This is a genomic window from Moryella indoligenes (assembly GCF_030812885.1).
Classification (GTDB): Bacteria; Bacillota; Clostridia; order Lachnospirales; family Lachnospiraceae; genus Moryella; species Moryella indoligenes.
Genome location: NZ_JAUSTO010000009.1, coordinates 1 through 57,671 on the forward strand (window position 1 = coordinate 1; position 57,671 = coordinate 57,671).

Genomic DNA, 57,671 nt, shown 5'->3' on the forward strand with positions numbered 1-57,671 from the left:
CCTTCGGCAGCACCGATGATCTCCCGGTAGCCGTCTTCAGTGACACCGATAGCGATAAGGACAGATACGTTCTGGATCTCGCCTCCCCAGCAACGCTTCAGATAGATGCCATCCACATAAACGTAGGGATATTCTCCTGAAAGGGGACGCATGCGCCATTCTTCAATGTGCTCATAAGCCTTCTTGTTGAGGTTGCTGATGGTCCCCGGAGATACCTTTGAACCCCAGAGAGCCTCCGTGACATCTTCGATACGGCGGACCGAGACGCCGGCCAGATACATTTCGATAAGAGCTTCCTCAACGGATGATTCTCTCCGACGGTATCTTTCGATGATGGCGGTCTCGAACTGAACACCTTTGAGCTTTGGGACGTGAAGGGTGACGTCGCCCGAAGAAGTCGTAAAGTTTCGATCATAATGGCCGGAACGGTATCCCTGGCGCTCAGCAGAGCGCTGGTACTTATCAGCCCTGACCAGTTCATCAGCCTCATGATCCAGCAGAGCGCGATGTCGGCATGAGTTCCCCATGAAGCGTTTTGTCAAGTACCTTTTCTTATTTATTGACGCCTTATTTTGAACAATAAAAAACAGCAAACCTGTTTGATTTGCTGTTAATTAAACCGATACATAATATTAAATGATAACTATCTTTAATACAAAATTTTTGGACGATAGCTATTCCTTCAACTCAAGTCAATCAAATAATTATTTACTAGATAACTTAAATTGCTCTTCTTTCTTATCAAAACTTAGTAAATAGTCTTTTCCTCTTTCAACATTAAGCTCCACTTTTGCAGGTCCCCATGTTGTAGTAACGTTTTTATGTAACACTCCAGGTCTAGTATATGTGTAAGTTACTTCTAAAACAATATCTCCTGGATCTGCACAAACTATATATTTTGCTTTTTCATTAAAAATAGCAGCTTCACCACTGATTACTCTAGCATATAATTGTTTTTGAGTGATTACATTATTTCCGGAAGAAAGCTCAATTTTCACCGCATTAGGATGTACAGCTAACCATTTAGTTAAGGCATTTTTGTTCATTTTAATTGACACAAACGAAAAAACAGCCGCTAATATAAAAATTGCAATCACAACATAGGCATATACTCCCATTGAAAAAAATGCTTCTAAATATTTCTCCATTTTCATTCTCCCTTTTAATTATTTTTATTAACATCATTTAATTTAATTGTTTTGCTTTTTACTCCAACCACTCCTAAATCTTCAATAAGTTCATTATATTTTCTTTTTCCTAGCGAAGATAAATCAAACATTTCCTTATTACCATCTTCTGTATAAAGATATAAGAAAAACGAGTCATTGTTTCTTTGTTCTGAAGAAATATGAACTTCATTTAGATTATAGTTAAATTCCTTTTTCCCATCGTTTATTAATAAACCATTTCCATTTATAATTATTTTAGTTCTCAATTGCCTAAATATACTTATTACAACCAAAATAATGATGATAGACGATATAATAATTGCAACTTTATATCCTCCAATTACTCCGGAAATTAAAAATGCAACAAGCACTCCAAAAATCATTATTATTAAATTATAAATAAACGCAACTAGGCTTCTTCTATATATTTTCTCCAAAATCAACCGTCCTTAAAGTACAATAATGATACTAACGTATATCTAATTTTAAGCACAAAATTACATACGAATTATATATCTTTGTATACAAATGTCAATCTTAATTTTTCACCATGCATGCAATATTTATTCATATTTCTTCACTCAAAAATTCGTTTAGTATCATACTATTATTTTAATTTTATACCTCTAACTCTTTCTTCTTTTCCTGTGTTAATCCTCTCTTTTCTTGCAGTAATTTATCTATACAACCTCTAACACTTTCAGCCTGTTCCACTTCTTTTCGTATATCTGTCATTTGAGAATATAGAATATCTTTTTCTTTCCTCAAAGTGCCTATTTCTGATTTCCATTTGGATATATTTAGGGTCTTTTTTTCTCCTAAATGTTCTTTCAGATATTTCTTGGCACTTTCAAATAAAATAATCTCTGCGGTATGTTCATTGTAGAAAGTATCTTGTTTGCTTTTCCTTAACTTGACACAGGCTTTATAGGTGTCTCTATGCTTCAAATATTTCTGAGCTTGGTCGATAAGTTGTACTCTATCATCTATTTTCTTTTCGGTACCTTTAATGGCTCTTGTGGTTTTATAGTTCTTATCTCTTAAAGTAACTATGCTTTCCTTAAGTTCAGATATGGAAGTGATATTTTTCTTTTTTAAGAACTGATAGCTTTCAATGTATTTTTCTAAATCTGTATTATGGTTATATGCATTTTTACGGATAAGATTTTCAAAAACGGACAGCAAATTTTCTTTGGATGGGAGGGGGGCTTTGTATTCTCGTTTTCTGTTTTTTCCTCTTTTCCTATTCTTCTTATCCAATTTAGTAATGCCTTTATTCTTCTTTAGATTTCTCTTAAAATCGCATTTTGATGTTTGATTTCTCGGTTAATGTTTCCTCTATCGGTGGTTATACCTTTCTTTTCCATTTGACTTGCCGATACGCCTAAATGAATGGTCGGTATTTGCTTTATGCCTTGCCTTTGAAAAGAACGGTGATCCACTTTTTCCTGTATATTATTTTCTTCCAAATATTTGTTGGTAATATCCGCCCATGCTTTTCGCCACTCTTCCGCTTTTTCTTGCTCTGCCATTTTCTCATAAAATTTTTTCAGGCTCTCAAATGAGTCTCTTAACTCATCCTTGATTTCATCTGCTTCTTCTTCATATTCCCAGATATTGGGATAAATCTCCTTTTGGCGAAAAGCACTCATCTCAAATTCATTTAGATACGCTTCAAAATCAATCTCTTGCAAAGCCTTAGCGATTTCTTTTACTCAATCCGATTTCGTACCAGCTATATAATCCTCTTCATAAATATTAAACTGTCCTACAATCGCTTCGCTGATTACATCATCTTCAATCGGTTCACTAGCAGATTTTCCTGTCAGCAAAAAATGAAGTGCATCCCACATTTTATCAATGTCACAAATTTCTACGTTATCATCTTCTTGTGCTTCTTCCACATCATCAAGACACGTAAACTTTTCTAATTCAATATCTGTTGTGGATTGATAATTTGCTATCATCCCCATAAGTGTTCTCCTTTTCGTTTTAAAAATTAAGTCATCATAAAGCATCATAAAACCACACAGTCGCAGCGATGATGATCACATGGACAAGCACAATCAGAATCATCGCTATCGCAATAAACTTGATGGCCTTGATAAACCAACGCAGGTATTTATTCTTCATCATCCTCATCTTCTGCAAATTCTTCTTCGGTTACGTCCAGCCAATTCTGTGTGGAAATAGCTTGATCTTCCAAATACTGTTTAAAAATTTCATAGATATAGCTTGCATCTGGGAAAAACGCACGATAATGGGTAAAATTCTCCCCGGTATAAATTCTTGCCTCAAAAATATATGGAACCTCTCCAGCATTCCTTATATCAAAGATTTGTGTTCATTTTCTTCCTTCTCCAATGTGGCATACCATCGTTTCAGCATGAGCTCCAGACTGGTTTTCCCCTCACGTTCAAAGAAGTGAAGAAATTTATCAAGCAATTTGAGAAAGAAAACTTTACCCCTTTCCGTTAAATTTAGATTTAAAGTTCTCTGATTATCCATTTAGCTTCTTGATTTTCTTTTGTTGCACAATATCCACAAGGCATTTCTACCAAAGTTCCTATCGAATTATCTAACTCAAATACAGACTGTAAAGAAACTAATTTAGCGTCCTCTGCTTCGTGTGTTTTTCTGCATAAGAATTGCCACATACCATCATCTTGATAGCCTGATATACATAGGTGAAGTTCTGATGCGAGGTCAGAAAAATATATTCTGCTTCAACCCGCCTGATTTTCAGCTGCCTCACCATATCGATGCCGCTCATCATCGGCATCTCAATATCCGCAATCACAAGCTGCGGCCGCAGCTTCTCTATCACCTCGACCCCCCGCATGCCATTCTCCGCCTCTCCTACAATTTCACAGCCCCATGCGGCCCAGTCAATTTCATTCCTCAGCCCTTTTCTTACATAGTATTCATCCTCCACAACAACAATCTTCATTCTTTCTCTCACAGCTCAGGCTCCGTTTCTGTTGGAATGCGGATAGATGCCACCAGTCCGTTCTCATTTTTCAGCGACAGTCCATAATTCTTTCCATAAGTCAGCTGAATGCGTCGATGCAGGTTATAGAGTCCCAGATGAGAGCTGAAATTCTCTGGCTTTGAGAGATTGTCCTGAATGCGCTTCAGTAATGGCGGATTAATACCTTCTCCGTTGTCCCTGCATTCCAGACATATCTGATCTCCTTCTTTCCGTACACGGATAAGAAGCTTCAGCACATCTCGATTTTCTCGCCCGTATTTCAGCGCATTCTCCAACAGTGGCTGAAGCAGGAGCTTCAAAATCATGTAGTCCTCCAGAGCTCCATCCATCTGAATTTCATAGGTAAAAGCCTCCTGAAAACGTATCCTGATAATATCCAGATACGTCTTTATATAGTGCATATCCTCTGCCAAGCTCACCTTTTCGTTGGGACTGTGCGTATTATAGCGCAGCAGATCGGACAGCGAGATAATCATGCTCTCAGCAAGCTCAGGTGAGCTTCTGCACATATAGTGAATATTATCCAGGGTGTTGAACAGAAAATGGGCGGTAAACTGCTTTCCCAGCTGTTTTACCTGTTCGTCTGCAACAACCTGTGCAAGCGCTTCATTATCTGCCATCTGCTTTTTCAGACTGGAAAGCATGCTATTGTAACTTTCGCCTATACTCTGAAGTTCTGTACTGCTGTGAATATTTACCGTGCGGCTCAGATCTCCGTCACAGGCGGCGTGGAGTGCATCCTGAAGCACCAGTATATCCTCAGAAAAGGCAGCGGCAAGCTGTTTTGAGCTGATACGGCTGAAAATCAGTATGAGTATCAGAATCAACAGGATAAAAAAAACGATAATTCCCATCAAAAATGCAGCATGGGTCAGATTCCATATGGCGTACAGCCGCAAATCGCCATGCATCAGATCGCTTGAAACTACATAGTATATCCCATCCCTGGCTATGCAAAAGCCTTTTTTCCCCAGCAGCTCCTCTCTCAGCTGATGAATCGCATTGAGCAGTTTATTGGAATCCGGCGAAAGCGCCCATCCGTCAGTATCCGTCAGCACTATCCTGATTGCCTCCTCAGAGCAGAGCCGACTGAACTCCTTTTCCTTGATATGAAGCACAGCAAAGCCCGAAATGTGTTCTCCGTCATAGATGGGCTTTGCCATGATCAGGGAACGTTTTTCTCCCTTCAGAATCGAAATCTGGAGTGCAGAACTGTCATATGCCGCAGGAGACAGCTTCCACTGCCGGGAGAATGCACTCTGCTCTTCCTCAGAGATGTAACCCTCACTGCTGATGTAGGGCCGTCCTTCTGAATCCAGCAGGTACAGGTCGGCAGCCAGCCCCTGCTGAAATACGGTTTCATAATAATCATCCAGTATGATATGCTGCCATGTGCTGGAGATCCTGTTTATTTCTCTCTCCTCCACGGCAGCGATCCGCTCCAGTAATCCCTGATATTCGGCCAATATTTCTGTGCTTCGTTTCCGTACAGACGCATTAACCTGATGACTCCTCCGAACTCCCCAGCTCAGCACGACAGCCGCCACAAGACAAATCCCTGCAACGACCAGCTGCAGGGTTCTCTGAAGTGTGTGACGCAGCAACATGCTTCTCAAATTATCCGCAAATGATTTGACTTCCGTACAATCAGACGGCTTCAAGCCCTCTCCTTTCATTCCCCGCACGGCACACAAAGCCGTAAGGCTTCTATGTGATAGCTTGCAGCTTCTATAATAATTATTATTTACTCTGCTTATTCAACGTTACTCTTTGCTGTTTTTATTCAGGGCGTCCAAATTTATCCGTGCCCTTCCAGTATCAGGTCACAGATCCTGTCTACACTCTCCAGTTCCAGCTCCGCATAGATTGGGAGCGTGAGCACCTGTCGGGAGACTCTCTCTGCGATTGGCGTCGCTGCCGGATTGAAGCGTTCTGCCGTGAGCAATGGGTTCTGCGGAATTCCCGGCTGTGCTTTGATCTCCCGCTCAAAAGAAAATGCATTGGTGCAGGGATAAAAATATTTTCTCGGATAGATCCCCGCTGCGTTGAGACGCCTGCAGACCACATCTCTGTCCTCTCCAAAGCGAAGTGAATCGAACAGCAGCGGAAAGTATGCATAATTTGGCTCCGTACCCTTCCTTAATTTTGGCAGCTGAAGTCCCTGTACATCTGAGAGACGCTCCACATAGCGCCGGTACACTCCTCCGCGCTTCTGAATCTCAGCATCCAGATGACGCAGGTTACAGAGTCCCATCGCAGCCTCAAATTCATTCATTTTTGCATTTCCACCCACACAGTAGGTCTCATTCTCCTGAATTCCAAAATTCTTAATACGAAACAGGAGATCCCGGAGCGCAGGATTCCGGAAGCTGACAGCGCCCCCCTCAATTGTGTGAAAGACCTTGGTGGCATGAAAGCTGAACATGGAGAGATCTCCAAAATTTGCCGCGCTCTCTCCGTGATAGCGCACTCCAAAGGCATGGGCTGCGTCGTAGATCAGCTTCAAACCATATCTGTCTGCAATATCCTGAAGCGCAGCTACATCACAGAGCTGACCATAAACATGAACCGGAAGTATCGCGCTGGTTCTCTCTGTGATCAGAGCCTCCACTCTTGCCGGATCCATGGTATAGCTGTCGGGGTCTATATCGCAGAACACGGGAATACAGCCTGCACGAAGAATGGCCCAGGTTGTAGAAGCAAAGGTAAAGGGCGTTGTAATCACTTCTCCCTCTATTCCCATCGCCTCCAGCGAGAGCTCAAGCGCCAAATGACCGTTCTGAAACAGGCACAGTTCCTCGCAGTCAAGGTACTCCTTCAGTCTCTGCTCGAGAAGCTGGTGCTTCTCCCCCATGTTGGTGAGCCAATGGGAATGAAAGACCGAGCGCAGTTCCTCCACATATTCCTCAAAGGGTGGAAGCGACGAGCGGGTGACCAGTATTTTCTCCGACATGAAACTCTCCTTCATAAACTGTTCACAGCTGTTTTAAAAACTGTTAACCTGGCGCACACGAAAACAACATGATTGCCCTGTACTATAATAATCACAGCAGGCAAATACAGCTGCTGCCAATACTTTTTTCATATACTTTGGGCAGGTACAGACGTACCTGCCCACCTCCCTTTTCAGGGCTCTTTAAGTCTCTCACATGAGCTCCCGTCAGTCCTGTTATTTCTGGAGCCAGGCCTTTATACTTTTATAGACACCCGCTCCATCCAGACCATACTTTGCGACGAGCTCCTTTGCAGGACCCGACTCGCCGAAGCAATCATTGATGCCCAGTCTCTTTACCGGAGTCGGAAGCTCCTCAGAGAGCAGCTCGCAGACCGCCGCGCCCAGTCCGCCGATCACGGAATGTTCCTCTACCGTTACTATCTTTCCGGTCTCTTTTGCGGCCTTCAGAATCAGCTCGCGATCCAGCGGCTTGATGGTATGAATATCGATCACGCGCGCATTGATTCCATCCCTATGAAGCTCCTCTGCGGCCTCTATCGCGGAAGAAACCGTAAGTCCGGTCGCAACGATCGTCAGATCGCTTCCATCGCGCATGGTGATTCCCCTGCCGATCTCAAAATGATAATTCTGAGGATCATTCAGCACCGGAGTCGCAAGGCGGCTGAAACGCATGTAGACAGGTCCTCTGTGCGCATAAGCCGCACGAACCATCGCCTCCGCCTCAACATCATCCGCAGGAACCATAACAACCATGCCCGGGATTGTTCTCATCAGAGCAATATCCTCATTGCACTGATGCGTTGCTCCGTCCTCTCCCACAGAGATACCCGCATGTGTTGCAGCAATCTTCACATTCAGCTGCGGATAACCGACAGAATTTCTGATCTGCTCAAACGCACGTCCCGCTGCAAACATGGCAAAGGAGCTTGCAAAAGCGACCTTCCCCGCTGCCGCGATGCCCGCAGCAACGCCGATCATATTCTGCTCTGCGATACCACAGTTGATATGACGCTCCGGAAATGCCTTGCGAAACACAGCTGTCTTTGTGGAGCCCGCGAGATCCGCATCAAGCACCAGAAAATCCTCATGCTCCGCGCCGAGTGCCGCCAGCGCTCTTCCGTAGCTCTCTCTCGTGGCGATCTTCTTTACCTCTGTCATAATGTCTCCTCTGCCTCCTTGAGCTCTGCGAGCGCCGCCGCATATTCTGCATCATTCGGCCCCTTGCCGTGCCAGCCGACCTGATTCTCCATAAAGGAAATTCCCTTCCCCTTCACAGTCTTCATGATAATGGCAGTTGGCATGCCCTTCACGCCTCTCGCCTCCTTAAAAGCAGCGCGCAGAGCGTCAAAATCATTTCCATCCGCCACATTGATCACATGAAAATTGAAGGCCTCAAACTTCTTGTCAATCGGATAGGGAGAATTCACCTCTGTGATCGGGCCATCAATCTGAAGATTGTTATTGTCAACAATCACAACAAGATTATCGAGCTTTCTGAAGCCGGCGAGCATGGCCGCCTCCCAGACCTCGCCCTCCTCAAGCTCTCCATCGCCGAGCAAAGCATAGACACGATAGGGATCCTTATATATCTTCGCGCTGGCAGCCATGCCGACTGCCGCGGAGATCCCCTGGCCCAGCGAACCACTTGACATATCGATGCCCGGCGTATGCTTCATATCCGGATGACCCTGCAGATAGGAGCCCGTGTGCCGGAGTGTCAGCAGATCCTCCTTTGGAAGAAAGCCCCGCTCCGCGAGCGTCGCGTAGAGTCCCGGCGCACAGTGGCCCTTAGAGAGCACAAAGCGATCCCGGTCAGCCTTCTGCGGCTCCTTCGGATCAATATTCATTTCCTCAAAATAGAGATAGGTGAAAAGCTCTGTAGCTGAGAGCGATCCGCCCGGATGTCCTGACTGTGCCGCATGAATGGAAGCGAGAATTCCCTTACGCACCTCCAGCGCACACTTCTTAAGCTCTTGATTGTCCATACCTTACTCCTTTTCAGCTGCTCTGAAAACATCTGCTGCTTTATGTGACCTGGATGCACCTGTTCTCTGTCTGTACCCGTCATCCTGATTCCTGTCCTATTATAGCCTATAACAAGGAAAATGATAACATTTTCTTTATGGAACAACCCCACTACGGAAAGAGGAGTCCGCCTGCTTGCTATGCCTGCTGCATAACAAAAACCCCAGAGCATCGCTCTGAGGTTCTGATCTGAAAGCTTTTGGCCGGACTCGAACCGGCGACCCACGCATTACGAATGCCTTCAGAACAACGTATTTATAAGGTTTGTAGCTGTTTTGACCACTTTTCTGAACTCTTCAGTTATGATTTACACATCCCAGACTATCAGCGCGCCGCTCTCATCCGTCCGGCAGCAGGCTCCTTTGCAAGGCCCTGTCTCTGTCAGGTAGTACAGTCTGCCATCCCTCTCCTGCACGCCGGTCAGCATATAGCCATCAGAACCGAAGAGATACCAGCGTTCCTCGATCAGTGCCCATCTGTCAGCATAATAGGTCTTTGTCGTGTCGGCGTACCACCAGCCCTTTTCATCCTCATGCCATCCGACCGTATAGTATGGAGTCTGTACCTTTTCTCCATCTGTGATACAAATCGCAGTGTGATGTCTTTCACAAAGCAGGATATCCCCGGCATACAGATACTTATCTGACCGGAGATACTTTGCCTCTGTCAAAATTTCTGCCCCCGCCCGGCGGAGCACAGCGACCTCATTTCCCGTATACATGTCGGGACTGATCTGCTGCATCTTTTCATCTCCGATCAGATAACCCACCGCCTTGCAGATTGCTGCCACTCCCGCGGAGCAGTCAGCCTCACAGGGCTTTCTTATCTGTGCCGGATGATATCCCGACATCCTCAACTCTTGCCAGAAGGTTGTACGCTGGTTCTGATCGTAGCCAATCATGTTGTTGCCCGCCGCCTCTCTTGCCAGCGCCGCGATATACTGCCGCTGCCGCGGCTCCTTAAAGCGAACGATGTGCGTCCACGGGCGATTGTACCACGGGATCTCCGCCCACTCCTTTCCGGTCTGATCTCCCGCCACACCGCCGCTATATCTGCCGTGCTCATCGTGACCGCTGTTACTTATCACCTTTTATCCTCCTCATAATTTTTTGTACTGATTCTTATAATCATAGTCTTCATGAAGGACCATGATATTCTTGTATTCCGGCGAAACATCATTGACATTCAACAGCTTCTTAAATATACTGGAATAAAAGAGCTCCAAGATACCGGTATCCGTGACGGGTTGGTTATTTCCAGCTGCGGCGGACCGGGATTCGGAGCTCTCTTCAAGAGAGGACTCCAAGAAACCGGTATCCGTGACGGGTTGGTTATTTCCAGCTGCGGCGGACCGGAACCCGGAGTCCTCTCTTTGCAACTGGACATCCTGCAAATATAACGTATTCGTCCTTGTCTTAACCTTTGCCACAACAATTTCAAAAGCCTTTTCTCCGCCATAGGTAACTCGCGCACCAATTACAACCCTGTCATCCTCTGGTTTTTCCTTCCAGTTCTCAATATAAGAAAGCACCTGACCCTTTTCAATTACATCCGGAACTGCAGCAAATGCAGCGACTCTGAATCTATTCCCCAACGCATGGCTCATAGCGTCTGTGATGGCTGATTTGTTCAGCTCTACTTCCCCGACAACCGGATTCCTTGCTTTGTATCCAATCTTTTTATATTCGTTAAGCACCTGTTCGTCCAGCTTGATATTGCTCTTAATGAACTCTTTTCCGGTCAGCGCGTACACCGATTCCATGTTCCTCACGCGGTCAAAGTTCTCTTCCAACTTGCCATGTTTTTTCTCCTTTGTTTTTAAAGTATAAAATGTAATTTCCCGACTTACCCTCTGATTCTCTTTGCGATCTCCTCCCGCAGAAGGCTCTCGCCTGCTGCACTCTTCCCGAGTCCCTCAGGTGTCTTTCCCTTAAGCCTCTCCGTGATCGCAGCAGAGAAGCAGCCGCGGAAGGTCTTTAACGTGTGCTCATAGCTCTTTTCCATTTCTTCCTCGCTTCCGTAATTCAAAAGCTCCGCAAGGCCGATCGGATCGCCGGACTCCTGCAGCCTCTTTACTGCCTTCTCCTTAAGCTCCTTCTTAAGGAGCTCCGCCCGAAGCGTCTTAAGCTCTACGTCCTTCTTTTTCTGCTCCTCCTTCTCTTTCTCCTCCGGCGTCAGCCCTTCAACTCTTTTCTTTTCCGCGGCTTCTGCATCCCACTTCTGCCGCGCGGCCTTGATCGCCGCGTCGATGTCCGACTGTGTGAAGGTCTTCTCGGGCTCAGCCTTTTTTCGTCTTCTTTCTTTTCCGTGCTCTCAGCCTTCTTTGCGTCATCGGCCTCCTCACTCTTTTCTCCAAAGAGTGAGTTCATGAACTTCTGAAAGGCGTTAAGCTTCTCCTCTTTACTCCCCGGAGCGCCCTCCGTTCCTCCCGCCGCCACCTGTCCCTCTGTCACGGCCTTTTCCAGTACCTTCTCGTTACCATCGTTTCCCATAGTATCCTCCTTCATTTTTGCAATTTAAAACGCCCTCTAACTTAAGTTAAAAGGCGTTTAAAGCTCTGTTTTTGGTATTTTAAAAGCACCCCGGAGGGTGCTTTGTTACTGAATTATTAACCCAATGTTGGAAGTGTTGCATAGATTTCTTCCAGTCGTCTGTAGGCGTGCTGCACGTCCTTTGGCGCTTCCGGTGCTAAAATGGATTTAAGGCTGTCAGAGTTTGGGTCGTCTCTAAGCCACGGAAAGACCTTATCTTCCAGCATTCTCTCTTCTTTTGTCGGCATACGCATCATTTCAGCACACCTCCTATCAGTCTTGCAAGCTCTGCGTCCTTAAGCTCTCCGCGCTCCATTAGCACTTTGCCATCTGCCACAAGCTCATTCAAATTTTCTCTTTCAGTGCCGGAGTAAGCATTCCTGCTTACAACTCGTGCTACATAAAGAGGATCTTTGGCTCTCTGAGTCTTGACATACTTCCTCAAGTCTTCCTCAAGCACACTCTTTGCTGTCTCGATCGTACCATACTTTTCGCGGCTTGTGTTATAAAATCTTTCGACCACCTCCCAGTGATCCTTGTGCGTGAACTCATGCAGGAATATCTCTCCTGTTCTCTTCAAAGAAGGCAAGCGCTGTCTTCTCATGCTCCTCATCGTCAAGATCTGTGTAGAGCTCCTCCCACTTCTTCCAGAGCTCATACTCCTTTGAAAAGGAGAGCACAGCCTTATACTTGATCGCCCGGTACCCCGGATTCTTTAAGGTGTGTGCAAGGAGCGAGTCATAGTGTAAGAGCGTCCCGATGTAGATGATATCCGTATAGCTGTCTCCGGCCTTTGAGACAGCTTTTAAGAACCAGTTCTCAAGCTTTCTTCGCTGCTCCATCGTCCTGACGTTTTCATCGTTCTCGATGTCGTCAAGCACCAGAAGATCAGGTCTCCAGTTCCTGTGCTTTCTTCCTCTGATCTTCTTTCCGGAGCCTATCGCCTCGATTTTTATGTTCGTGCCGGTCACGAGCACGTTTGAGCGCCACACCTTCCCCGCAGGTCTCCGAAGTCCTCCCGGAGAAAGCCAATCTCCTCAAACTCCACGCGGATGTTTTCAAGAAAGCCCTCCGCCTGCTCTGAGGAGTCGGAGATAATGATGGGATAATGCTTATACTGGAGCTAGCATATAAATAGTACAAAATAAGGATGACCTTTTCCCTGTTAATCATGTACCATGAAAGGACAGGAGGGAATGGGCCATGGCAAAAGGAACAGCGTACACACAACAGTTCAAGGAGGATGCCGTTCGATACAAGAAGGAGCATCCAGAGCTGTCCTACCAGGCAGCAGCAAGCAACCTCAACATCAGCATCTCCGCTCTGAAGACCTGGATCAAGAAGTCAAAGGAGAACGAAGGAAAAGTCCCAACCCGGGGGACTGGCAACTATTCCAGCGACGAGGCAAAGGAAATCGCCAGGCTGCAGCGAGAACTTCGTGATGCCAAGGATGCGCTTGAAGTATTAAAAAAAGCCATCGGTGTCCTGGGAAACTGACACTGGCCGTCTACACAGCAACTGCTGAATACGTGGAGGAAGTACATCAGTCTCCGGTGAAACACCGGGTCTCTGTCAGCGGGATACTGAAGTATCTTGGTGTTTCACGCTCCGGTTATAATCCCTGGAAGAAACGTGAGCCTTCCGATACTGAAAAGCGTCGGGAAGCTATGAAACAGAAAATCCAGGAAATATATGATAAATCTCATCAAAACTACGGGGCGCCCAAAATCACAAAGCAGCTAAATAAGGATGGAGAAGCAATCGCAGAACGGACTGTTGGAATCTACATGCGCCAGATGGGAATCAAAGCCCAGTGGATCAAGCCGTTTACCCATACCACTATTGATCCTGATTTCAGTTTAAAACTGAAAAACATACTGGATGAGCAATTCAATCCAGAGGAGCCGAATGCAGTGTGGGTCTCTGATATCACCTACATTGTTACGGTCAATGGTTTTGTGTACCTGACCAGCATTATGAATCTGTTTTCACGAAAAATCATCGGCTGGATTCTTAGCAGAACACTCCATGCGCAGCACGTCGTTGATTGTGTCAATCTTGCAAAGCAGAAACGACGCATTGATAAGCCGCTCGTTTTTCATAATGATCGCGGAACACAGTACGTTTCAGATGCCTTCAAGGAAGCAACAGTTGATTTCATAAACAGTTACTCCAAAAAGGGATATCCCTGGGATAACGCATGCATAGAGTCCTTCCATGCGCTAATCAAAAGAGAATGGCTCAATCGCTTTGTGATTCTTGATTATCAGCGTGCTTACCGTCTTGTATTCGAATATATAGAGACGTTCTACAACACGGTAAGGATTCATAGCCACTGTAATTATCTATCGCCGGATCAGTATGAGGAGGAATTCCTGGAGAAACTGGAGAAATCACTCAAAATTGCGGGCTGAATATCATTACATAGGAGCAAGGTCATTTTTAACTTGTACTTTTTCTTGACATAGGACCATTTGTGAAGTAGTGAGGAAAGTAGGCGCGGCCGAAGAACTCAAGGTCTAATCATTATTCGTTCTCCTCATATATCCATGATGGATCTTCATCAATCTCATTCTCTTCTGCCACCATCTCTTCCATCAAACACTTCTGAACTTCGCGATCAAATGCGTGATCTGGGGCGGTGTCAGCCATAGTACTAATCGCAAGTCCGACATCATGTAGATATCCCCCTGTGATCTTTCCCGTACTCTCTGCAATCCTTATCTTACGATAGCAGGAGCAATCGAAATGAACAATTTAGAAAAGTACAGCGAAAACACATTTGACCGTATCAAGCACATCAATAAATACGGACAGGAATTTTGGTATGCAAGAGAACTGCAGAAAGTTCTTGAATATGTGCAATGGAGAAGATTTTCGGAAGCTATAGAACGCGCAAAAATATCCTGTTCCGAAAGTGGTTTTGACGTTTCTGACCATTTTGCCGACGTCGGCAAAATGCTACATTTAGGTGTCGCTGATCGAGAAATACAAGATATAGAACTTTCTCGTTATGCCTGCTACCTTATTGTCATGAACGGAGACCCTCGCAAAGAAGTTATCGCTCTCGGGCAATCTTACTTCGCAGTGAAGACCCGGCAGCAGGAACTCATAGATAACTATGAGCAGCTCAGCGAAGATCAGAAGCGCATGGCCATTCGAAAAGAAATGAAACACCACAACAGACAGCTCGCCGATGCCGCGCATAATGCAGGGGTTATTGATCCTAAAGATTATGCTATCTTCCAGAATTACGGTTACATGGGTTTATATGGCGGTTTGAAAGCACAGGATATCAGAGAGCGCCGTGGTTTGAAGCCAAAGAAAAACATTCTTGACTACATGGGCAGCACGGAGCTGGCTGCAAACCTCTTTCGCGCCACTCAGACCGAAGAAAAGCTGCGCCGGGAGAATATTCAGGGCAAAGCCGCTGCCAATCAAACCCATTTTAAGGTCGGACAAAAAGTACGAGAAACCATTAAAGAGCTCGGCGGCACTATGCCAGAGAATCTCTCCACCCCAAGCAAAAGCATTCACCACCGACGCGCGCGCCAAGACAAAAGCAAAACTAAAAAAACTGGGAGCCTGACGGCTTCCTTTTTTGTCCGTATGAGGCACTTTTTCCTGACCCCTTTTCTGACCCCACGAGGGTTCAAAAAGCCCCCCTCTGACCCCTTTTTGACCCCACACATTTGACCACGTTTTACCGCATTTTACCGCATATAAAAAACCACGGAACCCTTATGTTTCCGTGGTTTTCTCTTAAAAACACTGAAAGCTTTTGGCCGGACTCGAACCGGCGACCCACGCATTACGAATGCGTTGCGCTACCAACTGCGCTACAAAAGCTTAAAATGACCGATCCGGGAATCGAACCCGGGATTGAGCCGTGAGAGGGCTCCGTCTTAACCTCTTGACCAATCGGCCTTACTGAAATAGCTCCGCTCTGTCTGTGCAGCACAGTATAACTGAAACTACAGCAAAAGCTGTAAGTCGAGGCGACAAGATTCGAACTTGCGGCCTCAGCGTCCCGAACGCTGCGCTCTACCAAACTGAGCCACGCCTCGAAAATCTTCGCAATACAGCAAAGCGGGAAACAAAATCTGCAAGACAAATAAGCTCTTACAGAAATGACCGATCCGGGAATCGAACCCGGGATTGAGCCGTGAGAGGGCTCCGTCTTAACCTCTTGACCAATCGGCCTTACTAAAACTTGAATGACCTGAACAGTATAACATAAAAGCCAAAGCTTGTACAGCAAAAGCTGTAAGTCGAGGCGACAAGATTCGAACTTGCGGCCTCAGCGTCCCGAACGCTGCGCTCTACCAAACTGAGCCACGCCTCGATTTTTGAGCATTTCTTGACACCACGGTAGTATACCTGTTAAGCGCTGGATTGTCAATTCTATTTTTACGTTTTTTTCCGCTACATGGGGAAATTCACGCAGTTACACCAGTACAAAAGACAGGCGCGGCCCGGACGTTCACGCCCGGAAAAACCGCGCCTCCGCTGATTTCCCTGCCATCTCGCTGCCGCTCGATGGGTTTTCTCGTCAAGGCTCCGTCTGTGCAAGCGCGTAGAGCTTTTCCTCGTTATTTAACCATCTCGCTGCCGCTCGATGGGGTTTGTCGTCAAGACTCCTCCTGCTAAAGCGCAGGGAGTCTTTCCTCGTTATTTAACCATCTCGCTTCCGCTCAATGGGTTTTCTCGTCAAGACTCCTCCTGCTAAAGCGCAGGGAGTCTTTCCTCGTTATTTAACCACAAAGTTGATGATCTTATTCGGCACATAGATTTCCTTGACCAGTGTCTTTCCCGCAAGCTGAGCCGCCACCTTATCGTTTTCCTTCGCGATGCGCAGCGCCTCCTCCTTCTCACAGCCGGTCGGAATATCCACAACCGCTCTTGCCTTGCCGTTCACCTGGACGCCAATCGCCACTGTCTCATCGACCGTCTTCGCCTCATCGTACACCGGCCACGACGCAACTGCGAGCAGCCCTTCTCCGCCGATGGTCTCGTAGATCTCCTCGCAGATGTGCGGAGCAAAGGGCGAGAGCAGCTTTAAGAAGTCGATGAGCTGTGCTCTGCCGATTTTTCCGACTTTTCCAATCTCATTGATATAGCTCATGAGGCAGGCAATCGCCGTATTGTACTTCTGCTCCTCGATGTCCTGAGACACCTTCTTGATCGCCTTATGCAGACCGGATTCCAGCTCCCTGACGCGATCTTCACACATAATATCCGTGAGCGCCGCGACACGGTCCAGAAATCTTCGGCAGCCCTTCACCGAGCTGTCATTCCACGGAGCGGCACTGCCGTAATCACCCATAAAGAGCACATAGACGCGAAGCGTATCTGCGCCGTAGAGCTTCACAATATCCAGCGGATCGACAACATTTCCACGGGACTTTGACATCTTCTCTCCGTCTGCACCGAGTATCATGCCCTGCGCACTTCTCTTCGCATAGGGCTCAGCTGTGTTCACCAGCCCCTGATCATAGAGGAAATGATGCCAGAAGCGGGAGTAGATCAGGTGGCGCGTCACGTGCTCCATGCCGCCGTTGTACCAGTCGACCGGCATCCAGTATTTCAGCTTCTCGCTGTCCGCAAATGCACTGTCATTATGTGGGTCGCAATAACGGAGGAAATACCAGGAGGAGCCTGCCCACTGCGGCATGGTGTCTGTCTCCCTCTTCGCGTCTGCACCGCAGTTGGGGCACTTGCAGTTCACGAAGGACTCCACCTTTGCGAGCGGCGACTGTCCATCCTCACCGGGACGGAAGTTCTCCATATCCGGAAGACGCAGCGGCAGCTCCTCATAGGGCACCGCAACCACTCCGCAGTTCGGGCAGTGAATTAACGGAATCGGCTCGCCCCAGTAGCGCTGACGGTTGAAGGCCCAATCCTTCATCTTGAACTGTACGCCCGCATGACCTATTCCCTTCTCCGCAAGGAATCCCAGCATGCGCGCGATCGAGTCCTTCTTATTGGTGAATCCGTTCAGAAATTCGGAATTAATCATCATTCCGTCGCCTGTGTAGGCCTCTTTCTCAATATCTCCGCCCTCGATGACCTGAACGATATCGACGCCGAACTTCTTCGCAAAATCGTAATCTCTCTGATCGTGCGCCGGAACTGCCATGATCGCACCGGTTCCGTAGCCCATCATGACATAATCCGCAAGGAAAATCGGAATCTTCTTGCCGTTCACCGGATTGACTGCCTCGATCCCCTCGATCTTCAGTCCGGTCTTCTCCTTCACAAGCTGTGTTCTCTCGAATTCTGTCTTCTTTGCACACTCCGCGCGATAGCTGCGGATCGCGTCCATGTTCTGAATCCGGCCGGCATACTTGTCAATCAGCGGATGCTCCGGAGCCATGACCATGAAGTTCACACCGAAGAGCGTATCGCAGCGCGTCGTGTAGATCTCAAGCTTCTCGTCAATGCCCTCCAGATGAAAATCGACAAAGGCACCGGTGGACTTTCCGATCCAGTTCACCTGCTGCTGCTTGATGTTCTCCGGATACTCCACGGTGTCGAGGCCGTTTAGAAGCTTGTCCGCATACTCCGTAATCTTTAAGTACCACACGTCCTTCGACATCTGAACCACATCACTGTGGCAGATATCGCACTTGCCGCCCTGGCTGTCCTCATTGGAGAGCACCACCTTGCAGGAGGGGCAGTAATTCACCAGTGTCTTGTTGCGGAACACGAGTCCCTTCTCAAAAAGCTTTAAGAAAATCCACTGCGTCCACTTATAATAGTCGTCCTTTGAAGTATCTACAACGCGATCCCAGTCAAAGGAAAAGCCTACGCGCTTCAGCTGCTCAGAAAACTTCGCAATATTCTGATCCGTGATCTCACGCGGGTGCGTGTTGGTCTTGATCGCGTAATTCTCCGTCGGCAGACCGAATGCGTCAAAGCCGATCGGGAACATGACGTTGTAGCCCTGCATTCTCCGCTTTCTGGAAATTACCTCAAGACTGGAATAAGCCTTGATGTGACCGACGTGCATTCCTGCGCCACTCGGATAAGGAAATTCCACCAGACCGTAGAACTTTGGCTTCTCAGAAAAATCTTCCGCGTGAAATACCTTCTCATTCTCCCATCGCGCCTGCCACTTCGGCTCAATTTTCTTAAAATCGTACTCCATCTCTACCACCTCTTATACTTCAGTATACCTGACCATTGTAATTTCCGCCCCGCGCTTTGTCAATCTGCGGGACGCACACGGCGAATGTCGGCAGTGCTCTCCCCTGTCTCTGCACCGGAACGCCTCTTTGCCTTCCGTTAGGAGCGCAGCGCTCTCACAAATCAAAAATCGACAGCTGATTGCTCTCCGGCAATTTCCCGAGTATTCCCAGGCGATCCAGCAGGTCACAGGTCGTCTGCCCCGTTCCGCTCCGGGACTTGAAATCGTCCTTTGATATAAACTCTCCCTGCTTTGCCGCCTCCACGATCTGCAGTGCCGCGCTCTCCCCGAGCCCGTCAATGGAGGTCAGCGCCGGCATGATCTTTCCGTCCACGATGGAGAAGCGCGTCGCATGGGCCTGATAGAGATCAATCGGCATAAATTCAAAGCCGCGTGCGTACATCTCCTGTGCGATGCGCCCGTCCTTGATCATATCCGCCTCCTTGGGAGACAGCGGGTCGCTGCGGTTTCCACTGTAATCCCGTTTTTTAAGCTCTGCGAGAAAGAATTCCAGCCTCTGCTGTCCCTGACACATCACTTCATAGGAGAAGCCCGTCGCACGTATGGTGAAATACGCCGCATAGTAAGCGAGCGGATAGAAGATTTTGCAGTAGCCGATGCGCCAGGCCATCATGACATAGGCCGCCGCATGTGCTTTCGGAAACATGTACTTAATCTTCTTGCAGGACCAGATATACCAGTCCGGAACCTCGTGCGCCCGCATATCCGCCTCCCACTCGGGCTTAAGCCCCTTACCCTTGCGGACGGACTCCATGATTTTAAAGGACTCCTGCGGCTCCAGCCCCCACTTGATGAGACTCAGCATGATATCGTCGCGGGTGCAGATAGCTGTCTTGATGGTCGCCGTCCCCTCGCTGATCAGAACCTCCGCATTGCCCTGCCACACGTCCGTGCCGTGCGCAAGCCCCGCGATGCGGACGAGATCGGAAAACCCCTTCGGCTTTGCCTCCAGCACCATGTTCATGGCGAAGTCCGTGCCGAACTCCGGGATTCCAAGCGCCCCCAGCTTACAGCCCAAAATATCCTCCGGCTTTACCTTCAGCGCGGCAGGACTCTGAAAGAGACTCATGACCTCCGGCGAATCCAGCGGAATGTCCTTTACCGGATCAATGTGTGTCAGATCCTGAAGCATGCGTATCATGGTCGGATCCTGATGTCCCAGTATATCCAGCTTTAAGAGGTTGTGGTCAATCGCATGATACTCAAAATGTGTCGTGACGATCGGCGTGTTCATATCGTTCGCTGGATGCTGTATCGGAGTAAAGGAATAAATTGACTCTCCCTTCGGCAGCACCACGATGCCGCCGGGATGCTGTCCCGTGGTTCTCCGCACACCGATGCAGCCCTGTACCAGCCGGTTGATCTCGCACTTCCGCTTTCGTGCGCCATGTTCCTCAAAGTAATTTTTGACATAGCCGAATGCCGTCTTCTCCGCGAGCGTTCCCACCGTGCCCGCGCGGTAAGTCTGCCCTTTTCCGAATATCACCTCGGTATAGGCGTGCGCGGAGGACTGATTCTCACCGGAAAAGTTCAGATCAATATCCGGCTCCTTATCTCCCTTAAAGCCCAGAAAGGTCTCAAAGGGAATGTCAAAGCCATCCTTCTTAAGCTTCGCACCGCAGTGCGGGCAGACCGCATCCGGCATGTCGCAGCCTGCGGTTCCCGCGTAGCTCTGCGGCACTTCTGAATCAAAATCCGAGTACTGGCATTCCGGGCAGAAGTAGTGCGGCGGCAGCGGATTTACCTCTGTGATTCCTGCAGTATAGGCGACAAAGGAGGAACCGACCGAGCCCCGCGAGCCCACAAGATAGCCCTCCTCGTTGGAGTGACGCACCAGCTCCTGTGCAATAATATACATCACGGCAAAGCCGTTCTTTATGATGGAGCCCAGCTCCTTCTCCAGTCTGCTCCTCACGATCTCCGGAAGAGGATTCCCGTACTGCTCATAGGCCTTCTGATAGCAGGCCTCCGTGAGCTTCTTATCCGAATCCGCGATCACAGGCGGGCATTTGTCGGGCCGCACCGGTGAGATCCGCTCGACCATCGCAGCGATGCGCCGCGTATTGGTAATGACGACCTCCTCGCACTTCTCCGCTCCCAGATACTCAAACTCCTCCAACATTTCCTCTGTCGTCCGGAGAAAAAGCGGCGGCTGACTGTCGGCATCGCTGTACTTGTTTCCGAAAAAGATCATGCGCCTGTATATCTCATCCTCCGGATTCAGGAAGTGCACGTCACAGGTCGCGACGACCGGCTTGCCCAGATCCTCACCGAGCTTCACGATCCTGCGGTTTATATTTCTTAAATCCTCCTCGGACTCCACCGTGTAGTGATCGTCACCGATCATAAAAAGATTGTTCCCGATCGGCTGTATCTCCAGATAATCATAAAAAGAGGCAATGCGGTTCACAGCCTCCTCGCTCTCGTCCCGGAGCATCGCCTGAAAGAGCTCCCCGGCCTCGCAGGCGCTCCCGATGATAAGGCCCTCCCGGTACTTCTTAAGCTCGCTCTTTGGGATACGCGGCTTTTTATTAAAGTATTTCAGATTGGAGTCAGAGACCAGACGATAGAGATTCACCCGCCCCAGCTCATTTTTCACGAGGATAATGACGTGATAGGTGTTCATCTTCCTCACGACATCCGGGTTGGTCTCAGACAGCGCAGATACCTCCCTCAGCGTGTGCAGCCCGCGAGCCTTGAGCATCTCCACAAAACGGACGAATATCTCTGCCGTGCAGCCCGCATCATCCACGGCCCGGTGATGATTGTCCAGGGAGACGCCCAGCTCCCGCGCAACTGTATCCAGCTTGTAGCGGTTCAGGCGCGGAAGAAGTATATGCGCGAGACTCACCGTGTCGAGTATAGTCGGATGATACGAAAGCCCCAGCAGCTTTGACTTCTCCCGGATAAATCCGGTATCGAAGCCTGCGTTGTGCGCGACCACAGCGGAGCCCTCGCAAAATTTCAGGAACTCCGGCAGCACCTCCTCAATTCCGGGCGCATTGCTCACCATTGCATCACTGATGTGGGTGAGCTGCTCGATCCGGAAGGGAATGGGAATGCGCGGATTCACAAAGCTGGAGAAGCGCTCCGTGATCTTGCCTCCGACGACCTTCACCGCACCGATCTCTATGATCTGATTTTTCACTGCGGAGAAGCCTGTGGTCTCGAGATCAAAGACGACAAAAGAATCGTCAAGTGTTTTCTCTCCGGGGTTTACAACCAACTCCTTCAGATCATCCACGAGGTATCCCTCGACACCGTAGATGATCTTCGGCCAGGCAAGCGGATCGCCGCTTACCGTGTGCCACGCCTCAGGAAAGGCCTGCAGATTTCCGTGATCGGTGATTGCAATCGCATCCATGCCCCAGCGCTTTGCCTGCTTTATGATCTGCTCTGCAGAGCTCACGGCATCGAGATCACTCATCTTCGTGTGGCAGTGCAGCTCTACGCGCTTCTTCGGCGCATGGTCCTCCCGGCTGCTCTCCTGAAAGGGCTCACATTTCTTGATGCCGCGCACCGAGCCTATAATCAGCTCTCCGTCTCTGTTGTCAATGGAGGTCACACCGCGCAGCTTTAAGAAGCTTCCCTTCTTTAATATCCCCTTCAGAGTGTCGAGCTCCTCTCCCTCTCCGCGGAAAAAAAGCTTCACAGTGATAGAATCTGTAAAATCTGTGATGGAAAAGATGAAGAGCGTGCTGCCGCTGCGCTCAATAAAAAAGCTGTCCAGCTCAAAGATCTGTCCCCGTATGGACACCTCGCCCATGACGGAATTCACATCCCTGAGGGCGATAAATTCATCCTCAAAATCTCTGCCATAGAGGACATCCGGATTGTCCGGGCGCTGTGGCCCTCTGCGGAAGGGACGCTCCCCGCGGAAGCTTCTCCCATCCCGCCGGGGAGTAAAACCACCGCCCGGCTTTCTTCCGTTCTTCTGCCCCTCAGGCTTCTTCGAAGCTGTGCTGTGCCCGCTCTCTCCAGGGCCCTGTTCCTTCCGTGGACTGCGCTTCTCCTCCTCTCCTTCCAAGGGCAGGGAATCCGAGACTGCAAGTGAGGCTGTATCTGAGATCAGGAAGCTCTCCTCCTCCCCCCTGCTCTCCTCACGCTCCGGAGCCCTCTCCGCAATATTTTTCTGCTCCTCCTTCGGAGGAATATAGGGAATATAATGTGGCTTCAGCTCTACACTCATACCACAGCGCCTCTCAAAGATCTCCTCCGAGAGATAGCGCCGGAGCTTCTCCACAACATTCCGGTTCAGCGGCATATCTTCCACTGTAAATTCCATGCAGTTTTCAGAAAAGCTGCACTCCGCGCGGCTCAGAATGCGATAGGCGATGAGATTTTTCCTCTGGAGCTCAGCGAGCACGCTGTCCTTATAGGCGTCAAAAATCATCTCCGGCGTAAAGCTGCCGGAGAGGGTAAAACGCTCATGAATGCAAATGCTGAGCCGCTTGTTCTGAAACAGCTGCCGCTTCAGCTCCTGCTCCAGTCCCCGAAACACACTGCTCTCGATGAGTCTCGGGCAGTTGATCCAGACCGAAAGGCTGGACATGTCCTCTGAGGCGGTGACCCGCTCCACGGACAAAAGCTCCACCAGAGCTGCATCCGCCTCGCTCGCTGCAAAGCCCCGAAAAACCTCTGTGAATTGCTTCATCCTGTGCTCCAATCAAACCCTAGGCTCTCTGCGCCGCTGCCTTTCTGAGCTCCTCCTCCAGCGCGGGAAGCAGTTCCTCCTCCGGCATCGTCCGGATGATCTCTCCCTTCCGGATGAGCACACCCGCACCGCTTCCTCCTGCAACGCCGAAATCGGCCTCTCTGGCCTCTCCGGGACCGTTCACGACACAGCCCATAACAGCCACCTTCAGATCCAGCGCATCATAGCGCTCCACCAGCTTCTCCACCTGCTCCGCAAGACCAATCAGATCAATCTGCGTTCTGCCGCAGGTCGGACATGACACCACCTCGACACCTCCATGCCTTAAGCCCAGCGTCTTCAGGATCTGCTTTGCGCAACGCACCTCCTCCACCGGATCTCCGGTCAGAGATACCCGTATCGTGTCCCCGATCCCCTCGTGCAGTATGATGCCGAGCCCCACGGAGGACTTGATCGTGCCGCGCATCAGAGTCCCCGCCTCTGTGATTCCGACGTGCAGCGGATAGTCGCAGGCTTCGGAGATCAGCTCATGCGCGCGCACACACATGAGCACATCTGAGGACTTGATGCTGATAACCAGCTGATGATAGCCCATCTCCTCGATCATACGCACCTTATCCAGCGCAGATTCCACGATTCCCTCTGCTGTCACGCTGCCGTAGCGCTCCACAAGCTCTTTTTCCAGAGAGCCCGAGTTCACACCGACGCGAATGGGGATATCTCTTTCTCTCGCACAGTCGACGACTGCCTGAATTCGCTCCTTGGCGCCGATATTTCCGGGATTAATCCGAATCTTGTCCGCACCATGCTCCATGGCTGCAATTGCCAGCCGGTAATCAAAATGAATATCTGCGACAAGCGGAATGCGGATCTGTCTCTTGATCTCCCGCAGCGCCTCTGCCGCATCCATATTTGGCACCGCAACGCGGATAATATCACAGCCCGCTGCCTCGAGCACCTGAATCTGCTGCACCGTCGCTGCGACATTTTCTGTCTTTGTATTGCACATCGACTGAATCAGAATGGGATTCCCTCCGCCGATCACGCGGTCTCCGATCCTTATCTCTCTCGTTTTTCTTCTCTCTGCCATCTCAGCCTGTCAGCCTCCCAATATCATTAAACATAACAAACACCATGAGCGCCATCAGCAGCACAAATCCCGCCAGATGAATATAGCCCTCTACTTTTCTGTTGAGGCTTCTGCGGGAGATACCCTCGATGAGGCAGAATACCAGCCGCCCTCCATCGAGCGCCGGAATGGGCAGCAGGTTCATAACGCCAAGATTGGCGCTGAGTATGAGTCCCAGACCCGCAAGATTCAAAAGCACTGCAAAGAGCCCGTACTGACGCGTCTCATCTACGGTCTCACCGATTGCGCCGATGATCCCGACGGGCCCTGTGAGCTCCCCTGTTGATACTCTGCCTTTGATGAGCAGCAGGAGCCCCCTTATGGTCGAGCTCACCGCGTAATGTGTCTCCTGTGCGGCATAATAGACGAGCTCCGCTGTCCCCCGCACTGCCTGTCTTCCTCCCTGCACCTGAATGCCGAGCATATAGCTCTGGTACTCCTCTGAGTACTGCGGCACAAGCCGGAAGGAGAGCTCCTGCTCCTCCCCGCCCGCCTGTCGCTGCACGGTGACATCGACCGCCTCATTCTGGTTAAAATAGAGCAGATCTGTGATCTCCCGGAAAAACACGATGTGCCGTCCATTGATTTCTGTGATCAGATCTCCGGCCCGAATGCCTGCCTCTGCTGCGGGATAGCCGTCCGTGACAGCAACGAGCGCAGGGCGATCCACCCCCACCGCAGCGACGATGAAGATCGCCAGAAAAAACGCGAGTAAAAAATTGAACAGCGGGCCGGCCACCACGATAAAAAGGCGCGCCCAGGGGGACTTCTGATTCAGGCTGTCCTCTGCGCTCTCTTCCTCCTCGCTGTCCTCGCCCAGCATGCTGCAAAAACCGCCAATCGGCAGCGCCCGCACAGAATAAACTGTCTCTTTTGGCTGTACAGAGAAGAGGCGAGGTCCCATGCCCAGCGCAAACTCCAGTACGCGTACCCGCATGGCGCGCGCCGCAAGAAAATGTCCGAATTCATGAAAAAAGACAATGAAGCTGAACAGAAGCAGTGCAACGATGATATTTGTCATAGCGCAAACCTTTGTGTGAGCTGACGCTCCGTATCCGCCTGTATCGCAAGTATATCTCTGACCGTCGGCTGCGGCAGAACGCCTGCTTTCTCGTGTTCCTCCATCGCTGAGTGGATAAGCTTTGCAATATCCGGATAGGAAATCTTCTTCTTCAGGAAGGCCGCCACTGCGACCTCGTTCGCCGCATTGAATACGGTCGGAAGACTCCCCCCTGTTCTTCCTGCGTGAAATGCGAGTGCAAGGCCGGGGAACTTTTTCATGTCAGGCGCCGCCAGCTCTATGCCGCAGAGCGCTGCAAAGTCCAGACGGGAACCGCCGGTCACTGGAAGACGCCGCGGATAGAAGAGCGCGTACTGTATGGGCAGCTTCATATCCGCTGTCCCGAGCTGCGCAATCACCGCGCCATCTGCATATTCCACCGCGGAATGAATGATGCTCTGTGGCTGGATCACAACCTGAATCCGGTCTATGTCCACATCAAAGAGCCAGTGTGCCTCCATGACCTCAAGCCCTTTATTCACCATCGTTGAGGAATCTATCGTGACCTTTGGCCCCATACTCCAGTTCGGGTGCTTCAGTGCGTCCTCCAGAGTGACCTTTTTCAGCTGCTCCTCTGAGAGCCTCCGGAACGGGCCTCCGGACGCGGTGAGCAGTATTTTCTCGATGCGATTTCCGCTGTTGCCGCGAAGGCACTGAAAGATTGCGGAGTGCTCCGAGTCCACCGGAAGTATCTTCACCCCGCAGCTCTTTGCGAGCGGCATGATGATATGACCTGCGCAGACAAGCGTCTCCTTATTTGCAAGTGCGATATTCTTTCCTGCGCGAATTGCAGCAATGGTCGGTTCTATGCCTATCATGCCGACAATTCCGGTGACCAGCGTGTCCGCCTCCTCCGCAGCGGAGACGGCAAGTATCCCCTCTCTCCCTGCGAGGACTTCTGTTTTCGTGTCTGCAACGCGGTGGGCGAGCTCCGCCGCCCGCTTTTCATCCCAGACAGCTGCGAGCCGGGGTCTGAATTCTCTGATCTGCTGCTCCAGCAGCTCTATATTGGAGCGGGCCGCCAGCGCTGTGACCTGAATGCTTCGCTTCCTGGCTCGGATGATCTCCAGTGTCTGCGTCCCGATGGAGCCCGTGGAACCCAAAATTGATATCTTTCTCATTTCTCCTCCTGCGGATATTCCCGCAATTAAAGCCCTCCAAAGAGCCGATAGAGGTAGAGGGCAAAGCTGATTGCCGGAGCGGTGAAGAGCAGACTGTCAAAGCGGTCCAGCACACCTCCGTGCCCGGGTATCAGCGTCCCGTAATCCTTTACCTCGTGATCTCTCTTGATTGCGGACGCCGCGAGATCTCCGATCTGCGAGATCAGCGCACCGATTGCACAGGCAAAGAAGCAGGCAAAGCCCGCGTGCAGTAATTCCTCCATCTGGTCGCCCAGCAGCAGTCCGTAGATCAGCCCCAGCAGCCCTGCGCCGATCACACCGCCGATCGAACCCTCCACTGTCTTCTTCGGACTGAGCACCGGTGCAAAATGATGGCGTCCAAACAGCATCCCCACTACATAAGCACAGGTATCGCAGCCCCAGCTGGAAATGAATATCATCCAGACCAGGTATTTTCCGTCATGCATCTCCCGCACCCTGTACACATAGGAAAACATGACCACCGTGTACAGAATCCCCATAAGACCGACTGCGATCTGTTCCGTGCGATAGCGCGGATAGGTGATGACAAAGACCGCCATCAGCGCCATGAGCACGCCGATCATCACCGGCATACCGTAGCGCCCTATATTGTTCCAGAGCAGAAGGTAATAGCTCAGACCGCCGAGATAGCCGATCAGCCCGAGCAGCTCCCGCTCCATCCGCACCACTCGGTAGAGCTCAAAGAGGCCTATGAGCGACACTGCCATCATGGTCAGAAAGAGCGGCAGCCCCCCTCTCCCGATCACAAGGATCGCGAGTATCACCAGCGCAATACCGCTTATGAGCCGCGTCTGGAACTTCCGGCTGCTCACGATTTCCATCACTCGAGACATACTCAGCTCTTCCTTCCCCCGAAGCGCCTCTCTCTGCCGTTATAGGCAAGTATCGCATCCTCCAGCGCCGCCATATTAAAGTCTGGCCACAGAATATCCGTGACATAAATCTCACTGTAAGCGATCTGCCACAAAAGGAAATTGGATATCCGAAGCTCTCCGCTGGTGCGGATCAAAAGATCCGGATCCGGTATTCCCGCTGTGTCCAGACAGGCCGCGATCGCCTCCTCCGTCACCTCTTTTCGCATCTCCTCCGGCAGAGCATCTCTCTCCCGGATCAGGCGTCGTACCGCACGCGTCAGCTCATCGCGTCCACCGTAGTTGATTGCGATGATAAAGCTCATACCGCTGTTGTCTCTTGTCTCCTCGACGAGCTGTTCTATCCCGGCAATAATATCCGGAGCGAAGCGCCGCTTGTCTCCTATCATCAGGCAGCGGCAGCCCTCCTCCTTCGCAACCTTCAAAAGCTTCTTCAGATAGAAGCGGAACAGGTTCATGAGCGCGCCGACCTCTTCCTCGCTGCGCTTCCAGTTCTCTGTAGAAAAGCCATAGACCGTGAGATACTTCACTCCGAGCCGCGCGCAGTCGCGCACTGTCTGCTCCACCGCCTCACAGCCCGCCTTGTGCCCCATGGCACGTGGTAGACCACGCTTCTTTGCCCAGCGTCCGTTTCCATCCAGTATGATCGCGATATGCTCCGGAATCACCTTGCCTTCCAGTTTTCCGCCCATTTTCTCTGTTCCTCCCATAAGCTCATCACGGGCGAGCCGAACTCTGGCCCGCCCGTGCGAAAAGCTCTGCGTCACAAAGACGCAGCTCAGACTGTCATAATCTCTTTATTCTTTGCCTCAACCGCCTTGTCGATCTTCTCAACAGCCTTATCGGTCAGCTTCTGAAGCTTATCGTTTCCAACCGCGAGATCATCCTCTGTGATCTCCGCTGCCTTCTCAAGCTTCTTAAAGTTGTCTGCTCCATCGCGGCGAATGTTTCTGACCGCGATCTTGGCCGCCTCGCCCTTCTTCTTGATGTCCTTCACAAGCATCTTTCTGCGCTCCTCAGTGAGCTCCGGAAATACAAGGCGGATGCTGGTGCCGTCATTCGTCGGATTGATTCCAAGATCAGAAACCTGGATCGCCTTCTCTATCGCCTTCAGAAGACTCTTGTCCCAGGGCTGAATGAGGATCATCCTTGCCTCGGGAACAGAGATATTCCCCACCTGCTGAAGCGGGGTGGGCGTGCCGTAATAATCGACCGTCAGTCTGTCAAGCACATGGGGATTGGCTCTTCCCGCACGTATGGTCGCAAACTCATCCTTCATGAAGTCTACGGTCTTGTCCATTCTCTCCTCAAGCTCATTGAGCATACTCTTCAGTTCAGCCATGATTTCCTCCCTATATTCAGTCCACCGTCACGATGGTCCCGTTTACCTTGCCGCGCATCGCGTTGTCTATGGAATTCTCCTCATTCAGATCAAAAATTGCAAGCGGAATGTGGTTCTCCATGCAGAGCACACTCGCCGTGAGGTCGATGACCGCAAGCTTTTTGTCTATCATCTCCTGCATGGTAATGCTGTCAAAGCGCTTCGCCCCGGGGTCAAGCTTCGGATCCGCAGAGTAGACGCCGTCAATGGATTTTGCGAGAAGGATCGCGTCCGCGCCAACCTCAACCGCCCGGAGCGCAATCCCCGTGTCTGTTGAGAAGTAGGGATGTCCCGTGCCTCCCGCGAAAAAGAGCACGCGTCCTTCCTCAAAATAACGATTTGCGAGGTCCACAGAGAACAGCTCCGTCATCGTTCCGCAGATAAAAGGAGAGAGTATCGCTGTCTTCATCCCTTCTGTGCGGAAGATCTCCGATACATAGATGCAGTTCATCACCGTCGCAAGCATTCCGATCTGATCCGCCTTCGTGCGCGCGATTGCCTCACTGGTCCTGCCTCTCCAGTAGTTTCCGCCGCCTGTCACTATGCCGACCTCCACGCCTGCGTCCACTGAAGCCTTCACCTGACGCGCAACGCCGCGCACCACCGCCTCGTCATAGCCCCTTCCGCCCTTTCCGGCCAGTGCCTCACCGGAGAGCTTCAGCATGACACGTCTTTTTTTCATTGTACTGTCCTCACTGTATGCATCCCCGAAGGCATCGGGGTTCTGCCGCCATCATATCATATTTCGTCACTGCGCTCAAGAAACACTTCCTGTGTGATGGAGTAAACCTGTTGTCAGTTGGAAAAGAATAGAATTAACCTATGATACTTGACTCGACTTTTATTTTCATCATTTTACAGTTCTACTTATGAGCTGTCAAAATCAAATCAGCCTCAGATGCCCCCTTATTGAAGCCGCCTTCCTTGCGCTTGTTCCGGGAATACTTGCCTGTATCAGCTCAATGTAACTTTTCGCCTTATTATAATGCTCTTTCCTTATTTCCCTTAATGCTACTTCTCTGACAGGCACGCAGTCCGTTCCTGTAGCTTTGATAATGCGCTGCTTTCTGCTGTATCGTACAAGGTCTATAAGTTTGCCTCTACCGTGGTTTCTCTCATAACATCTAAGCTTACTCATTCTGTCTGCACCAACCTGGCTCCATCCCATAGGTCTTGAACTCAACCGGTCTGATAAAACATGGCTCACATGGCTCTCTGCACTACATCCGTTCAGCATACTGTTTCGCATGGAAGCACGCAGAACACCTGTGATAAAATCAACAGTTGACGCTACGGGGATCATCCACTTCATCATGCGCAGGAACATTGCCAGCAGAATGAGCAGCGCAGCAATGACCGCTGTGCGTTTGGTATGCTGATTCAGTTTTGTCATTGCGCCTCCCCCCTTTTTGTAGCAAAAAAGAGAGCAGATCTCTCTGCTCTCTCATTTCTGCCAAATTCAGCTTATGCCTCGTCCCAGCTGTGATACACCGCCTGGACATCATCGTCCTCATCCAGAAGATCCAGTATACGCTGCATCTTCTTCTGATCCTCCTCATCCTTTAAGCTGACCCAGTTCTGCGGAATCATGCGGACATCCGCCTCCAGCATCGGGATGCCCTGCTTCTCAAAGGCCTCTCGCACCGCGGAAAAATCCTCCGGTGAGGTCAGAACCTCATAGCTGTCCTCCTCATCATTGAAATCCTCTGCGCCGGCATCCAGAGCAAACATCATAAGCTCATCGGGATCCTGATCGCACTCCTCCTTATCAATAAGGATCTGACCTCTGCGGTCAAACATAAAGGATACGCAGCCCGGCGTGCCGACATTGCCGCTGCCCTTTGAAAAAGCCGCGCGTACATTTGCGGCCGTGCGGTTCTTATTGTCGGTCAGCGTCTCCACTATGATCGCGACGCCGGAGGGACCATAGCCCTCGTAGACGTTCTGCTCGTAATTCACGCTGTCCATATCTCCGGCGGCCTTCTTGATGCCGCGCTCTATGGTATCGTTCGGAACGTTATTTGATTTTGCCTTTGCAATCACGTCGCGCAGTCTGGAGTTGTTCGCCGGATCCGGTCCGCCTTCCTTGACTGCAACTGCAATCTCACGGCCGATCACGGTAAAGATCTTGCCCTTTGCGGCGTCGTTCTTCTCCTTTTTATGCTTGATGTTTGCAAATTTTGAATGTCCTGACATGAATCCAGCTCCTTTGCTTTATGTATAGTGATAATACTAACACCCCTGTTTTTTGCCGTCAACCTCTACTCCCCGATCCAGATGACCTTCACACTGCGTATGATCTTGTTCTGCACCCGGAGTATCTGGAACTCAAAGCCGTGCGCCGAGAGGCTGAGCCGCTCCCCGTCTGTTGGGATGCGGTCCAGCTGCGCGATCAGAAAGCCATTCAGCGTGTCGAAATTCTCCGTCTCCGCCTCTGTGAAGGGAATCCCGGCCGTCTCCTCCGCATCGGAGAGCAGGGTCATGCCGCCCATGATCCACGAGCCGTCCGGCAGTGCCTGAATGAGCTCCTCCTCGCTGTCGTACTCATCGACAATATTTCCGACAATCTCCTCCAGTATGTCCTCCATCGTCACAATACCGGCGGTCTGTCCGTACTCGTCCACGACGATCACCATATGAATCTTCTGGGACTGCATCTCCCGGAAGAGCGTGTCGAGCGCCCGCGTCTCGGGAATGAAATGTGCCTCCCGGAGAAGTCCCGGTATCTCCGAGAGTTTGCGCTCCCCGTAGCGTCCCTCATGTGAGACGATCATCGCATCCTTCATATTCAGAAGCCCCGTGATATCGTCAATGTCCTCACGGTACACGGGAAAGCGGGAATTCCGTCCCTCGTTCAGAATAAAATCCACCGCATCCGAGAGTCTCATCTCGCAGTCCAGCGCGCTCACATGCTTTCTGTGCGTCATGACATCTCCCGCAGTTTTGTCGTTCAGCTCGAAGATATTCGTGATCATCTCCGCCTCGTCCGACTCGACCACACCCTGCTCATGTCCCTCGTTGACCATGGACATGATATCCTCTTCGGTGACATTTTCCTCCGCACTGTCCGGATCAATGCCCGCCAGACGCAGAAACAGCGCTGAGATCCACTGAACCGGGAGTCGCAGCGGAGTGACCAGCCCCATCAGAAAATTCACGGGGGTGATGCAGGCATAGGCCCACTTCTCCGGGCTGCGCCGTGCGAGCCGCTTTGGAAGCACGACGCCGAAGCTGATCAGCAGCACCGCCGCCACCATCATACTCAGTCCGGTTGCGAGCGGATCGGAGAGACACGTTCCGACGGCGCCCCCCATGGACTCCGCGAGCGCCCTGCAGAGCGGCTGCAGCACCACCGCCCCGCCCAAAAGTCCCAGCAGCACGGAGATGAGCTGCAGGGAATTGATAAACTTCCCGGGGCGGTTCATGATGCGGAGTATGCGCGCCGCCTTCTCATCTCCCCCCTCCATCCTGCGGGCAAGCTCTGTGTCGCTCACATTCTGAATCGCGGAGCCAAAGCCAAAAATAACAGCATCCAGTACTATAAACAGAAGAAATATCACCGTCCCCGGCAACTGACTGTCCATAACAGCAATTAAACCCCTTTCGCCCTTCGGCTCTGCTCAAAATCCTCATAGAGATCTGAGAACCAGTCCTTCGTTCCCGTAATCTGACCGTCCTGGAGATAGACGCGCGGAACTCGCCGCCCGATGTCGCAGATCAGTTCATAGGGAAAGCGCTCTATCAGAGACGAGAGCTCCTCCACCTGTATCTGCTCCTCTCCATCCCGCCCGATAAGCGTCACCCTGCTCCCGGGCTCCGCCTCCGGAATATCACTGACATCGACCATGAGCTGATCCATACAGACCCGCCCCAGAATTGCGGCACGCTTCCCGGCGATCAGCACATCCGCCCTCCCGCCGAGCATGCGCGGATAGCCGTCTCCGTAGCCGACGGAGACAGTCGCGATGCGGAGCGGCCGCTCTGCCCGGAACGTCCCGCCGTAGCTCACCTCATCCCCGGGCTCTATCTCCTTCACATAGCTGACGCTGCTTCGCCATGAGAGCACCGGACAGAGCGGGAGCCTCGACCGGTTCACCTCCTTCGAGGGATAGATGCCATACATGGTGATGCCCGCGCGCACCATATCGAGCTCCGTTCCGAGCTGCTCCATGATCCCGGCGGAATTTGCAACATGGCAGAGCTGCGGGGTGATGCCCCGCCTCATGAGCTCTGTCCGGAATTCTCTGTAGCGCCGGAGCTGCTCTCTCGCCGGGCTCAGATCCGCCTCATCTGCGCGGTAAAAATGGGTGAAAAGTCCCTCGATCTGAACCCCGGGCAGGGCCGCGATGCGCTGTGCAAGCAAAAGCCCCTCCGCATCAGGACGCATTCCGATCCTGTGCATTCCGGTGTCCAGCGCGAGATGCAGCCTCGCCACAGCCCCAATGCGCTGCGCTGCTCTGCTCACCGCCTCCGCTTCTGCCATGGTGAAGACTGTGAGACGGATATCCTCTGCAATCAGGCGCTCATAGTCCGCACCGATCACAGAACTCAGCACCAGCACCGGCTTCTCTATGCCGTGGAGACGCAGATTCAGCGCCTCCTCTGCAGAGGCCACGCAGTAGAACGCCGCATATTTCTCCAGCGCAAGCGCCACTGGAACCGCGCCGTGACCATAGCCGTCCGTCTTCACAACCGCAGCCATACGGCAGCCCGCCGGCAACATGGCCCGCATTTTCTTTACATTCTGAACCAGAGCGTCCAGATCGATCTCTGCCCAGGTCCTTCTGTATGGATTCTCCATATCTCTGTGCACACTCCTATATGCTGATTCCCGGCACAGCGCGCATCACTTCCGGAACGGCGTCCGCAATCTCCCTCGCCAGTACGCCATGGGCAGAGCAGCGCTCCGCCGCCCTGCGCCCCGCAAGCCCGTGAAGGAAAGAGCCGAAAGCCGCGGCCTCCGATTCCTCCATGCCGAGACAATAGAGCCCCGCTATAATCCCTGTCAGCACATCTCCGCTTCCCGCCTTCGCAAGTGCAGGCGTGCCGGAGACTGTGCGATACAGTTTCCCGTCCACAGCTGCGATCACGGAATGCTCAGACTTCAGGCAGCAGCTCACGCCATAGGTATCGCGATATTCCGTCGCCGCCCGCAGGCTGTCGCAAAGAAGCTCCTCCTCAGGCTTTCCCGTGAGCCGCGACATCTCCCTGATATGCGGCGTCAGAATAAAATTCTCCGTGTAGAAGCCCGTGAGATACGGGTACTCCGCAATGGTATTCAGTCCATCGGCATCCACGATAAGCGGTACAAAGGCGGTCTGAAGCACATCCTCGACGAGAGACTTTACATAGCCTGCTCTGCCAAGCCCCGGTCCCAGCACGACGACACTGCTCCACTCCATGAGCTCCGTGAGTTGCTTCATCCAGCTGTCCCGCTTCTCCGTGATGTCCTCCGGGTGATAGCTGCTGATGATGGCCTCGGGAAGCTGAATCTGAAGTATGCTTCTGTTCGCCTCCGGCGTGAGGATTCGCACCAGCCCTGCCCCGGTTCGGTAGGCGGCAAGCGCGGAGAGATAGGCCGCGCCGCTCATGCCCACGGAGCCGGCGATGATCAGCACCTGTCCGTAGCTTCCCTTATTGGCTCCCTGTCTTCGCGGCGGAATCCGGGAGAGATCCTCTGTCTCATACTGCAGCACACCATCAAGCTCTGTCACAGCGCACCTCGCCTTCCTCTCCCTCCAGCACTGCAAAGGCGACAGCCAGCTCCTTCGTATTGCTGATGGAGACCTCAATGCGGCTCCCCTTCTTTTCTGAGAAGCAGGCCGCTGCGGCTCCATAAAGCTGCACAACAGGCTTGCCTCTCTCATCCCGCAGAACCTCAATTTCTGCGGGCTCCAGTCCTGAGAAGCCGGTTCCGAAACATTTTACCACTGCTTCCTTAACAGCAAAACAGCCGGCGAGAAAGGGAGCCCTCCCCTTCGACTGCCGGCGTTCTTCCTCAGTAAAGACGCGTCTCAAAAAACCCTCACTTCTAAGGGCCTGTTCCATTCGTTCGATTTCGGTAATATCTGTCCCGACGCCGATGATCATGCTCCCGGAAGCTCCTTCCGCAGCCCGCCTGCCTTCTCAGATCTTCTCCTGTGATCCAGCTTCAGCTGTTCCGCGTGCTTCATCCTCTCCTCCTCCGCCTCGCGTGCCGCCAGCATGCGATAGGAGAGCTGCATCAGACTCTCGGAGAGGTGTACATTCTCCACCAGAACGTCCTCTCCCACATTAAGATCTGTGTGCGCAAAGTTCCATATCGCCTTGATTCCGCAGGCGCAGAGGCGGTTTGCGACCTCCAGCGCCCGATCCCGCGGGAGGGTGAGCGTCGCAATATCAACTTCATTCTCCGCGAGATACTCCTCCAGTCTGTCCAGACTATATACCTCGGCTCCCCGTATATTCCTGCCTATCACCTCGGGATCAATATCAAAGAGGGCCTTGACAAGAAAGCCCCTTCTGCTGAAGTTCTGATAATTTGCCAGTGCCTGTCCAATATGGCCGGCACCGATAATAATCACCTTATTCTGACGATCTATCCCCAGAAGCTTCCCGATCTCACCGTGCAGATAACTCACATTGTAGCCGTAGCCCTGTTGACCGAAGCCGCCGAAATTGTTCAGATCCTGACGAATCTGTGAGGCTGTCACATGCATGCGCTTTGCCAGATCGTTGGAAGAAATCCTGTCAACATTTTCCTCCTTCAGATCTGCAAGATACCTGTAATATCGCGGAAGTCTGGATATAACTGCCTTCGAAATTTTTTCTTTCACTCTGTCAATGCTCTCCTGCTCTGGCCCGGGCAAAATATACCTTCCCGATGGCATAATACAGAATCAGTATAGTGATTTTTACAGTTCTTGTCAATCATTTCACATTCGGGTATACTGGTTTCAGTACTGAAATCCGGCATTTTCAACAGCAGGGAACAGCGTTCGGAGCCGGATTCAAAGGAGCGGAAATGATTTTAAATGTAGCACACATATCCAAGGCCTTCGCAGGTGAGCGTATCATAGAGGATGCCTCCTTTTTTCTGAATGAGCGCGACAGAGCAGCCATCGTGGGGCTGAATGGCGCGGGTAAGACGACACTTTTAAACCTCATCACCGGAGAGCTGACGGCTGACGAGGGAAATATCTCCCTGAGACGGGACTGCCGCATGGGTTATCTGAAGCAGAACAACACCATCGATTCCGAGCTCAGCGTGCGCGAGGAGCTGACACAGGTCATTCAGCCCATACGCGATATGGAGGCACGCATGGCTTTTCTGCGGGAGCAGATGAAAAACACCTCCGGCACGGAGCTGGAGACACTGTACAGAGAATATACCGCGCTGGAGCACAGCTATGAGCTCGCGGACGGCTACTCCGCGGAGAGCCGCGTAAACGGCATATTGAACGGTCTCGGCTTCTCGGAGGAGGATGCGGAGCGGCCCATGCACACACTCTCCGGCGGGCAGAAGACACGCGTCTTTCTGGGAAAGCTCCTTCTGGAGGCGCCGGAGCTCATCCTTCTTGACGAGCCGACCAACCATCTGGATCTCTCTAGCATCGAGTGGCTTGAGACCTATCTCATGAACTATCCCGGCACCGTGCTGATCGTCTCGCACGACCGCTTTTTTCTAGATCGCATTGTGACGAAGGTCATCGATATTGATGCGGGACATGTATCCAGCTACAGTGGAAATTACACAGCCTATGCGGAGAAAAAGGCTGCTGTGCGCGAGGCGGCACGAAAGGCCTACCTCAATCAGCAGCAGGAGCTGAAGCATCAGGAGGAGGTCATCTTAAAACTTCGCTCCTTCAACCGCGAGAAGTCCATAAAGCGGGCCGAAAGCCGGGAGAAACTCCTTGGAAAGGTAGAACGTCTGAAGCGTCCTGATGAGGAAAAGGCCGACATGGAGCTTCGTTTTTCCATGGAGGAGGCCAGCGGCAACGATGTGCTTCAGGTGGAGCATATCGCAAAGGCCTTTGGAGCGGAACCGCTCTTTACAGACCTCTCTTTCTCCCTGAAGCGTGGGGAGCATGTGGCAATTCTCGGAGACAACGGCAGCGGAAAGACGACGATACTGAAAATCATCAACGGGCTGCTCTCGCCGGATGAAGGCTCTGTGACGCTCGGCGCACGCGTCATGGTCGCCTATTACGATCAGGAGCACCAGGTACTGCACCCCGAGAAGACGCTTTTTGAGGAGCTTCAGGACAGCTGGCCGGATATGAATAACACAGAGGTCCGGAATATGCTCGCTGCCTTTCTCTTCACTGGAGACGAGGTCTTCAAGCGGGTCTCGGAGCTCTCCGGCGGCGAGCGCGGCAGAGTATCCCTCGCAAAGCTTATGCTGTCCCGCGCCAATTTCCTGATTCTCGACGAGCCGACGAATCATCTTGATATGGTGAGCAAGGAGGTGCTGGAAACTGCGCTCCGCGCCTTTCCGGGCACGGTGCTCTATGTCTCACATGACCGCTACTTTATCAACCGCACCGCGACCAGAATTCTGAATCTGACTGGCGGACAGCTCTTAAATTACATCGGGAATTACGACTACTATCTGGAAAAGAAAGCAGATGTGGAGCGCGCCGCGGCGCTGAGCGGTCCCGCAGGTTCCGGTGTATCTGTCTCCGCAGCTTATGCCGCGCGCAGCAGTGAAGCCGGCAGCACAGACAGCGCCCGCGCTGACTGGGAGCACGCGAAAGCGCAGAAGGCGCTCGAAAAGAAGAGAAAAAATGCTCTGGCGCAGTGCGAGCAGCGCATCCACACGCTGGAGGAGACACTGCGGACGATCGAGGCAGAATTTCTTCTCCCCGAAAACCAGCGCGATGCTGCCGCGCTGCTTGAGATTCAGCGGCGAAAGGAAGCAAACGAGGCTGAGCTTGAGCAGCTCTATGCAGAGTGGGAGGAGCTGGCGGAGGACGCATAAAGCGCCGCAGACACACGGCGCTTCTCTCATCATATAGTCATATAGAAAACTCCCCCGATCTGACAAGCTCCCCTCATGAGTGAGAGGAGCTGAGGTCCGCCTGCGGACTTTATTTCTTTCACTGAACATTGCAAGACACAGGCTCAGGCGAGAAGTATCATCCCTGAGCTCTCAACAGAAAGGAGCTTTTATGAAGCCTGAACGTTCCGCATTCCGGCGCATCGCGGCACTGCTGCTCGCTCTGCTCATCCTGATCCTGTTTGCAGCCACTCTCCTTGTCGGTATCTTTGGCGGCAGTTCCTCTCTTCCGCTGCTTCGGGTTCTCATCTTCTCCGATGTCGTCATCCCGGCAGTGATCTACGGCTATCTTCTGATCATCCGGCATTCCGGCCGCGATAGATGATCTCCTCTCTGCCCGGCCCATTGGAGATCTGCTTTCAGATACTGATCTCCGCCTTCTCTCCGAGCAGCGCACTGTACTCCCTTAGGACAGGCGCCACCTCGGCGGCAAGAAAATCCGTGACCTGCTCCGGACTTCTTCCTACATAGCGCCCCGGCTCCATCGTCCTCTCAAGATCCTCAAGATTCAGCTTAAAGGCCGGATCGGCGGCGATCAGCTCCAGAAGATCATTGTCCCTTCCCTCTTCCTTTACGTGGCGCCCCGCCTCCATGGACAGCTGCCGTATCCGCTCGTGCAGCTCCTGACGGTCGCCGCCTGCCTTTACCGCATCCATCATAATGTTTTCAGTGGCCATGAAGGGAAGCTCCGCCATGAGATGCTTCTCGATCACCTTAGGATATACAACAAGCCCATCCACCACATTTAAGTACAGCAAAAGGATGCCGTCCACTGCAAGAAAGGCCTCCGGGACGGAAATGCGTTTATTGGCGGAATCGTCCAGAGTGCGCTCAAACCACTGTGTGCTCGAGACTATCATCGGATTCAGAACATCGCTCAGCACGTAATCCGCAAGAGAGGCCATGCGCTCACAGCGCATGGGATTCCGCTTATAGGCCATGGCAGAGGATCCGATCTGCGTCTTCTCAAAAGGTTCCTCCACCTCCTTCAGGTGCTGAAGAAGCCGGATATCATTGGAGAACTTGTGGGCACTCTGCGCAATACCCGCGAGGACATTCAGAACTCTTGTATCCACCTTCCTCGAGTAGGTCTGCCCGGAGACTGCAACACAGGAGGCAAAGCCCATCTTTTCTGCGATCATCGGGTCAATGCGGCGTATTTTCTCCTCATCCCCCTCAAAGAGCTCCTTGAAGCTTGCCTGCGTTCCGGTGGTGCCCTTGCAGCCCAGCAATTTCATGCCGTTCAGTACATAGTTCAGATCCTCCAGATCCAGCAGCAGCTCATTGATCCAGAGCGTCGCGCGCTTTCCGACCGTAGTCGGCTGTGCAGGCTGAAAATGTGTGAAGGCAAGTGTCGGAAGCTCTCTGTAGCGCTCCGCAAAGCCGGAGAGCTCCGCAATCACATTCACGAGGCGCTCTCTCACAAGCCTCAGCCCCTCAGTCATGAGGATAATATCCGTGTTGTCTCCGACGTAGCAGCTGGTCGCACCAAGATGAATGATCCCCTTCGCCTTCGGACACTGCACACCGTAGGCATGGACATGGCTCATCACGTCGTGACGCACGAGTTTCTCCTGCGCCTCCGCCACCTCATAATTGATATTCTCCGCGTAGCTCTTCAGCTCTGCAATCTGTTCCTCGCTGATGTTCAGTCCGAGCTCGCGCTCTGTCTCCGCCAAGGCGATCCAGAGCCGGCGCCAGGTTCTGAATTTCTTCTCCTGGGAAAAAATGTACTGCATCTCCTTTGACGCGTAGCGCTCAGAAAGAGGGCTGGTATAACCGCTGTAATTCTTTGACATCACTTCTCTCCTCCACTTTCAGAAATTGATTCTCTCTCATGCGGGTGAACACAAACAGTATTCCACACCACATGAGAAAAGCCTCGACCTTCCTCACTCTCTGTCGGTGAGGAAAGCCGGGGCTTATAGTTTTCTCAGGATGAGCTGTGCCCGCTAAGGCCCAGCCGTCTGCCAAGTTCTGCGTACGCATCCTGAACGTTTCCCAGATTCTTCAGGAAACGCTCGCTGTCAAGTCTTTCATGTGTTTCACTGTCCCAGAGGCGCATGGTATCCGGAGAATATTCCCCTGTGATCAGCAGCTCCTCCTTATATCTTCCAAACTCCACGCTGAGATCGACGAGATCCAGCTTCCGCTTCGCGAAATAGACGCTCAGCAACTCATTGACACGAAAGGCCGTCTTTACAATTTTCTCGATCTCCGTCTCTGTGACGAGCTTCAGAGCCAGTGCATCATAGCCGTTGATCATCGGTTCTCCGAGTCCCTCTTTGCAGTAGCGGAATTCTGCTGTGGGCTGCGGGAGGGCCGTCCCTTCAGCGAGCCCTGTGCGCTCCGCAAAAGCGCCCGCGCTGTAACTCCTCACCCGGATGCGCAGGGGAATGCGCTCTGTCTCACGGAAGAGGCAGTCTGTGTCTGTGGTTTCCTCCACAAAAGCCGTGCGAAGGCCCTGCGTCTCCAGATAGCGGAAGACGTGTGCGCTCATCCTGCTGCACAGCGCCCCTTTCCCGGGGAAATTCCCGCTGCGACCGGAGTGCAGATCTGTCAGTGTATCCTTGCGGGAAACCAGCACAAGAGACGGATCATCCGTGCGATACACGCTCGCTGTACTGCTGTCGGAAATCATCTCCCGTTTTTCCATACGCGAAGTTCCTTTCCAGTTTTACTCAAAGTATGCGGAGTGAAACACGCCGCCCGAGGTGCAGTGCTACTGCTGTCACTTCAGCACATCTCCGATCACATCCGCCATGGTATAGTAACCAGCGGGCTTTCCGGCGAGGAAGCGCGCCGCAGTAAAGGCGCCTTTTGCCCAGATCTTCCGGCTGTAGGCGGTGTGGCTCAGCGTAATGAGCTCGTCCTCTCCGGCAAAGATCACATCATGATCCCCGGGAATTGTTCCGCCGCGCACCGCTGAAATACCGATCTCATGTGGATCCCTGGCCTCATGGCGCTCGGAACGCCCGTAGACATAGCGAAACTGTCCGTCGCAGGCATCATTAATGGAATCCGCAATGGCAAGTGCAGTTCCGCTCGGCGCATCCACCTTGCGTCTGTGATGCTTCTCCACGATCTCAATGTCATAGCCATTCGCCGCAAGAATTTTTGCGGCGTCCGCCGCAAGCCTGATCAGCAGATTCACCCCCAGCGCCATATTGGCACTGCGAAGCAGAGCCGTCTTCTTGGATGCCTCCTCCAGTCGGATCTGCTGCTCCATCGTGAGCCCAGTCGTACAGATGATGGCGGGGATCTGTGTTTTCTCAACATAGGAGATCAGTGCATCCACTGCGCGCGCCACCGAAAAGTCAATGATCACATCCGCCTCGACACCCGAAATATCAGACATATGCTCAAAGACCGGAAAATCATAGTGTACTGCAGTATCAACATCGACACCCGCTGCGATGCGAATACCTGTCTCCTCCGCAGCCGTATCACAGATCATTCTTCCCATATGGCCGTTGCAGCCATGCAAAATGATATTAATCACAGAATACCATACTCCTTCATGGCCGCTCTCAGGGTTCGGAGATTCTCCTCCTCCATCTCACAGAGCGGAAGACGAAGCGGCCCCACCTCTCTGCCCATGAGATTCATGGCTGTTTTCACCGGGATCGGATTCACCTCGACAAAGAGCTGACGAACCAGCTCCGCCGCCTCTATCTGCATGGCGGCTGCCTTCGCCATATCTCCATGCAGCGCCGCCATACATAAATTATGCGTCTGCTGCGGTGCAACATTGGCAAGCACAGAGATCACTCCCTTGCCTCCCAGTGCCATCAGCGGCACAATCTGATCGTCATTTCCCGAGTAAATCTCGATCGGCGCGCCGTCCATCAGCGAGAGTGTGCGGAGGATCGCGGTAAAGTTTCCGCTCGCCTCCTTCAGTCCCACAATATTGTCGACATTTTTTACCAGATGGGCAATCGTCTCCGGCTGTATGGTCATGCCGGTGCGCCCGGGAATATTATAGAGCAGAAGCGGAAGCGTGACCGCGCGCGCCACCTCTGTGTAGTGGCGAATGAGTCCACTCTGTGTCGTCTTGTTGTAGTAGGGAGACACCAGCAGCAGCGCGTCTGCGCCGCAGCGCTGCGCCTCGACAGAGAGATAGATCGCCGTGTCCGTAGCATTGCTCCCCGTCCCCGCGACAACCGGAATTCTGCCTCTCACGATCTCACAGCTGCGCTTGATGACCTCAATATGCTCCTCATGCGTGAGCGTTGAGGACTCTCCTGTGGTTCCGCAGGCGATGATCGCATCTGTTCCGCCTGCGATCTGCTCCTCGATAATCTCCTCCAGCTTATCGTAGTTTACACTGAAATCCCTGTTCATCGGTGTGATAAGGGCCACACCGGAGCCTTCAAATATAGCCAAGGCACTACCTCCGTCAGGTATTAATCATACTTTCGATATACGAGATGCAGTCTACATCCTTCTTTAACTCCGCCGGAAACACCTTCCCGGTGATGACGAGCTCCATCTCCTCCGGCTTTGCCTGAATGAGCCGTTTCAGTTCCTCGGTGCTCAGCACACCGAGATCCACGAGTCCCAGAAGCTCATCCAGAATCAGCACATCGCTCCCCGCTGTCGTCATGACCTTCCGCGCAAAGCTGATGCCATTCTTAAGATTCATGAGATCTTCCTGTTTTTCCTCCTCCGAGAGATTCTCAAACAGGCCCTCATACTTCTCAAAGCTGAAGGCTTTCATCTCCGGCTCCAGTTTCTTCAGGACAGACATAAACCCCTCGTTGGCCTTTCCCTTCAGAAACTGAATCACAGTCACCGTCTTTCCTTCCGCAAGAGACTTAATACCCTTGCCGATCGCGGCGTTTGTCTTTCCGGCACCGCTGCCGCAGATCACAAAGACCTTCCCTCTGCACCTTCCCATCGGAATATTAGCTCCCTTCAATCAGCTAATCGTAACACAGAAAAAACAGAATTGCAATGAACAAAGAACGCACAGCAGTCTCAGCGCTTCCGGACCAGCTCACCCTCCCGCTTGTAGATCGTGTTTGCAGGAAGCACGCCGCGCACGCTGGAGAGCGGATACACAGTCGTATTCTTTCCGATCACGACCCCCGGATTCAGAACCGAACCGCATCCCACCTCAACGCCGTCGCCGAGTATCCCTCCGATCTTCCTGAGGCCGGTCTCAATTTCCTCATTCCCGCAGTGAATCACAATATTCTTTCTGTCGCTCTTAATATTGCTCGTAATGGCTCCCGCCCCCATGTGACTGCGATAGCCAAGGACTGAATCGCCGATATAGTTGTAGTGCGGCGTCTCCACGTGATCAAAGAGTATGCTGTTCTTGAACTCGCAGGAATTGCCCGCAACGGAATTCCGCCCGATCAGGACATTCCCCCTCACAAAGGCACACTGCCGCAGCTCTGCGCCCTCGCAGACAATCAGCGGCCCCTTCAGGCTTACAGTCTTCGCGATCTTCACAGAACGGTGTACCCAGATGCAGTCCCCAAACTTCTCATACTCCGACTCCGGAAGCGTCTGACCGAGTTCCATAAGAAAGCTGCCGATCTCCGGCAGCAGCTCCCAGGGATAGCTGAAGCGCTGAAACAGCGGTGCCGCTATGGTTCTGTTCAGATCAAACAGCGCCTCAATGCGCAGATCCTCTTTTTTCATCACTGATCTCTCCTCTTTTTTCTGTAAGTTCTAGCCGCCACTGCCTTTGGAGGCGGATAGTAGCTCCTCATCTTCTCAAAAGCATCCCGCAGAAGGTAGCCCGCATTGCTCTGCTTTACCTGTTCTGTGCGGCGGCTCACAAATGCCCTGAGCTTCTGCATATACTCCTCCGGGCTTATAGCTCCCTCCGCCACGTAGCCTAGTCCCTTCTCCCAGCTGGCTGTGAGCTCCGGATTCAGAAGCTGCCGCAAGGAGAGCAGCACCGCCTCGTAGATCATCTCACCGAGCAGGGTCGGTGTGATAATCTGCGTCTTTCCGTTCAATGCGAGATAGCTGTTGCTCACGAGCTTCTTAAGGATCTCCGCCCGCGTCGCGCTGGTTCCAATTCCGGAGCCCCTGATCTGGCTTCGAAGCTCCTCATCCTCAATAAGCTGTCCCGCATTCTCCATGGCAAGTATCATGGAACCGGAGCTGTAGCGCTTCGGCGGCGAGGTCTCTCCCTCCTTCACAGAATAGTTCCCCGCTCCGTATTCGCTGCCCTTCTTAAGACCCGCAAGCATGGCGCGGAAGGCAGGATCCTCACCGCGTCCCTCCGCCATGTCTTCATGCTCCTCTCCGTTCTTCGCCTGCTGCCGGAAGACGGACAGCCGCTGCCATCCCTCCTCCGTACAGATGCGAAAGTTCGAGAAAAAGTGTTCTCTGCCGAGCGCAGTCTCCACGGATCGCTTCTCATAAACTGCTGGGGGATAGAAGACAGCCAGGAATCGCCGGCATATCATCTCATAGACCTCACGCTGGAGCTGCCTCAGTGATCGCAGCGCCGGAAAGCCCTGCCCCGTGGGAATGATCGCATAGTGATCTGTGATCTGCGCGTCATTCGTGTAGCGCGTCCTGCCTATCTTTTTGAAGCTCTCTCCGTCGAGTACCTCCGCAGCAAAGCCTGCGACCTCCGGAAGCTCTGCTGTGAGCCTCCGAAGTCCGGAAAGATTCCTGCTTATTTCCTTCGCGACCGCCGTGGACAGCACACGCGCGTCCGTTCTGGGATAGGTCACCAGCTTCTTCTCGTAGAGCTCCTGCACAAGCTTTAACGTCTCATCCGGGCTTATCTTAAAGCGCTTCGCGCAGTCGTTCTGGAGCTCAGCGAGGTTATAGAGCAGCGGGGCGTTCCGTATTTCCCGCTTTTTCTCCGACTTCACAACCTGTGCCTCTCTGCCGTCCTGACTGAGCAGGCGTATCAGTGCATCTGCGTCCTCCCGCCTCCTGAAGCCATTCTCCTTATAGAGCTTCGGTGACTGAAAGTACGCGGAACCCTCCACCGCACGCCACTCTCCCTCAAACGAGGTTCCATCCTTTGAAAACTCGGCGAGCACGCGGTAAAAGGGCGTCTTTACAAAGGCGCGTATCTCTCGCTCGCGCCGCACAACCATGCCGAGCACACAGGTCATAACCCGCCCGACGCTCACGACCGTGTGATTCCTCTTTAAGAATGCGGATAATGTTCCCCCGTAGCGAAGCGTCAGCGCGCGGGAAAAATTGATTCCCATGAGGTAATCCTCCTGCGCCCTCAGATAAGCAGCCGCGCTCAGTCCGTCATAGGCACTCCAGTCCTTCGCCTCACGTATACCTCTCTGAATCTCCTCCTCTGTCTGCGAGTCGATCCAGACACGCTTCCTTGTCTTACCCTGCACTCCGGCCATGCGGTCCACCAGGCGATAGATATACTCTCCCTCTCTCCCGGAGTCCGTACAGATATAGATGGTGTCTATATCTTCCCGGTTCAGGAGCCCCTTCACAATCTCAAACTGGGGCTTCACATCTCCGATCACCTCATAGAGAAACTGCTCCGGAAGAAAGGGAAGCATCTCCAGATCCCAGCGCTTCAGCCGCGGATCATACTTCTCAGGGTAGCTCATCGTGATGAGATGCCCCACACACCAGGTCACGACAGTATCTGTGCTCTCCAGATATCCGTTCTGTCTCCTGCCGCTCACTCCGAGTACCCGCGCAAACTCCTGCGCGACGCTCGGCTTCTCAGCTATGAATAGGCGCTTCAGTCCGTCTCCTCCTCTTCCTCATCAAGCCGCGTCACAAATTTATAGATTGTGAAGTGATGGTATTCCTCCCCCGCCCGGAATACGGGCTGCGGCCATTCCGCATGATTCACGGCGTCGGGATAGAACTGTGTCTCAAAGCAGTAGCCCGCACGGTGATCATAGACTGCACCGCCCTTGCCCTCTGCCTGCTCCGCGCGAAGCGCATTGCCTGTGTAGAACTGAAGGCCGGGCAGGTCTGTGTAGATCTTCAGCTTTCTGCCGCTCTCCCTGTCCTTCGCCTTTGCGACGAGACGCAGCTTTCCATCCTGGTTGTTCAGGACAAAATTATGATCATAGCCGCTCCCGAATCTGAGCTGCTCATCGTCTGCATCAATGTCCTGTCCAATTGGCTTCTGCATGGTGAAATCCATGGGTGTGCCGTCGACCGGGCGCAGCTCTCCAGTCGGCAGTGACCACGCATCCACCGGCGTAAAGTAATCTGCGTTGATCCAGACCTCCTGCTCAAGAATATCCCCGGCATCATGGCCTCGAAGGTTGAAATAGGCGTGGTTCGTCGGATTGATGATGGTCGTGCGATCCGATATTCCGCTGTACTCAATGATGACTGAATCGTCCTCTGTGAGCGTATAGGACACAGAAAAAGCAAGCGCGCCCGGAAAGCCCTGATCTCCGTCCGGGGAATTCAGCCGGAAAGAAACCCTGCTCCCGAGCTTTGTCTGTTCAGTCTCTGCCGCGAAGAGCCTGCTGCACCAGAGCTCAGGTCCGGAGTGCAGATTGTTCTTCCCGTGATTATTCCTTGCGAGCTGGTACTCCACTCCCTCCAGCGTGAACTTCCCGTTGCCGATCCGATTTGCCGAGCGCCCGACACACTCCCCCATAGCGGTCGGATTCTGGTTGTAGGTCTCAGGATCATCATAACCGAGGAGCACATCTCCCGGCTCCCCCTCCCTGTCCTGCACCTTCATGCTGACCCAGGCAGCTCCAAGATCTGTAAATACAGCTTCCGTGCCATTTCCGTTTGTCAGGACAAAAAGCTGTGTGCTGCGTCCGTCCGCAAGCGTCCCGAACTCTCTCACCTCTGCACTCATACCTTCTACCTCCGCTGTCATTGATCTGTATACGTCATTATAACACGGAAGCCTGACTGTTGTGCGCCGGCTTTTCCCTTTCATTTTTTGCTGCACAACCGCGTATCCCGCAAAATCCGTCTGAGGCGAAAAATCAGCTGCCCCTGACCGCTTAAAAAGGACCGGGGCCCATATGGGTACTCCCGGTCCTGCAAGTGTCTTCTGTTTTCACTGTCTGACCCGACGCGTCTCAGTCCTTCGCCGTGATGTACTCAAGTGCAGTCAGGCACTCCGCGCACTCCACTGCGCCGCCTGCTGCGCCGCGCAGTGTGTTGTGGGAGAGTCCCACAAACTTCCAGTCATAGATGCTGTCCTCTCTCAGACGGCCGATCGAGATGCCCATTCCGCCCTCATAATTGACATCCAGACTGACCTGGGGACGATTGTCCTCCTCCATGTAGCAGATAAAGTGCTCCGGAGCGCTCGGAAGCCTGAGCTGCTGCGGAAGTCCCGCATAGTCTCTGAGCTTCTGAATGAGCTGCTCCTTTGCCGCCTTCCTTCTGAGCTTCACAAACACTGCAGCCGTGTGCCCGTTCAGCACCGGTACCCGTATGCACTGACAGCTGATCTTCGGCCCGGCAGCCGGGACTATCTCATCACCCTCGATTCGTCCGTATATCTTCAGCGGTTCCTTCTCGCTCTTCTCCTCCTCACCGCCGATGTAAGGAATGATATTCCCCTGCATCTCCGGCCAGTCCGTAAAATTCTTACCGGCTCCGGAGATGGCCTGATAGGTAGTTGCAATCACCTCGTAGGGCTCAAACTCCTTCCATGCAGCGAGCACCGGCGCATAGCTCTGAATCGAGCAGTTTGGCTTCACCGCGACGAAACCTCTCACGGTTCCAAGACGCTTCCTCTGCGCCCTGATGATCTCAAAATGCTCCGGATTGATCTCCGGAATCACCATGGGAACATCCGGAGTCCAGCGATGTGCGCTGTTATTGGAGACGACCGGAGTCTCATGCTTCGCATAATCATCCTCGATCGCGCGTATCTCCTCCTTCGTCATGTCTACGGCGGAGAAGCAGAAATCAACCTGAGCTGCAACCGCATCCACCTCATTGACATTCATGACAACCATCTTCTTATATTTCTCCGGCATCGGAATGTCAAGCTTCCAGCGCCCGCCGATCGCCTCCTCATAGGTCTTTCCCGCGCTTCTCTCACTTGCCGCAAGCACAGTGACCTCATACCAGGGATGATTCTCCAGTATTGTGAGGAAACGCTGTCCCACCATGCCCGTTGCTCCGAGCACTGCAACCCTAAGTTTTCTCTCAAGCTTCATCTGTATGCCTCCTGTGAGCTGTATTTATATGATAGCAGGGCCAAATAGCGCCACACACCATGCGCACCATAGCTGCACAGCAGTGAAGGAAAGCTATTATGACTCGCTCATCATACCCCTTCACTTTCCCGAATTCAAGCGTTTTTTCGCGTGAGGCGCACAAATGTACGTTTCAGAGAGACTCTGCTCCTTTTAGGAAGCATTTTTGTGCATTCTTATTTTTCCAGCGCCCTCCAGCGGAAGGAGGGAACGACCTCTGACCACTTGCTGATACCGATCACCGACTTTGCAAATTCGGTCGCTTCCAGAGTCTTTGCCTTCTTGTCTATATCCCGGAAGACAGACCATATCCTGCGTCTTCTCGTCGCGACGATCGCATCGCCCACATCCATGCGGCAGGCCCAGAGACCGAAGGCGCAGGAGGTTCTCACCTCTGCAGGCGCGTCCACCTGCCGACTCAGAATCAGCGCGTCAATGTACGGATTGGAATCTGCAATATAGTAAGCGTAGGCAAAGGCCGCCGCCTGAGCCTCCTCCACATTTCCGCGGCTCGCGCTCGTCGCAGTGAACCCCTGCTCGGAGAGTATCACGCGCCGCACATTGTTCGACGGATCCCGGAAGGCCGAGCCACAGAGATAGTCCGTCAGCACGTTCAGGTTCTCAAAGTCTATGATCTGTGTGCTCTCGTTCTGCACGATGGCTCCGGTGCTGTGGTCATCCCAGAACTCCGGCTCCACCATGGGATAGGGATAGGGGTGATACGCCAGATTCCAGCTGATGTTTCCGCCGCGAAGTATGGCAGCATTCACCGCATCCAGAATCTTTTTTCCGGAATACTTCAGTTTTTCGTCCGCATTTGGATCGTTCCAGTTCTCATCGATTGAGAAAAACACCCTTGCGTTCGCAGAAGCGCTCTTAATTGCGGTATAGCTCACACGAAAGGCGCGGACATACTCCTCCACGTAGCGATCCATATCCATCGCCCCCATGTAATTCCAGTTCTTATTGTTATTGATTTCATTCCCGATGATCCAGTTGGTCACGCGACCGCAGCTTGCGTTTTCTCCGGAGTAGCGCTCTGCGAGAAAGGACATCAGCGCTCTGGTTGTCTCATAGCCCTCCTTTGTAGATGCGTTAAAACCATAGTAGAAGGCGTCTCCGGATTTCTTCACACCGGGATAGATGAGCTCCGGCATACGCTCATTCCAGCCGTTCAGAACAATCCCGGTCACCAGCATGCTCTTTCCTGAGTAGGCGCTGATATTCTTGTCATATTCCGCAATCTGTGCGGCATCAAAGTGATAGGTCTTGCCCCTGTAGCTGTAATCCACTCCGCTTCCCGCAGTGATCTGTGCGAGATTAAAATTGACATTGACATGCTTCACCCCGAGATCAAAGGCATCGCTCAGCATATCCAGCTGCACGAGCAGTCCCTTTTTGGTGAGCGGAGCCTGATAGGGAAGTCTGCTCCCGGCCACTGTCTCTGGATTGGTGATATAGGCGCGATTGCTGATCTCCTGATAGCGCCCGTCCTTCCATACCGCGACGGCAAAACCATCATAGAGTCTGGTATCCGCACTGCCGGCACGCAGCTCTGTGCTGAAGCTGAACTGCCCGCTCTCCGCAGTATTTGCGATCGGTTCTCCGAAGAGACTATCCTGATACGGCGCCATGGCAAAGAGATAGAGCTTTCCATCCTCCGCGGAGTAGCTTCCGCTCACGCTTCCCTTAAGCTCCACTCTCCCGTTCGCAATGACAGCGCTGAGCTCGGCAGTCTCTGTCGCAGTACTGCTTTCCTCTGCCTGATCCGTCCCGGCACCTGCTGCATTGCCCCGCTCCCCGGTCTTCTGAAGCTCTGCACCACTCTGCTGCTCCGGCTGAAAGGGCTTCCCGTCCGGTCCTATGCCCACCACGGTTGCGCCAAGTGCCGGACTGAAGCTCAGCACAGACATTGAGAGCAGCAGTGCTGCCGCAGTAATGCGCTGTACACTCCTGAAATGCATTAAATTCATTCACTTCACTCCTCTCCCAAGCTATTCAGGGCGCCGCGCTATAGATTGCTGCATGAGCCGCGCCGCCGCTCTGAATAAAAAATAAAACGCTGTAATCAGTGTAGACATAAACCGTGAAATTCTCCACCGCTTTGCCCTTAACTTTGCTTAAGGATTTATGAAGCCTATTTGAGTCTCTCTGCAATACCGCATTCGAGCTTCCAGACCTCAGCCGCCTGCGCCGCAAGAACACAGGCAAGTCTCCCGCCAAGCTCCCGCATGGCGCGGTCCTCCGCTCTGAGGGGAACAACACCATTCCCGATGCTGTCCAGTATAATCGCAGCACAGAAGGGTCGTGCCTCTACAGCCTCACCCGACATCTGCACCGCAGCGCTGCTCCTCCCGGCGCGCTTAATGCCGGCAAGCTCCCCAAGCAGCTCCTCCGCGGCATCTGCCGCAGCCTGCTCCGCGCTGCGCGCTCCGGAGAGCACAGGCTCTGTCCAGCGCTGCAGCCTCTTCTCTTCGACATAAAGCACGCCTTCTGCGGAGAGCCTTCCCCCGGCGATGAGGCGCTCCGCAAAGCGGCGCTTGCCCTGCCAGGCACCGCCGGTGATCAGAAGGAAGGAGGAGCGCTCCGGGAAGCGAAGACGTGGCCGCTTCATGCTGAGTGCCAGGGTCACCCCCCTATAACGCGTCTTATGCACAAGAATTTCCGGGAAAACTGCGGCTGCAGCCCGCTCACAGACATTTCCCACCCCTGTTGTCCTCCGCACAAAGGCAGAGTCCTCATACTCCCCCGGCTGCTCCAGCAGCTCCTCTGCCGTATACACGCGAAACTCTGCCCGAAGCTCCTCCGCCAAGGCAAGGATTGCCGGCTCATTCTTCTTAAGCTCTATGCTTGCAACAGCTGAGATTGCCTCAGCACATATTCCCCGCTCGCTCAGAAACTGCTGAAGGGCCTCCCGCAGCGTCTCAGGGGCAATCCCCCGCCTGCACCCGACTCCGAGAGAGAGGCAGCGCGGAATGAGGCGAAGACAGCTCCCCCCCAGCTCTGCATCCGAGAGCGTCACCGCGATTGAGAGTGCCTTCTGTCCCGCTGCGATCTCCCGCTTCTCCGCCCGATACAGCTCACCCGGAAGCTCTCCCTCCACAGGAAAATCACTGCAAAAGCCGATGCTTACACCGCGAAGCAGTGCCGCACTGATCTTCCGCGCAAGCACGCGGTCCGTGATCCACAGAGCATTTTCCTTTGCAAAAAGATCCACAGCAAAGAGATGATACAGATCTGTCGCAGTAGAGATAACAGCCTCTGCGCCGATCATGCCGGCTATGCGCTCCGCCATCAGATTTGCACCGCCCACATGACCTGAGAGCAGAGAAATACAGTGCCTCCCAAGCTCATCCATCGAGAGCACCGCCGGATCCTGAAATTTATCCCGCACAAGGGGGGCGATCCTCCTCACCGCGATTCCGGTCGCCCCGATAAAGATCAGCGCATCACAGCAGGAAAACGCCTCCTCGACCGCCAGCTCTAAGACAAGCTCCCCCTGCTTCTCCAGCATGGACTGGAGACGGGCTTTCAGCTCTCTCCCGCGGCCCGTATAAGCATACAGCACAATTCTCAATATGCACCTCCTTCGGCGCAGTCAGAAAGAGGGCCAAAGCGCGGAACGCTCCGCACCTTGACCCTCTGTAAACTCGAACTGTCTCAGAGCTGAAGAGAGCAGTATTACTGCTGCTCCTCCGGCTGCTCCTCTGGCTGAACCTCCTCACTGTACACGAGCTCATCGCCCTGCGGCTGCATCTCAAGCGCCTTCATGCTGAGGGAGATCTTTCTGTCAGCCTCATTGAAATCAACGATCTGCGCCTCGATCTCGTCACCGATCTGAAGAACATCCGCCGGCTTGTCGATGTGTCTGCGCGCAATCTGAGAGACGTGAAGCAGCGCGTCCACGCCCGGCTCAAGCTCAACAAACGCGCCGAAATCGGTCATGCGGGCAACTCTTCCTGTCACAACATTGCCCGGCGCATACTTCTCCGCCGCATCAATCCACGGATTCTGCTCCGGGAATTTCAGGCTGAGTGCGATCTTGGTTCCCACAATATCCTTGATAAGAACTGTGACCTGGTCTCCGGACTTGAAGACCTTCTTCGGGTTCTCAATTCTGCCCCAGCTCATCTCGGAGATGTGAAGAAGGCCATCCGCACCGCCAAGGTCGATAAACGCGCCGAAATTGGTGACATTCTTCACGACACCCTCGACAACGTCTCCCGGCTTAATGCGAGCAAAGAGCTCCTTCTGCATCTCAGCCTTCGCAGCCAGCATGAGCTGCTTGCGGTCACCGATGATGCGTCTTCTGCGCGGGTTGAACTCGGTGATGACAAACTCGATTTCCTGATCCGCATACTTGGTGAGATCTCTCTCATAGGAATCGGACACAAGGCTGGCCGGAATGAAGACTCTCGCCTCCTCGACCATGACACTGAGCCCGCCGTTCAGGACCTGAACAACCTTCGCCTTGAGAACCTCGTGATTGTTGTAAGCCTCCTCAAGACGCTTGTTTCCTCTGTCCGCGGCAAGTCTTCTGTAGGAAAGGGATACCTGGCCATCGCCGTCATTTACCTTCATGACCTTTGCTTCCAGTTCCTCACCAATCTGCACGACAGTCCGGAGGTCGAGGCTGTTGTTGTTCGTGTACTCATTCCTGGTGATGATGCCATCCGACTTATAGCCGATGTTTAAGATGATCTGATCCTCTTTGACATCAAGAACTGTTCCCTTTACGACTTCCCCGTTGTGAATTGTCTTAAAAGACTCCTCAAGCATCTGTTCAAAACTCTGATCTGACAATTGTTTGAACCTCCTCAATGATATGTTTGGGGGTTGATGCCCCCGCTGTAATGCCTATACGCTCAAAAGACGCCAGGACCTTCGGGTCAAGATCATCCGCCGTCTGCACAAAAAACGTATTCTCACAGGCGGCACTGCAGATCTCCGCGAGCTTTCGCGTGTTGGAGCTGCTCTGTCCGCCGATGACAATCATGGCATCGACCTCTGAGGCGATCCTTCCGGCCTCGGTCTGTCTCTCCTGCGTGGCATTGCAAATCGTATTAAAACACGCTATATCATAACCCAAATCCGTAATTTTATCAAGAATCTTTTTAAACTTTGTCAGATTATAGGTAGTCTGCGCGACAATACTGATACTTTTTCCCTTTTCCAGGCCCAGAGCTTCAAAATCTTCAGCAGATTCGATCACCTCTGTGTCCTTCCTTCCCCACCCCCGGATCCCCATGACCTCCGGATGTGCAGGATCTCCGACAATAATGACCTGGCGCCCCTTTGCATTCTCCTCCTGCACAATGCGGTGAATCTTTGCGACAAAGGGACAGGTCGCGTCCACCACACGGAGCTGTTTCTTCTCACAGATCTCATAGATCTCCCGGCCGATTCCATGGGAGCGGATGATGACGGTTCCCCCGCGAAGTGCTCTGAGCGCCTCCGGCCCGTCAAGAACCCGGACTCCTTTTCGTTCCAGATCCTTCACGACCTCCTCGTTGTGAATGATGGAACCGTAGGTATAAACCTCTCCCCTTGCTTCCTCCGCCTCGCGGTACACTGTCTCCACCGCCTTGCGCACACCGAAGCAGAATCCCGCCTTTTCCGCAATTTTTATACTTGACAATGCCTCACCTCTCCCGGCTTCCCCGGACAAGCGAGAGAATCTTCCGCTGCACCTCCGCCGCACTCATATCCGAGCTGTCCAGGAGCACAGCGTCCTCTGCCTGCCGGAGCGGCGCCGTCTCTCTGTGCATATCTCTGTAGTCACGCGCCTCAATATCTCTCTGAACCTCGGCGAGCTCTGCGCTCTGCCCCTTCAGAAGCAGCTCTCTGAGCCGTCTTTTTGCGCGCACCTCTGCACTGGCAGTGAGATATATCTTTGTATCCGCGTTCGGAAGCACGACAGTCCCGATGTCACGTCCGTCCATCACGACCGGCTGCGCTGCCGCAAGCTGACGCTGAAGAAACAGAAGCTTGTTTCGCACCGCGGGATAGACGCTCACCCGACTCGCCATATTTCCGACGGCCTCCTCGCGAATTTCCGCAGAAACATCCCTGCCGTTTAAAAAGATTCTCTGCTCTCCGTTCTCATGGCGGAGCGCAATATCCACCCCGTCCAGTGCGGCTGCGACAGCCTCCTCCGAATCCGTGTCCGTGCCTCTCTCTGTCAGGAACAGGGCAATCGCGCGAAACATCGCACCCGTGTCCACATAGATCCAGTTCAGCTCTCTGCTCACTGCCTTTGCAATTGTCGATTTTCCTGCTCCCGCAGGGCCATCGATCGCAAGCGCTCTGATCTTCTCCATTTTATCTCTCCTCCGCCGCACTTTTTCCGGCAAGCCAGCCTGTTGACCACGCAATCTGAAGATTAAATCCGCCTGTCAGTGCGTCAAGATCCAGGAGCTCTCCTGCAAAATACAGTCCGGAAATTCTTTTCGATTCCATTGTGGAGGGATTCACCTCCTTCACACTGACGCCGCCCTTTGTGATAATCGCTTCATTGAAGCCCCGAAGTCCGGTCAGCGTATAATGAAGCCCCTTGGTCGCGCCAACGAGCGCAGCCCGCTCTTCCCTCGTCAGATCATGAATCCTTCGCTCCGGAGATACCCCTGACTGCCGTATCACCTCGGAAATGAGTCTTGAGGGAAATAATCCGGAGAGCGCATTCTTCAGCGCGCGGTTCTGCAGATCCGAAAAATCCCTGAGCAGGCGCTGGTCCAGCTGTTCTCCGGAAAGTGCTGGTTTCAGATCTATGAACAGCGCAAGCTCCTTCTTTTTCAGGAGCGGACCAACCACCGCGCTCGCAGAGAGTATCACGGGGCCGCTCAGTCCAAAATGCGTGAAGAGCAGCTCCCCAAAATCACTGTAGTGCTCTTTATTTCCCTCCCGTATGGAAATGGAAACATTCTTCAGCGAGAGTCCCATGAGATCTGCGGCTATGCTCTGCTCACGGATCAGCAGTGGGACAAGGGAGGGCAGAGCCGGCGTGATGCGGTGCCCCAGCCGCTCTGCAAAGCGAAGCCCGGCGCCGTCAGAGCCTGTCGCCGGGTAAGAGAGTCCGCCCGTTGCAAGAACCACTCTGTCCGCAGGCAGCAGCGCACCATCGCAGAGCCGTACGCCGCTGACAGCTGCTGTGCCGTCCGCCGCCACATCTGTTTCGATACCCGACACTTCTGCGTTGAGACGCCAGCTTACGCCCGCGCGCTTCAGCGCGCGCTCCAGCGCATTGATAACATCATAGCTATGATCGCTCACCGGAAATACGCGCTGACCGCGCTCTGTTTTCAGCGGACACCCGTTCTCCTCTATCAGACGCATGATGTCTGCATTCGTATATTCCCGAAATGCGCTGAAGAGAAAGCGCGGATTACTGACCACGCTCTCCTGCACCTCCTGCATATCTGCCGCGTTCGTCAGGTTGCAGCGTCCCTTTCCGGTGATAAAAAGCTTCTTGCCGAGCTTTTCATTCTTCTCGAGAAGCAGCACCTTCGCGCCCGCTCCCGCCGCGGCAATGGCTGCGAGCATTCCCGCGGCACCGCCGCCGATCACAATCACCTGATGCACTGGTATCCTCCTGCTTTCAGCTCACTGCATTTTGGCGCGGCACCAGAAATGATGCCGCGCCGGAATGCCTCTTTTCTTACAGCTGTGTCTCTACAAAAATGCGGTATATCGCGCGGATCGCCACCTCAAAATCCCGGCTCTTCACGCCCACGATGATATTGAACTCACTGGAGCCCTGATCTATCATCTTGACATTCACGTGCTCATGGCTCAGCGCCGCAAAAACGCGTGCCGCTGTTCCTCTCTGATCCTTCATCCCGCGCCCCACTACCGCGATCAGCGCGAGATCATCCTCAAGTATGATCTGATCCGGATGCACGGCGCGATGGATGCCCGCAACGATCCTCTGCTCATTGTCCAGAAACTCTGTCTGATGCACAACGATCGTCATCGTGTCTATCCCGGAGGGCATGTGCTCCAGACAGATGCCATTGTCCTCAAAGACCTGCAGCACCTTGCGGCAGAAGCCGATCTCGGAATTCATCATATCCTTGTCGATGGTCACAGAGCAGAAACCTTTCTTGCCTGCCACACCGGTGATGGTAAAGCGCGGCTTTCTGCAGGTGCTCTCGACGATCATGGTTCCCTTGTCGTTCGGGCGGTTCGTGTTCCGTATATTGATCGGAATTCCCTCTTTTCTCACGGGGAAGATTGCGTCCTCGTGCATGACCCCTGCCCCCATGTAGGAAAGCTCCCTCAGTTCATGGTAGGTGATGGTATCGATCACCTCCGGGTTATCGACAATATGGGGATCTGCACAGAGGAAACCGGACACATCGGTCCAGTTCTCATAGAGATCCGCATGAATCGCTCCGGCAATCACGGAGCCGGTCACGTCGGAGCCGCCGCGTGAGAAGGTAGTAATGCTTCCGTCCCGCTTTGCGCCGTAAAAGCCCGGAATCACCGCATAATCAACGTCGCAGAGGCGCTCGGAAACCGCCTTTTCCGTCGCCTCCCGATCCAGTGTGCTGTCGTCATGAAACACGATAATCTCTGCCGGATCTATAAACTCATAGCCGAGATAAGCCGCCATGAGCAGACCATTCAGATATTCTCCGCGGCTTGCGGCATAATCTCTGCCGATCTGATGCACAAAGCCCTCTTCCATTCTCCTGTAGGCATCCTCAAGATTCAGATTCAGCCCCAGACCCTCTATGATCTCCTCGTAGCGCGCGCGTATCTGCGTAAATATCTTTCCATAGGCGACCTGATCGCCTGCGGCATCATACATCCGATACAGCAGATCCGTCACCTTGATGTCTTCCGGGCTTCGCTTCCCCGGAGCAGACGGAACTACATAGCGCCTGGACTTGTCCGAGCGGATGATCTCCCCGGCCTTCTTAAACTGCTTTGCGCTCGCGAGGGAGCTTCCCCCGAACTTTACAACCTTCTTCATAGCCTTACCTCTCATAAACGAAGGCAAGACCGACCGGTCAGGTCGATCTTGCCCCTTATCTCTTCGCTGTGATAAACGCCTATACCGATAATCCCAGCAGTGCGGAAGCCAGGGCTCCGATAAACTACTGCGCGTTTATCATACTCGAATCACTTAAAATAGGCAACACCCGATTCAAAAATTTTCATATCCTGACGCACAGGAATGTTGATATTGACATAAGTTCCGATGCGCTCCGGATGCGCCATTTTTCCATAAATTCTGCCGTCTGCACTGGTGATTCCCTCTATGGCATAGTAGGAGCCGTTCGGATTCCACTCCTCCTCCATCGTGACGGAGCCGTCCGGCGCGCAATACTGCG

The 57,671-nt window shown here is 52.6% G+C and carries 54 protein-coding genes, 5 tRNA genes and 3 pseudogenes (1 of these 62 running past the window's edge); 5 read left to right on the forward strand and 57 right to left on the reverse strand.

Annotated elements, in window-relative coordinates; translation table 11 throughout:
* From J2S20_RS07795 to J2S20_RS07885, 19 genes and pseudogenes are all read right to left on the reverse strand, one after another.
* Nucleotides 1-500, reverse strand: a pseudogene (locus tag J2S20_RS07795) (IS256 family transposase); the annotation flags it as partial.
* A gap of 204 nt (nucleotides 501-704) precedes the next feature.
* Entirely contained in the window at nucleotides 705-1,148 is a 444-nt protein-coding gene (locus J2S20_RS07800; RefSeq protein WP_019214207.1) for a hypothetical protein, read from the reverse strand.
* Nucleotides 1,149-1,162: 14 nt separating this feature from the next.
* The gene (locus J2S20_RS07805; RefSeq protein WP_211292225.1) at nucleotides 1,163-1,606 is read right to left on the reverse strand and encodes a hypothetical protein; all 444 of its coding nucleotides are present in this window, start codon (nucleotides 1,604-1,606) and stop codon (nucleotides 1,163-1,165) included.
* Nucleotides 1,607-1,787: 181 nt separating this feature from the next.
* Nucleotides 1,788-2,695, reverse strand: a pseudogene (locus J2S20_RS07810) (MobA/MobL family protein); the annotation flags it as partial.
* A 45-nt stretch (nucleotides 2,696-2,740) separates the two neighbouring features.
* A pseudogene (locus J2S20_RS07815) lies at nucleotides 2,741-3,190 on the reverse strand (YfbM family protein); the annotation flags it as partial.
* Nucleotides 3,177-3,305: a hypothetical protein gene (locus tag J2S20_RS07820; protein ID WP_307254784.1), complete on the reverse strand. Its 129-nt coding sequence runs from the start codon at nucleotides 3,303-3,305 to the stop codon at nucleotides 3,177-3,179. The gene J2S20_RS07820 and the pseudogene J2S20_RS07815, both read right to left, overlap by 14 nt.
* 189 nt (nucleotides 3,306-3,494) lie before the next feature.
* Nucleotides 3,495-3,677 carry a hypothetical protein gene (locus tag J2S20_RS07825; protein WP_106612490.1) on the reverse strand — a complete coding sequence of 61 codons (183 nt, stop codon included), beginning with the start codon at nucleotides 3,675-3,677 and terminating at the stop codon, nucleotides 3,495-3,497.
* 97 nt (nucleotides 3,678-3,774) lie between these two features.
* The gene (locus J2S20_RS07830; RefSeq protein ID WP_307254786.1) at nucleotides 3,775-4,119 is read right to left on the reverse strand and encodes a response regulator; all 345 of its coding nucleotides are present in this window, start codon (nucleotides 4,117-4,119) and stop codon (nucleotides 3,775-3,777) included.
* An 8-nt stretch (nucleotides 4,120-4,127) separates the two neighbouring features.
* A complete protein-coding gene (locus J2S20_RS07835; RefSeq protein WP_307254918.1) occupies nucleotides 4,128-5,768 on the reverse strand; it encodes a sensor histidine kinase in 1,641 nt (546 codons plus the stop codon).
* Nucleotides 5,769-5,959: 191 nt separating this feature from the next.
* Nucleotides 5,960-7,114, reverse strand: coding sequence for a DegT/DnrJ/EryC1/StrS family aminotransferase (locus J2S20_RS07840; protein WP_307254788.1), 1,155 nt, complete (start codon nucleotides 7,112-7,114; stop codon nucleotides 5,960-5,962).
* Nucleotides 7,115-7,330: 216 nt separating this feature from the next.
* Complete coding sequence (locus tag J2S20_RS07845; RefSeq protein WP_307254790.1) at nucleotides 7,331-8,275, reverse strand: transketolase family protein; 945 nt, start codon at nucleotides 8,273-8,275, stop codon at nucleotides 7,331-7,333.
* Nucleotides 8,272-9,102, reverse strand: a complete 831-nt coding sequence (locus tag J2S20_RS07850; protein WP_106611974.1) for a transketolase — start codon at nucleotides 9,100-9,102, stop codon at nucleotides 8,272-8,274. Before J2S20_RS07850 ends, J2S20_RS07845 begins: the two co-directional genes overlap by 4 nt.
* 347 nt (nucleotides 9,103-9,449) lie before the next feature.
* A complete protein-coding gene (locus tag J2S20_RS07855) occupies nucleotides 9,450-10,229 on the reverse strand; it encodes an endolysin-like domain-containing protein (RefSeq protein ID WP_106611975.1) in 780 nt (259 codons plus the stop codon).
* Nucleotides 10,230-10,241: 12 nt separating this feature from the next.
* Nucleotides 10,242-10,934, reverse strand: coding sequence for a hypothetical protein (locus J2S20_RS07860; protein ID WP_106611976.1), 693 nt, complete (start codon nucleotides 10,932-10,934; stop codon nucleotides 10,242-10,244).
* A gap of 53 nt (nucleotides 10,935-10,987) precedes the next feature.
* Entirely contained in the window at nucleotides 10,988-11,392 is a 405-nt protein-coding gene (locus J2S20_RS07865) for a capsid assembly scaffolding protein Gp46 family protein (protein WP_106611977.1), read from the reverse strand.
* Complete coding sequence (locus J2S20_RS07870; protein WP_106611978.1) at nucleotides 11,317-11,634, reverse strand: hypothetical protein; 318 nt, start codon at nucleotides 11,632-11,634, stop codon at nucleotides 11,317-11,319. The genes J2S20_RS07865 and J2S20_RS07870 overlap by 76 nt, the downstream gene beginning before the upstream one ends.
* Before the next feature lie 116 nt (nucleotides 11,635-11,750).
* Nucleotides 11,751-11,930: a hypothetical protein gene (locus J2S20_RS07875; RefSeq protein WP_106611979.1), complete on the reverse strand. Its 180-nt coding sequence runs from the start codon at nucleotides 11,928-11,930 to the stop codon at nucleotides 11,751-11,753.
* Nucleotides 11,927-12,253, reverse strand: coding sequence for a hypothetical protein (locus J2S20_RS07880; protein ID WP_106611980.1), 327 nt, complete (start codon nucleotides 12,251-12,253; stop codon nucleotides 11,927-11,929). Before J2S20_RS07880 ends, J2S20_RS07875 begins: the two co-directional genes overlap by 4 nt.
* A complete protein-coding gene (locus J2S20_RS07885) occupies nucleotides 12,222-12,665 on the reverse strand; it encodes a hypothetical protein (RefSeq protein WP_211292182.1) in 444 nt (147 codons plus the stop codon). The genes J2S20_RS07880 and J2S20_RS07885 overlap by 32 nt, the downstream gene beginning before the upstream one ends.
* A gap of 211 nt (nucleotides 12,666-12,876) precedes the next feature.
* Between J2S20_RS07885 and J2S20_RS07890 the strand changes: the two genes are divergently transcribed.
* The 3 genes from J2S20_RS07890 (at nucleotide 12,877) to dinD (ending at nucleotide 15,369) form a co-directional block, all read left to right on the forward strand.
* Nucleotides 12,877-13,170, forward strand: a complete 294-nt coding sequence (locus J2S20_RS07890) for a transposase (RefSeq protein ID WP_307254796.1) — start codon at nucleotides 12,877-12,879, stop codon at nucleotides 13,168-13,170.
* Between the two features lie 32 nt (nucleotides 13,171-13,202).
* Entirely contained in the window at nucleotides 13,203-14,087 is an 885-nt protein-coding gene (locus J2S20_RS07895) for an IS3 family transposase (RefSeq protein ID WP_307254798.1), read from the forward strand.
* Between the two features lie 334 nt (nucleotides 14,088-14,421).
* Nucleotides 14,422-15,369, forward strand: coding sequence for a DNA damage-inducible protein D (gene dinD / locus J2S20_RS07900; RefSeq protein ID WP_106612614.1), 948 nt, complete (start codon nucleotides 14,422-14,424; stop codon nucleotides 15,367-15,369).
* A gap of 80 nt (nucleotides 15,370-15,449) precedes the next feature.
* Here dinD and J2S20_RS07905 read toward each other — a convergent pair.
* The 21 genes from J2S20_RS07905 to J2S20_RS08005 all read right to left on the reverse strand — a co-directional run bounded on the left by J2S20_RS07905 (nucleotide 15,450) and on the right by J2S20_RS08005 (nucleotide 36,011).
* A tRNA-Thr gene (locus tag J2S20_RS07905) sits at nucleotides 15,450-15,522 on the reverse strand.
* 6 nt (nucleotides 15,523-15,528) lie between these two features.
* A tRNA-Glu gene (locus J2S20_RS07910) sits at nucleotides 15,529-15,600 on the reverse strand.
* Between the two features lie 66 nt (nucleotides 15,601-15,666).
* Nucleotides 15,667-15,740: transfer RNA gene (locus tag J2S20_RS07915), tRNA-Pro, on the reverse strand.
* A 64-nt stretch (nucleotides 15,741-15,804) separates the two neighbouring features.
* Nucleotides 15,805-15,876, reverse strand: a tRNA-Glu gene (locus J2S20_RS07920).
* Between the two features lie 68 nt (nucleotides 15,877-15,944).
* A tRNA-Pro gene (locus J2S20_RS07925) sits at nucleotides 15,945-16,018 on the reverse strand.
* A 405-nt stretch (nucleotides 16,019-16,423) separates the two neighbouring features.
* Nucleotides 16,424-18,823, reverse strand: coding sequence for a leucine--tRNA ligase (leuS, locus tag J2S20_RS07930; RefSeq protein WP_307254801.1), 2,400 nt, complete (start codon nucleotides 18,821-18,823; stop codon nucleotides 16,424-16,426).
* A gap of 154 nt (nucleotides 18,824-18,977) precedes the next feature.
* Nucleotides 18,978-23,537 (reverse strand): PolC-type DNA polymerase III, encoded by a 4,560-nt coding sequence (locus J2S20_RS07935; RefSeq protein WP_307254803.1) that lies wholly within the window; start codon nucleotides 23,535-23,537, stop codon nucleotides 18,978-18,980.
* Between the two features lie 19 nt (nucleotides 23,538-23,556).
* Nucleotides 23,557-24,627 carry a flavodoxin-dependent (E)-4-hydroxy-3-methylbut-2-enyl-diphosphate synthase gene (gene ispG, locus J2S20_RS07940; protein WP_307254805.1) on the reverse strand — a complete coding sequence of 357 codons (1,071 nt, stop codon included), beginning with the start codon at nucleotides 24,625-24,627 and terminating at the stop codon, nucleotides 23,557-23,559.
* Between the two features lies 1 nt (nucleotide 24,628).
* Nucleotides 24,629-25,687 carry a M50 family metallopeptidase gene (locus J2S20_RS07945; RefSeq protein ID WP_307254808.1) on the reverse strand — a complete coding sequence of 353 codons (1,059 nt, stop codon included), beginning with the start codon at nucleotides 25,685-25,687 and terminating at the stop codon, nucleotides 24,629-24,631.
* Nucleotides 25,684-26,847 (reverse strand): 1-deoxy-D-xylulose-5-phosphate reductoisomerase, encoded by a 1,164-nt coding sequence (locus tag J2S20_RS07950; RefSeq protein ID WP_307254809.1) that lies wholly within the window; start codon nucleotides 26,845-26,847, stop codon nucleotides 25,684-25,686. The genes J2S20_RS07945 and J2S20_RS07950 overlap by 4 nt, the downstream gene beginning before the upstream one ends.
* Nucleotides 26,848-26,873: 26 nt before the next feature.
* Complete coding sequence (locus tag J2S20_RS07955) at nucleotides 26,874-27,710, reverse strand: phosphatidate cytidylyltransferase (protein WP_242933976.1); 837 nt, start codon at nucleotides 27,708-27,710, stop codon at nucleotides 26,874-26,876.
* A 14-nt stretch (nucleotides 27,711-27,724) separates the two neighbouring features.
* Nucleotides 27,725-28,453, reverse strand: coding sequence for a polyprenyl diphosphate synthase (gene uppS / locus J2S20_RS07960; RefSeq protein WP_307254811.1), 729 nt, complete (start codon nucleotides 28,451-28,453; stop codon nucleotides 27,725-27,727).
* Nucleotides 28,454-28,539: 86 nt separating this feature from the next.
* Nucleotides 28,540-29,085, reverse strand: coding sequence for a ribosome recycling factor (gene frr, locus J2S20_RS07965; protein ID WP_416389003.1), 546 nt, complete (start codon nucleotides 29,083-29,085; stop codon nucleotides 28,540-28,542).
* Nucleotides 29,086-29,119: 34 nt separating this feature from the next.
* Nucleotides 29,120-29,824 (reverse strand): UMP kinase, encoded by a 705-nt coding sequence (pyrH, locus tag J2S20_RS07970; protein ID WP_106612606.1) that lies wholly within the window; start codon nucleotides 29,822-29,824, stop codon nucleotides 29,120-29,122.
* 201 nt (nucleotides 29,825-30,025) lie between these two features.
* Nucleotides 30,026-30,535, reverse strand: coding sequence for a UPF0236 family transposase-like protein (locus tag J2S20_RS12350; protein ID WP_307254816.1), 510 nt, complete (start codon nucleotides 30,533-30,535; stop codon nucleotides 30,026-30,028).
* A 71-nt stretch (nucleotides 30,536-30,606) separates the two neighbouring features.
* Entirely contained in the window at nucleotides 30,607-31,338 is a 732-nt protein-coding gene (locus J2S20_RS07980; RefSeq protein WP_307254818.1) for a YebC/PmpR family DNA-binding transcriptional regulator, read from the reverse strand.
* Nucleotides 31,339-31,403: 65 nt separating this feature from the next.
* Complete coding sequence (locus tag J2S20_RS07985; protein ID WP_307254820.1) at nucleotides 31,404-32,726, reverse strand: hemolysin family protein; 1,323 nt, start codon at nucleotides 32,724-32,726, stop codon at nucleotides 31,404-31,406.
* Nucleotides 32,727-32,734: 8 nt separating this feature from the next.
* Entirely contained in the window at nucleotides 32,735-33,943 is a 1,209-nt protein-coding gene (gene alr, locus J2S20_RS07990) for an alanine racemase (protein WP_307254822.1), read from the reverse strand.
* A gap of 16 nt (nucleotides 33,944-33,959) precedes the next feature.
* Nucleotides 33,960-34,856 (reverse strand): NAD(P)H-hydrate dehydratase, encoded by an 897-nt coding sequence (locus J2S20_RS07995; protein WP_307254824.1) that lies wholly within the window; start codon nucleotides 34,854-34,856, stop codon nucleotides 33,960-33,962.
* Nucleotides 34,843-35,232, reverse strand: a complete 390-nt coding sequence (gene acpS / locus J2S20_RS08000; RefSeq protein WP_106612595.1) for a holo-ACP synthase — start codon at nucleotides 35,230-35,232, stop codon at nucleotides 34,843-34,845. Before acpS ends, J2S20_RS07995 begins: the two co-directional genes overlap by 14 nt.
* Entirely contained in the window at nucleotides 35,229-36,011 is a 783-nt protein-coding gene (locus tag J2S20_RS08005) for a redox-sensing transcriptional repressor Rex (protein WP_416389002.1), read from the reverse strand. Before J2S20_RS08005 ends, acpS begins: the two co-directional genes overlap by 4 nt.
* A 134-nt stretch (nucleotides 36,012-36,145) precedes the next feature.
* Between J2S20_RS08005 and J2S20_RS08010 the strand changes: the two genes are divergently transcribed.
* Both J2S20_RS08010 and J2S20_RS08015 read left to right on the forward strand, forming a co-directional pair.
* Nucleotides 36,146-38,101 (forward strand): ABC-F family ATP-binding cassette domain-containing protein, encoded by a 1,956-nt coding sequence (locus J2S20_RS08010; protein ID WP_307254829.1) that lies wholly within the window; start codon nucleotides 36,146-36,148, stop codon nucleotides 38,099-38,101.
* A 190-nt stretch (nucleotides 38,102-38,291) separates the two neighbouring features.
* Nucleotides 38,292-38,504: a hypothetical protein gene (locus J2S20_RS08015; RefSeq protein WP_106612592.1), complete on the forward strand. Its 213-nt coding sequence runs from the start codon at nucleotides 38,292-38,294 to the stop codon at nucleotides 38,502-38,504.
* Between the two features lie 34 nt (nucleotides 38,505-38,538).
* Here the strand turns inward: J2S20_RS08015 and purB are convergent, their stop codons facing one another.
* The 17 genes from purB to J2S20_RS08100 form a co-directional block, all read right to left on the reverse strand.
* Nucleotides 38,539-39,978: an adenylosuccinate lyase gene (purB, locus tag J2S20_RS08020; protein ID WP_307254832.1), complete on the reverse strand. Its 1,440-nt coding sequence runs from the start codon at nucleotides 39,976-39,978 to the stop codon at nucleotides 38,539-38,541.
* 134 nt (nucleotides 39,979-40,112) lie between these two features.
* A complete protein-coding gene (locus J2S20_RS08025) occupies nucleotides 40,113-40,835 on the reverse strand; it encodes a phosphoribosylaminoimidazolesuccinocarboxamide synthase (protein WP_307254834.1) in 723 nt (240 codons plus the stop codon).
* A 75-nt stretch (nucleotides 40,836-40,910) separates the two neighbouring features.
* A complete protein-coding gene (gene dapB, locus J2S20_RS08030; RefSeq protein ID WP_307254836.1) occupies nucleotides 40,911-41,681 on the reverse strand; it encodes a 4-hydroxy-tetrahydrodipicolinate reductase in 771 nt (256 codons plus the stop codon).
* A complete protein-coding gene (gene dapA / locus J2S20_RS08035) occupies nucleotides 41,678-42,565 on the reverse strand; it encodes a 4-hydroxy-tetrahydrodipicolinate synthase (protein WP_307254839.1) in 888 nt (295 codons plus the stop codon). Before dapA ends, dapB begins: the two co-directional genes overlap by 4 nt.
* Nucleotides 42,566-42,578: 13 nt before the next feature.
* Entirely contained in the window at nucleotides 42,579-43,079 is a 501-nt protein-coding gene (locus tag J2S20_RS08040; protein ID WP_307254842.1) for a cob(I)yrinic acid a,c-diamide adenosyltransferase, read from the reverse strand.
* A gap of 80 nt (nucleotides 43,080-43,159) precedes the next feature.
* Nucleotides 43,160-43,831, reverse strand: coding sequence for an LbetaH domain-containing protein (locus tag J2S20_RS08045; protein WP_307254844.1), 672 nt, complete (start codon nucleotides 43,829-43,831; stop codon nucleotides 43,160-43,162).
* On the reverse strand, nucleotides 43,831-45,885 hold the full coding sequence (locus J2S20_RS08050) for a DNA topoisomerase (protein ID WP_330692792.1): 2,055 nt from the start codon (nucleotides 45,883-45,885) through the stop codon (nucleotides 43,831-43,833). Before J2S20_RS08050 ends, J2S20_RS08045 begins: the two co-directional genes overlap by 1 nt.
* A complete protein-coding gene (locus J2S20_RS08055) occupies nucleotides 45,882-46,973 on the reverse strand; it encodes an aldose epimerase family protein (protein ID WP_106612584.1) in 1,092 nt (363 codons plus the stop codon). Before J2S20_RS08055 ends, J2S20_RS08050 begins: the two co-directional genes overlap by 4 nt.
* Before the next feature lie 229 nt (nucleotides 46,974-47,202).
* A complete protein-coding gene (asd, locus tag J2S20_RS08060; protein WP_106612583.1) occupies nucleotides 47,203-48,297 on the reverse strand; it encodes an aspartate-semialdehyde dehydrogenase in 1,095 nt (364 codons plus the stop codon).
* A 215-nt stretch (nucleotides 48,298-48,512) separates the two neighbouring features.
* Nucleotides 48,513-50,309, reverse strand: coding sequence for a DUF5722 domain-containing protein (locus tag J2S20_RS08065; protein ID WP_174901024.1), 1,797 nt, complete (start codon nucleotides 50,307-50,309; stop codon nucleotides 48,513-48,515).
* A 164-nt stretch (nucleotides 50,310-50,473) separates the two neighbouring features.
* Nucleotides 50,474-51,904, reverse strand: coding sequence for a cobalamin biosynthesis protein (locus J2S20_RS08070; RefSeq protein ID WP_242934049.1), 1,431 nt, complete (start codon nucleotides 51,902-51,904; stop codon nucleotides 50,474-50,476).
* A gap of 113 nt (nucleotides 51,905-52,017) precedes the next feature.
* Entirely contained in the window at nucleotides 52,018-53,139 is a 1,122-nt protein-coding gene (gene rpsA, locus J2S20_RS08075; protein WP_307254853.1) for a 30S ribosomal protein S1, read from the reverse strand.
* On the reverse strand, nucleotides 53,120-53,974 hold the full coding sequence (gene ispH / locus J2S20_RS08080; RefSeq protein ID WP_307254855.1) for a 4-hydroxy-3-methylbut-2-enyl diphosphate reductase: 855 nt from the start codon (nucleotides 53,972-53,974) through the stop codon (nucleotides 53,120-53,122). Before ispH ends, rpsA begins: the two co-directional genes overlap by 20 nt.
* Before the next feature lie 4 nt (nucleotides 53,975-53,978).
* Complete coding sequence (cmk, locus tag J2S20_RS08085) at nucleotides 53,979-54,656, reverse strand: (d)CMP kinase (RefSeq protein ID WP_307254858.1); 678 nt, start codon at nucleotides 54,654-54,656, stop codon at nucleotides 53,979-53,981.
* Between the two features lies 1 nt (nucleotide 54,657).
* Complete coding sequence (locus J2S20_RS08090) at nucleotides 54,658-55,914, reverse strand: BaiN/RdsA family NAD(P)/FAD-dependent oxidoreductase (RefSeq protein WP_307254860.1); 1,257 nt, start codon at nucleotides 55,912-55,914, stop codon at nucleotides 54,658-54,660.
* 76 nt (nucleotides 55,915-55,990) lie between these two features.
* Nucleotides 55,991-57,310 (reverse strand): aspartate kinase, encoded by a 1,320-nt coding sequence (locus tag J2S20_RS08095; protein ID WP_307254862.1) that lies wholly within the window; start codon nucleotides 57,308-57,310, stop codon nucleotides 55,991-55,993.
* Between the two features lie 149 nt (nucleotides 57,311-57,459).
* A protein-coding gene (locus J2S20_RS08100; RefSeq protein WP_307254865.1) for a phosphoribosylformylglycinamidine synthase crosses the window boundary here: on the reverse strand, nucleotides 57,460-57,671 show its 3' portion. It continues 3,538 nt past the right edge of the window; only the last 212 of its 3,750 coding nucleotides appear in the window; the start codon falls outside the window, past its right edge; it ends in the stop codon at nucleotides 57,460-57,462.

Coding starts and splice junctions, on each gene's coding strand:
- J2S20_RS07825 (WP_106612490.1), bottom strand. CDS start 3,677: ATGGATAATCAGAGAACTTTAAATCTAAATTTAACGGAAAGGGGTAAA.
- J2S20_RS08065 (WP_174901024.1), bottom strand. CDS start 50,309: ATGAATTTAATGCATTTCAGGAGTGTACAGCGCATTACTGCGGCAGCA.
- J2S20_RS07945 (WP_307254808.1), bottom strand. CDS start 25,687: ATGACAAATATCATCGTTGCACTGCTTCTGTTCAGCTTCATTGTCTTT.
- J2S20_RS08015 (WP_106612592.1), top strand. CDS start 38,292: ATGAAGCCTGAACGTTCCGCATTCCGGCGCATCGCGGCACTGCTGCTC.
- alr (WP_307254822.1), bottom strand. CDS start 33,943: ATGGAGAATCCATACAGAAGGACCTGGGCAGAGATCGATCTGGACGCT.
- J2S20_RS07835 (WP_307254918.1), bottom strand. CDS start 5,768: ATGTTGCTGCGTCACACACTTCAGAGAACCCTGCAGCTGGTCGTTGCA.
- J2S20_RS07870 (WP_106611978.1), bottom strand. CDS start 11,634: ATGGGAAACGATGGTAACGAGAAGGTACTGGAAAAGGCCGTGACAGAG.
- purB (WP_307254832.1), bottom strand. CDS start 39,978: ATGTCAAAGAATTACAGCGGTTATACCAGCCCTCTTTCTGAGCGCTAC.
- J2S20_RS08010 (WP_307254829.1), top strand. CDS start 36,146: ATGATTTTAAATGTAGCACACATATCCAAGGCCTTCGCAGGTGAGCGT.
- J2S20_RS08025 (WP_307254834.1), bottom strand. CDS start 40,835: ATGGAAAAACGGGAGATGATTTCCGACAGCAGTACAGCGAGCGTGTAT.
- leuS (WP_307254801.1), bottom strand. CDS start 18,823: ATGGAGTACGATTTTAAGAAAATTGAGCCGAAGTGGCAGGCGCGATGG.
- J2S20_RS08005 (WP_416389002.1), bottom strand. CDS start 36,011: ATGCCATCGGGAAGGTATATTTTGCCCGGGCCAGAGCAGGAGAGCATT.
- acpS (WP_106612595.1), bottom strand. CDS start 35,232: ATGATCATCGGCGTCGGGACAGATATTACCGAAATCGAACGAATGGAA.
- J2S20_RS08040 (WP_307254842.1), bottom strand. CDS start 43,079: ATGGGAAGGTGCAGAGGGAAGGTCTTTGTGATCTGCGGCAGCGGTGCC.
- J2S20_RS07980 (WP_307254818.1), bottom strand. CDS start 31,338: ATGTCAGGACATTCAAAATTTGCAAACATCAAGCATAAAAAGGAGAAG.
- J2S20_RS12350 (WP_307254816.1), bottom strand. CDS start 30,535: ATGACAAAACTGAATCAGCATACCAAACGCACAGCGGTCATTGCTGCG.
- frr (WP_416389003.1), bottom strand. CDS start 29,085: ATGCTCAATGAGCTTGAGGAGAGAATGGACAAGACCGTAGACTTCATG.
- cmk (WP_307254858.1), bottom strand. CDS start 54,656: ATGGAGAAGATCAGAGCGCTTGCGATCGATGGCCCTGCGGGAGCAGGA.
- asd (WP_106612583.1), bottom strand. CDS start 48,297: ATGAAGCTTGAGAGAAAACTTAGGGTTGCAGTGCTCGGAGCAACGGGC.
- ispG (WP_307254805.1), bottom strand. CDS start 24,627: ATGGCAGAGAGAAGAAAAACGAGAGAGATAAGGATCGGAGACCGCGTG.
- J2S20_RS07985 (WP_307254820.1), bottom strand. CDS start 32,726: ATGGACAGTCAGTTGCCGGGGACGGTGATATTTCTTCTGTTTATAGTA.
- J2S20_RS07950 (WP_307254809.1), bottom strand. CDS start 26,847: ATGAGAAAGATATCAATTTTGGGTTCCACGGGCTCCATCGGGACGCAG.
- J2S20_RS07850 (WP_106611974.1), bottom strand. CDS start 9,102: ATGGACAATCAAGAGCTTAAGAAGTGTGCGCTGGAGGTGCGTAAGGGA.
- J2S20_RS07830 (WP_307254786.1), bottom strand. CDS start 4,119: ATGAAGATTGTTGTTGTGGAGGATGAATACTATGTAAGAAAAGGGCTG.
- J2S20_RS07840 (WP_307254788.1), bottom strand. CDS start 7,114: ATGTCGGAGAAAATACTGGTCACCCGCTCGTCGCTTCCACCCTTTGAG.
- J2S20_RS07800 (WP_019214207.1), bottom strand. CDS start 1,148: ATGGAGAAATATTTAGAAGCATTTTTTTCAATGGGAGTATATGCCTAT.
- J2S20_RS08045 (WP_307254844.1), bottom strand. CDS start 43,831: ATGAAAAAAGAGGATCTGCGCATTGAGGCGCTGTTTGATCTGAACAGA.
- J2S20_RS07955 (WP_242933976.1), bottom strand. CDS start 27,710: ATGGAAATCGTGAGCAGCCGGAAGTTCCAGACGCGGCTCATAAGCGGT.
- uppS (WP_307254811.1), bottom strand. CDS start 28,453: ATGGGCGGAAAACTGGAAGGCAAGGTGATTCCGGAGCATATCGCGATC.
- J2S20_RS07935 (WP_307254803.1), bottom strand. CDS start 23,537: ATGAAGCAATTCACAGAGGTTTTTCGGGGCTTTGCAGCGAGCGAGGCG.
- J2S20_RS07820 (WP_307254784.1), bottom strand. CDS start 3,305: ATGATGAAGAATAAATACCTGCGTTGGTTTATCAAGGCCATCAAGTTT.
- J2S20_RS07875 (WP_106611979.1), bottom strand. CDS start 11,930: ATGATGCGTATGCCGACAAAAGAAGAGAGAATGCTGGAAGATAAGGTC.
- pyrH (WP_106612606.1), bottom strand. CDS start 29,824: ATGAAAAAAAGACGTGTCATGCTGAAGCTCTCCGGTGAGGCACTGGCC.
- J2S20_RS08095 (WP_307254862.1), bottom strand. CDS start 57,310: ATGAAGAAGGTTGTAAAGTTCGGGGGAAGCTCCCTCGCGAGCGCAAAG.
- J2S20_RS08055 (WP_106612584.1), bottom strand. CDS start 46,973: ATGAGTGCAGAGGTGAGAGAGTTCGGGACGCTTGCGGACGGACGCAGC.
- J2S20_RS07845 (WP_307254790.1), bottom strand. CDS start 8,275: ATGACAGAGGTAAAGAAGATCGCCACGAGAGAGAGCTACGGAAGAGCG.
- J2S20_RS07890 (WP_307254796.1), top strand. CDS start 12,877: ATGGCAAAAGGAACAGCGTACACACAACAGTTCAAGGAGGATGCCGTT.
- dinD (WP_106612614.1), top strand. CDS start 14,422: ATGAACAATTTAGAAAAGTACAGCGAAAACACATTTGACCGTATCAAG.